Source organism: Paenibacillus sp. J22P165, assembly GCF_059692015.1.
Genome location: NZ_JCAUAP010000001.1, coordinates 1 through 57,671, shown reverse-complemented (window position 1 = coordinate 57,671; position 57,671 = coordinate 1). Strand labels below are relative to the sequence as shown.

47 protein-coding genes (1 of these 47 running past the window's edge) are annotated in these 57,671 nt (G+C 47.5%); 3 read left to right on the top strand and 44 right to left on the bottom strand.

Annotated features, from left to right (window positions below; translation table 11 throughout):
- On the bottom strand, window positions 1–147 hold the beginning of the coding sequence (locus AC58QM_RS00235; protein ID WP_497281544.1) for a stalk domain-containing protein. It extends 3,252 nt beyond the left edge of the window; only the first 147 of its 3,399 coding nucleotides appear in the window; the start codon lies at window positions 145–147; its stop codon lies beyond the left edge, outside the window.
- Between the two features lie 226 nt (window positions 148–373).
- Between AC58QM_RS00235 and AC58QM_RS00230 the strand changes: the two genes are divergently transcribed.
- From AC58QM_RS00230 to AC58QM_RS00220, 3 genes are all read left to right on the top strand, one after another.
- Window positions 374–760, top strand: a complete 387-nt coding sequence (locus AC58QM_RS00230; protein ID WP_310499586.1) for a DUF4280 domain-containing protein — start codon at window positions 374–376, stop codon at window positions 758–760.
- Window positions 761–1,012: 252 nt separating this feature from the next.
- Complete coding sequence (locus tag AC58QM_RS00225) at window positions 1,013–2,680, top strand: MORN repeat-containing protein (protein ID WP_497280360.1); 1,668 nt, start codon at window positions 1,013–1,015, stop codon at window positions 2,678–2,680.
- Window positions 2,681–2,802: 122 nt separating this feature from the next.
- Window positions 2,803–3,759 (top strand): sugar-binding transcriptional regulator, encoded by a 957-nt coding sequence (locus AC58QM_RS00220; protein WP_310499584.1) that lies wholly within the window; start codon window positions 2,803–2,805, stop codon window positions 3,757–3,759.
- A gap of 43 nt (window positions 3,760–3,802) precedes the next feature.
- Here AC58QM_RS00220 and AC58QM_RS00215 read toward each other — a convergent pair whose 3' ends face one another.
- The 43 genes from AC58QM_RS00215 to AC58QM_RS00005 form a co-directional block, all read right to left on the bottom strand.
- Window positions 3,803–6,787 (bottom strand): family 78 glycoside hydrolase catalytic domain, encoded by a 2,985-nt coding sequence (locus tag AC58QM_RS00215; RefSeq protein ID WP_497280359.1) that lies wholly within the window; start codon window positions 6,785–6,787, stop codon window positions 3,803–3,805.
- A gap of 39 nt (window positions 6,788–6,826) precedes the next feature.
- On the bottom strand, window positions 6,827–8,509 hold the full coding sequence (locus tag AC58QM_RS00210) for a response regulator (RefSeq protein WP_497280357.1): 1,683 nt from the start codon (window positions 8,507–8,509) through the stop codon (window positions 6,827–6,829).
- Window positions 8,502–10,295: a histidine kinase gene (locus AC58QM_RS00205; RefSeq protein ID WP_497280355.1), complete on the bottom strand. Its 1,794-nt coding sequence runs from the start codon at window positions 10,293–10,295 to the stop codon at window positions 8,502–8,504. The genes AC58QM_RS00210 and AC58QM_RS00205 overlap by 8 nt, the downstream gene beginning before the upstream one ends.
- 116 nt (window positions 10,296–10,411) lie before the next feature.
- Entirely contained in the window at window positions 10,412–11,302 is an 891-nt protein-coding gene (locus AC58QM_RS00200) for a carbohydrate ABC transporter permease (RefSeq protein WP_497280353.1), read from the bottom strand.
- A gap of 60 nt (window positions 11,303–11,362) precedes the next feature.
- The gene (locus tag AC58QM_RS00195) at window positions 11,363–12,268 is read right to left on the bottom strand and encodes an ABC transporter permease (RefSeq protein ID WP_497280351.1); all 906 of its coding nucleotides are present in this window, start codon (window positions 12,266–12,268) and stop codon (window positions 11,363–11,365) included.
- A gap of 22 nt (window positions 12,269–12,290) precedes the next feature.
- Window positions 12,291–13,982 (bottom strand): extracellular solute-binding protein, encoded by a 1,692-nt coding sequence (locus tag AC58QM_RS00190; RefSeq protein WP_497280349.1) that lies wholly within the window; start codon window positions 13,980–13,982, stop codon window positions 12,291–12,293.
- A gap of 266 nt (window positions 13,983–14,248) precedes the next feature.
- Window positions 14,249–16,033 carry a discoidin domain-containing protein gene (locus AC58QM_RS00185; RefSeq protein ID WP_497280347.1) on the bottom strand — a complete coding sequence of 595 codons (1,785 nt, stop codon included), beginning with the start codon at window positions 16,031–16,033 and terminating at the stop codon, window positions 14,249–14,251.
- Between the two features lie 261 nt (window positions 16,034–16,294).
- Complete coding sequence (locus tag AC58QM_RS00180) at window positions 16,295–19,474, bottom strand: glycosyl hydrolase (protein ID WP_497280345.1); 3,180 nt, start codon at window positions 19,472–19,474, stop codon at window positions 16,295–16,297.
- A 240-nt stretch (window positions 19,475–19,714) separates the two neighbouring features.
- Window positions 19,715–20,422 (bottom strand): glycerophosphodiester phosphodiesterase, encoded by a 708-nt coding sequence (locus AC58QM_RS00175; RefSeq protein ID WP_497280343.1) that lies wholly within the window; start codon window positions 20,420–20,422, stop codon window positions 19,715–19,717.
- A 29-nt stretch (window positions 20,423–20,451) separates the two neighbouring features.
- Window positions 20,452–21,060: a histidine phosphatase family protein gene (locus AC58QM_RS00170; RefSeq protein ID WP_497280341.1), complete on the bottom strand. Its 609-nt coding sequence runs from the start codon at window positions 21,058–21,060 to the stop codon at window positions 20,452–20,454.
- Between the two features lies 1 nt (window position 21,061).
- Complete coding sequence (locus AC58QM_RS00165) at window positions 21,062–22,531, bottom strand: FGGY-family carbohydrate kinase (protein WP_497280339.1); 1,470 nt, start codon at window positions 22,529–22,531, stop codon at window positions 21,062–21,064.
- A gap of 33 nt (window positions 22,532–22,564) precedes the next feature.
- Window positions 22,565–23,596 carry a 2-hydroxyacid dehydrogenase gene (locus tag AC58QM_RS00160; protein ID WP_497280337.1) on the bottom strand — a complete coding sequence of 344 codons (1,032 nt, stop codon included), beginning with the start codon at window positions 23,594–23,596 and terminating at the stop codon, window positions 22,565–22,567.
- Between the two features lie 182 nt (window positions 23,597–23,778).
- Window positions 23,779–24,540 (bottom strand): DeoR/GlpR family DNA-binding transcription regulator, encoded by a 762-nt coding sequence (locus AC58QM_RS00155; protein ID WP_497280335.1) that lies wholly within the window; start codon window positions 24,538–24,540, stop codon window positions 23,779–23,781.
- Between the two features lie 182 nt (window positions 24,541–24,722).
- Window positions 24,723–25,553: a glycerophosphodiester phosphodiesterase gene (locus tag AC58QM_RS00150; protein WP_497280333.1), complete on the bottom strand. Its 831-nt coding sequence runs from the start codon at window positions 25,551–25,553 to the stop codon at window positions 24,723–24,725.
- 18 nt (window positions 25,554–25,571) lie between these two features.
- Window positions 25,572–26,687, bottom strand: a complete 1,116-nt coding sequence (locus tag AC58QM_RS00145) for an alcohol dehydrogenase catalytic domain-containing protein (RefSeq protein WP_497280331.1) — start codon at window positions 26,685–26,687, stop codon at window positions 25,572–25,574.
- 62 nt (window positions 26,688–26,749) lie between these two features.
- On the bottom strand, window positions 26,750–27,517 hold the full coding sequence (locus AC58QM_RS00140; protein ID WP_497280329.1) for an MgtC/SapB family protein: 768 nt from the start codon (window positions 27,515–27,517) through the stop codon (window positions 26,750–26,752).
- Between the two features lie 560 nt (window positions 27,518–28,077).
- Entirely contained in the window at window positions 28,078–28,908 is an 831-nt protein-coding gene (locus AC58QM_RS00135) for a tetratricopeptide repeat protein (RefSeq protein ID WP_497280328.1), read from the bottom strand.
- 131 nt (window positions 28,909–29,039) lie between these two features.
- Entirely contained in the window at window positions 29,040–30,221 is a 1,182-nt protein-coding gene (locus AC58QM_RS00130; RefSeq protein WP_497280326.1) for an anhydro-N-acetylmuramic acid kinase, read from the bottom strand.
- Between the two features lie 25 nt (window positions 30,222–30,246).
- Window positions 30,247–31,317: a serine hydrolase domain-containing protein gene (locus AC58QM_RS00125; RefSeq protein WP_497280324.1), complete on the bottom strand. Its 1,071-nt coding sequence runs from the start codon at window positions 31,315–31,317 to the stop codon at window positions 30,247–30,249.
- Window positions 31,318–31,353: 36 nt separating this feature from the next.
- Window positions 31,354–33,018: a beta-N-acetylhexosaminidase gene (gene nagZ / locus AC58QM_RS00120; RefSeq protein WP_497280322.1), complete on the bottom strand. Its 1,665-nt coding sequence runs from the start codon at window positions 33,016–33,018 to the stop codon at window positions 31,354–31,356.
- A gap of 30 nt (window positions 33,019–33,048) precedes the next feature.
- A complete protein-coding gene (locus tag AC58QM_RS00115) occupies window positions 33,049–33,960 on the bottom strand; it encodes an N-acetylglucosamine kinase (protein WP_497280320.1) in 912 nt (303 codons plus the stop codon).
- Between the two features lie 30 nt (window positions 33,961–33,990).
- Entirely contained in the window at window positions 33,991–35,130 is a 1,140-nt protein-coding gene (locus AC58QM_RS00110) for an exo-beta-N-acetylmuramidase NamZ family protein (protein ID WP_497280318.1), read from the bottom strand.
- Window positions 35,131–35,232: 102 nt separating this feature from the next.
- Complete coding sequence (locus tag AC58QM_RS00105) at window positions 35,233–35,937, bottom strand: PIG-L deacetylase family protein (RefSeq protein ID WP_497280316.1); 705 nt, start codon at window positions 35,935–35,937, stop codon at window positions 35,233–35,235.
- Window positions 35,937–36,905, bottom strand: a complete 969-nt coding sequence (locus tag AC58QM_RS00100; RefSeq protein WP_497280315.1) for a GNAT family N-acetyltransferase — start codon at window positions 36,903–36,905, stop codon at window positions 35,937–35,939. The genes AC58QM_RS00105 and AC58QM_RS00100 overlap by 1 nt, the downstream gene beginning before the upstream one ends.
- 35 nt (window positions 36,906–36,940) lie before the next feature.
- A complete protein-coding gene (locus AC58QM_RS00095; protein ID WP_497280313.1) occupies window positions 36,941–37,801 on the bottom strand; it encodes a carbohydrate ABC transporter permease in 861 nt (286 codons plus the stop codon).
- A 17-nt stretch (window positions 37,802–37,818) separates the two neighbouring features.
- Window positions 37,819–38,724: a carbohydrate ABC transporter permease gene (locus AC58QM_RS00090; RefSeq protein WP_497280312.1), complete on the bottom strand. Its 906-nt coding sequence runs from the start codon at window positions 38,722–38,724 to the stop codon at window positions 37,819–37,821.
- A 96-nt stretch (window positions 38,725–38,820) separates the two neighbouring features.
- Entirely contained in the window at window positions 38,821–40,257 is a 1,437-nt protein-coding gene (locus AC58QM_RS00085; protein WP_497280310.1) for an ABC transporter substrate-binding protein, read from the bottom strand.
- Between the two features lie 68 nt (window positions 40,258–40,325).
- Window positions 40,326–41,240, bottom strand: coding sequence for an N-acetylmuramic acid 6-phosphate etherase (gene murQ / locus AC58QM_RS00080; protein ID WP_497280308.1), 915 nt, complete (start codon window positions 41,238–41,240; stop codon window positions 40,326–40,328).
- Between the two features lie 187 nt (window positions 41,241–41,427).
- Window positions 41,428–42,294 carry a MurR/RpiR family transcriptional regulator gene (locus AC58QM_RS00075; protein ID WP_497280306.1) on the bottom strand — a complete coding sequence of 289 codons (867 nt, stop codon included), beginning with the start codon at window positions 42,292–42,294 and terminating at the stop codon, window positions 41,428–41,430.
- A 1,148-nt stretch (window positions 42,295–43,442) separates the two neighbouring features.
- On the bottom strand, window positions 43,443–44,324 hold the full coding sequence (gene rarD / locus AC58QM_RS00070) for an EamA family transporter RarD (protein ID WP_497280304.1): 882 nt from the start codon (window positions 44,322–44,324) through the stop codon (window positions 43,443–43,445).
- Window positions 44,325–44,491: 167 nt separating this feature from the next.
- Window positions 44,492–45,373 carry a carbohydrate ABC transporter permease gene (locus AC58QM_RS00065; protein WP_497280303.1) on the bottom strand — a complete coding sequence of 294 codons (882 nt, stop codon included), beginning with the start codon at window positions 45,371–45,373 and terminating at the stop codon, window positions 44,492–44,494.
- 21 nt (window positions 45,374–45,394) lie between these two features.
- Window positions 45,395–46,276, bottom strand: a complete 882-nt coding sequence (locus AC58QM_RS00060) for a carbohydrate ABC transporter permease (protein WP_497280301.1) — start codon at window positions 46,274–46,276, stop codon at window positions 45,395–45,397.
- An 87-nt stretch (window positions 46,277–46,363) separates the two neighbouring features.
- Complete coding sequence (locus tag AC58QM_RS00055; RefSeq protein WP_497280299.1) at window positions 46,364–47,722, bottom strand: extracellular solute-binding protein; 1,359 nt, start codon at window positions 47,720–47,722, stop codon at window positions 46,364–46,366.
- Window positions 47,723–47,815: 93 nt separating this feature from the next.
- Window positions 47,816–48,625, bottom strand: coding sequence for a response regulator transcription factor (locus tag AC58QM_RS00050; RefSeq protein WP_497280297.1), 810 nt, complete (start codon window positions 48,623–48,625; stop codon window positions 47,816–47,818).
- Complete coding sequence (locus AC58QM_RS00045) at window positions 48,591–50,447, bottom strand: sensor histidine kinase (protein WP_497280295.1); 1,857 nt, start codon at window positions 50,445–50,447, stop codon at window positions 48,591–48,593. Before AC58QM_RS00045 ends, AC58QM_RS00050 begins: the two co-directional genes overlap by 35 nt.
- A gap of 903 nt (window positions 50,448–51,350) precedes the next feature.
- A complete protein-coding gene (locus tag AC58QM_RS00040) occupies window positions 51,351–52,439 on the bottom strand; it encodes a nitric oxide synthase oxygenase (protein WP_497280293.1) in 1,089 nt (362 codons plus the stop codon).
- 14 nt (window positions 52,440–52,453) lie between these two features.
- Window positions 52,454–52,783 carry a hypothetical protein gene (locus AC58QM_RS00035; RefSeq protein ID WP_497280292.1) on the bottom strand — a complete coding sequence of 110 codons (330 nt, stop codon included), beginning with the start codon at window positions 52,781–52,783 and terminating at the stop codon, window positions 52,454–52,456.
- A 33-nt stretch (window positions 52,784–52,816) separates the two neighbouring features.
- Entirely contained in the window at window positions 52,817–53,515 is a 699-nt protein-coding gene (locus tag AC58QM_RS00030) for a pirin family protein (protein ID WP_497280290.1), read from the bottom strand.
- Between the two features lie 123 nt (window positions 53,516–53,638).
- The gene (gene abc-f / locus AC58QM_RS00025; protein WP_497280288.1) at window positions 53,639–55,576 is read right to left on the bottom strand and encodes a ribosomal protection-like ABC-F family protein; all 1,938 of its coding nucleotides are present in this window, start codon (window positions 55,574–55,576) and stop codon (window positions 53,639–53,641) included.
- 107 nt (window positions 55,577–55,683) lie between these two features.
- A complete protein-coding gene (locus AC58QM_RS00020) occupies window positions 55,684–55,827 on the bottom strand; it encodes an RAxF-45 family protein (RefSeq protein ID WP_497280286.1) in 144 nt (47 codons plus the stop codon).
- Window positions 55,828–55,941: 114 nt separating this feature from the next.
- Window positions 55,942–56,703 (bottom strand): sulfite exporter TauE/SafE family protein, encoded by a 762-nt coding sequence (locus tag AC58QM_RS00015; protein WP_497280284.1) that lies wholly within the window; start codon window positions 56,701–56,703, stop codon window positions 55,942–55,944.
- Window positions 56,704–56,812: 109 nt separating this feature from the next.
- Entirely contained in the window at window positions 56,813–57,358 is a 546-nt protein-coding gene (locus AC58QM_RS00010) for a nucleoside/nucleotide kinase family protein (protein ID WP_497280282.1), read from the bottom strand.
- A gap of 135 nt (window positions 57,359–57,493) precedes the next feature.
- Entirely contained in the window at window positions 57,494–57,664 is a 171-nt protein-coding gene (locus AC58QM_RS00005; RefSeq protein ID WP_497281543.1) for an IS3 family transposase, read from the bottom strand.
- Between the last annotated feature and the right edge of the window lie 7 nt (window positions 57,665–57,671).

Below are 57,671 nucleotides of genomic sequence, written 5' to 3'. Positions count from 1 at the left end.
GGCATCACGAAGCTGGGTATTCCTTTTAAGCCCTTGATCAACAGCCTCCCGCATGGTCAAAGCCTTGACCCCAGCGGCTTCTGCATTCACGCTTACAGCCATAATTGAGGATGTTGCCAACAGGCAAGCCAGCCCTAATTTCACCATTTTCAAACCAATCAGGATAAACCCCTCCGCTCACGTACTTCTCTCTCTTTATAGTACAATATCTCTACGACTCTCGCATCCATTCTTTAGGGAAAAATAGCGAAAATAATCGAAGATAGGATTAGATTGCCGCATATAACCTTTTCTAGTAGTATAAAAGAATGAGATAAGCGAAATTTGCCGAATATTGCACGGGAAATAATTTTTTAAGGAAGGGGCTACTACAATGGGGAATCTAGTATGCGGCGGTGCGATGCTGCAATGCACGTTCGGTGCTGCACCTGGCTCATTAATGGTACTTCCTGCCAATATGGTTATGACCGCGATGCCTATCGCCAACATCATGGATAATAAGCCCATGGTAAATATTTTACCGTTCGGTATGTGCAACTCACCATCGAATCCAATGGTTGCAGCGGCGACAGCCGCAGCTCTTGGCGTATTGACACCAATGCCTTGCATCCCTGTCACAGCAGCACCTTGGGCACCCGGATCTCCCACTGTTCTTGTCGCCAACATGCCAGCTTTAAATAACAGTTCCAAATGCATGTGCAATTGGGGCGGCGTTATTTCCATACAGCAGCCTGGTCAGATGACGATTCAGGTACCATAGATATTTAAGGTCCGAGCCAGGCGCAAATACGATGTTTTCATAACACTATTTTTGTGAACGTGCCCCTGCTCCAATCGACAGTCTCCTTATGGGCACTATCCCGTTGGCTCAGGAGATGAATCGACGCTTTCGGAACTGAGCGAAGGGGATAGTCGTGAGAGAGCTTTCTCACAAGAAACCAGGAGATATGCCTAGGATGCTGGAGCAACCGGGGACTTGCTAGAGACACTAATGAAATAAGGAGTGAGCGTATTGGAGCCGATCAAAACGATTGAAAAAGTGCTGAAGCCTATCGTAGCACCTTTCATCGGACATATTATGAAAGCCCTCTTAACCGTTGGAAGGCTGCCTAAGTTAGCGATTATTAAATTTCAACAAATGATGCGAGTGATGCTTCAAACTCGTGAATCCTCTCTGAAAAACTACGTATTGATCGGCTCCTACTACATCTCCAAGAGGCTGCTTATTTTCATCGTATTGTTCATTCTAGTTCTCATCTTCTTCATATTCATTCGCCCACCTAAGATCGTGAATAAATGGTTGAACCGTGTGCCTGTGCTCCAAGAAAACACACCTAAGCTCACAACTTTTTCTGGCAATGGCAAAATTGTCGATCCCAAAAAAGAAGCACGCTACGTAGGTGATCTGGTGGATGGTCTTTATTCAGGAAAAGGTAAACTATATCATGCCAATGGCCTTCTCGCGTATGAGGGAGATTATGAAAAAGGGCTCAAATCCGGAAATGGTACGCTCTATGATGAGCAAGGACATCTCCTGTACAAAGGAGCTTTTACCGCTGATGCCTATAACGGTGCGGGTACGCTATATAATGAGAAACAGAAAGTCGTGTACATCGGTGAGTTTCAAAACGGGGTATTCGGCGGTGCCGGCAAATTATATGCTCCGAGCGGTGATTTGCTCTATGAAGGAGGCTTCAACGGGGGCATGTACAATGGGGCAGGAAAGCTTTTCTCCTCCGGAGGCATTGCTCAATACGAAGGTGAATTCTCGGCTAGTCTATATAACGGGACAGGTAAGTTGTATGATGCGAAGGGCATTCTCCTTTACGAAGGCGGCTTTAAAAATGGCAGCTATTCGGGAGATGGCACGGAGTTCTACCCTAGCGGCATGATAAAATATAAAGGTCAGTTCCTTGTAGGCCAGTATGGCGGAGAAGGTGTGGCTTTTGATGAAAAAGGCGTACCGCGCCTCAAGGGCGCGTTCCAGAGCGGCGCCTTAACCGGCGCCGGGGAAGCCTATGACGAGTTGGGCAAACTCGTCTATAAAGGCGATCTCAAGGCTGGCGTCTATGACGGCCTTGGCACGTTGTTTGACGCAGACGGCGCGCCGCTGCTGCGTAGCTTCTGGGCAGGCGGCGCGATCAGCCTGCCGAGCTTCATCGGTTTGTCCAGCAAGAAAGTCGAAGACTTGCTGGGCAAACCGGCGGAAGTGACGCTGCAGGATGACAGCGTCATGCTCGCGGGCCAGGAGGCGGCGGTCGCAGACGCCTCCGGTGTGGAGCCGGCCGCTGACGGCGCCGGCGGGGTTGTTGTGCCAGCCGCAGGTGCTGGCACGAATGCGGGCGCAGCAGCGCCGATCGGCGTGAAGCTGCTGCTGAGCTACCCGGCCTACCAGCTGTCGCTGCTGGTAGAGCCGTCGAAGACGAACCCGAAGGAAGCGGTCGTCACATCGCTTAGCATCTGGGGCTCGAAGCCTTTGGCGCTGCTGCAACCAGCTATCGAGACCTTCAAAAAGCTGACTGAGCCAAACGAAGCTGGCTACAGTGTGATGGAGCTGGAGGTTGGCGCTGGTGCTGGCGCCTATAAGAATAGTTATTTTAAAGGTGATTATCTATTTACACTCACCCATTTCAACGCAACGAAAGAAGCTCACCTGCTGCAGGTGAGCTCCACCAAATAAACGACCCCGAAGTGACTTGCTCCATATCGTCACTTCGGGGTTTTTGTGATATGATTCAGTTAACTCGAGCAATTGATTAGAAATGAAACTTATGTCCATAATTGAAACGGGGCCACTCACTCATGACAAAAACACAGAATAACGAGCATTTGTCAAAAGAAAGCTTCCTAGAGAGAATTTCCCGTATGTATTACGTACTCGAAATGAGTCAGCAGGAAATTTGCGAGCAATTGAACATTGGCCGTTCTTCTGTAGCTCGTTTCCTGAGCGAAGCCAGAGAGCGAGGGATTGTGCAATTTCAAATCCGCTCCGATCTGGATGGCTGCCGTCATACAGATTTGGAAAGCCAACTTATGAAACGCTTCAAGATGAAGGATTGTGTCATTTTTCGCTCTGACGAATCAGGCACTTCCTTCGAGGTACTCGCTAGCCAATATTTGAATTCTATCCTTCCTACACACGGTTCCATCGGTCTAGGTTGGGGGAAAACCTTGCATGCCGTTGGCACTCAAATGCATTTGTGCGATCCGCGTCCTGGCTTAAAGGTGATCCAGCTTTCCGGAGGGTCCGGCGCCAAAGAAGAGCTCGTTCCCGCTGCAACCGTTATTCAATTATGGGCGCAATCGCTTCGTTGCAGACCGATCTTGCTCCCCGCGCCTGCGATCGCCGTTAACGTGGAAGTCAAAAATAGCTTTTTACAAGACCCAAGCATACAAGAAATAGTTTCTGAAATTAAGAAGATAGACGCCGCTGTCGTCGGAATTGGCCATACCGGTGAAGATGCCACCATTATTACGTCAAATCTGGTACCAGGTTTAGGCAGTCAAGCGCTGTCCGCTTCCAGCGTTGGCGATCTAATCTTTCATTTTTATAATGAAAAAGGCGTGTTCTCCGAACCTAGTCTTAGCAGCCGTGTCGTTGGCGCCACCCCTGAAGAGTTTCAGCAAATTGAGCTTCGCATCGGCGTTGCTCATGGGGTGAGCAAGAAGAAGGCGATTCAAGGTGCCTTGCAGGGTCAGCTTATTCATGTCCTGATTACAACCGAAGAGACCGCGCGCGAGCTGCTGGCAACCGAATAACTTAGCTTCGCCTCCCCAACATAAATTTAATAAACAAACCGAGCTACACTACGTGCAGCTCGGTTGCTCCTTCCATCCCTTCGGGAAGCAGGATCGATATGTTCAGTTCGGCTGGAGCCCATGCTTTAATATAAATCCGGCCATCACTTTGAATTTTCCAAGAGACATCGATACGCCCTTCTTCGGGCAGCGGAACGCTCCCCTTCGCCCATGTAAGCCCACATGGGTTAGGCTGAATAACCACATCGCGCCAGCCTATCTGCTCTGTCTGCTCACAAGTTACTCCCAATACGGCACTTCCCAGGAAATACCCAGGTGCTGACGACCAAGCGTGACAATGACTACGCGTTAATTGGCTTGGCGTAGGATCAGGACCATCCGTTTTCGGGTATGTCTCCCAGCAGGTCGTGGCTCCATAATCCAACATACGCCCATATTGCAGACGGATATCATCCACCAGCTTACGCATGTTCCCCATTTTGAGTAATGCTTCATAATAGAAAAATGACATGAAAGGGCTGCCGATCTTGACGAACGCTTCAGGCGGCGACTCTAAGTATCGCTCCACATTCGCTTTACGCTCATTGCTCGCAATATCGCACAAATACGCGACGACTTGCGTTTGCATACTGAAAACTTCCGAACGTCGTCCATCGCTATGCACACAGTCCAGATAGGCCTGTCGCTCCTCTGACCATAGATGTGTCTCGATCGCTTGTCGCAGCGAATCCGCTGTTTGTGTGAATCGCTCTCCTTCTGACGCCATCCCAGCCAAAGCTGATAGCTGTGATGCGGATTGGAAAGCTTTAACGAGGAACATATTTTGATGGGTCACGGTACCGTTACGGGGCTGATCCAAGGGCGCCCAATCTAAGAAGTTCCATGCCTGCATGGTTAACAGTCCGTTCACATCCAATAACTGTTCATAGTGCTCCAGCGTATATGCCACATGCGGCCATATCTCGTGTGCATAATCCAAATCGCCGGTTCTAATCACATATTCGTGGCAGGCGATCACCCAGAAGAAAGTCCAATTCGGAATGACACTATTCCAGCCGCTAGGTACCTGATCTGCATAAAGAGGCGTCTGCCCCCTTGAACCAGGCACAAGATTCAAACAACGCTTGACCAAAGACTCTGCGCCATACAAATAATAGGTAATTAACGCTTCATTGCGGCTGTCTCCAACCCAAAACGTTTGTTCATATGCCGGACAGTCGACATACGTATCCTCCATACACAGTTTGACGGTATGACGGCTCATTTCCCATATTTCATTCAGTCTGGCGTCCGAGCAGCGGAACTGTCCGACCTCGGCTACCGGATAGTTACTTTGCAGAACATTCACGTTATATAGTCGTACGGTACTCTTCGCCTTCCGCACGGTTACGATGATATATCGAAAACCTCGACGTACTTGAGATGTGTAGGTTTGTCTTCCCTCACCACAGATGTAGCGCAGCGAATTATCCAAGTAATGCGTGTAGTGGACGTTACCTTCCTGCATATATTCAACACCGAAGAAATCCATCACTGTCCCTGCATCTGCTTCCACTTCAAATGAAAGATAGCCTGACCATTCCGTGCCAAAATCAATAATAAACTCTGTATCATCTTCCCCAAAGGTTGGAACTTCTGCATATCCGACATGCGCCATGACCGCTTGCTGTAAACTCGCAGGAACTGGCTTCTGAATCGCATGCTTTTTCCAAGCCGTCAATGTGTAGACTGATTCAGGGCTGACAAAGGCCAGCGAAGCTGGTGCGATCGGGACTCCTAGCTTAACTATTTCATTGATTGAACTGGAAGTGCTAATGCTGCAAAAAGCTTCATATAATCGTTTACTACTGTCGTCCAGCCCTGCGACCAAATCTTCTTTACCTGCACACGCTTGAATAAGTCGATCCTGAGCCATTTGCTGTTCATCGACCACATGATCAATATATTCATAGTTTTCTACAGCTCCGATGGAGATAAAAGGCGAGAACGCCTCGCCAGCATTCACAGGGGAAATCACTTCAAACGGTACCTCGCAGTTAATCCCCATAAATATTCCTCTGCCATGATCTGAGCCAGCCAGCTCAAATAACAGCAAGTGTTCACCTTCTATCAGATCCACATCCAAATAGAGATCCTGACTGCCTTGCCCCCTGAGACTCGACTTCGGATACCGAATGCCATCCACACAAACCGCATGTAAGAAAGGCGGTACATACGCAAAGCCGATCGTGATGCTCGCTTGTTCTGACATGCGAATGGTCGTACCCACATGCCCTGCGTATACCGTAGAATTACCATGCGTGCTATCACTTACGAGAATTGAACGTGCATCTAAATAAGCGGTCCATGGCAGCGGAGTTACTTGATGTAGGGATTCAATTCTAGACGGGTATATGCGTTCCTCTGTTAAATATGGAATATCCCGAGGGGTTAATTCCACCCAGGGCGCCATGCCTACCTCGCCAATCACAAAGGCGTTCGCCCAATCGCGATCGTCATAAGCTGACTGGCACCACTGCTCATCCCAAATCCCAGCATCAACCCACTCAGCAAAGGCAAGCTGCAACGACATCCTTGGCGAACGCGTCTGATAGCCCTTGTGCCGTTCCGTTTTCCAAGCACCATCCGTCCCAATCCAGCCTTTATCTTGGTTCTCACCTTCACCTGAAGCCCAATCGATCTGGGCTAATAGACCCCCGCGCCCGCGAATATAAGAAAATGTAGAAAGCCCGTAATGCATCACCAGGAGTGCAACCGAATTCGGTTCACCAGGCTTTAGCCTAGGGCGGATATCATACGTATCGTAAGCTAGTTCGTGCGGCCAGCTGCGAACGGGTCCTCGTCCGATCAACGTTCCGTTTATATAAAGCGCATAGCGTGAATCAGCGGTGACGGAGATGTCAGCCTCCCGCCAACCTGAAGCCGGCACATCGAATGTCCTGCGAAAACAGTGCCATTCATTGCGCGGGCTTTCTTCGCCATCACACCAAATCCATGAGGCCTGCCAGTCCTTTGACGATATAGCCATATTTACTTGCTATCCCCCTTGATGTCCTTACACCGCGAATCACTCCGTTACCATCGTGCGATATTCCTGCGGGGTAAGATTCATTTCTCTTTTGAACACCTTGGCAAAATAATGGGCGGACTCAAACCCTGCATCTACAGCGACCTCATGGACTTTAAGCCGCGTGTTCGCGAGCAGTTCTTTTGCCCGTTTCATGCGCAGCTCTTTAATCCGGTCGGTGACTCGAATTCCAGCGGAAATTTTATATAATCTGGACAAGTACGTTGGATGCAGATAGACGTGATCCGCTAATATATCAAGCGATAACGGTTCGCTAATGTGCTGTTCAATGTATAGGTTGACGGCGGCAACAATTTGAGAAACGCGATCCTTCTGCTCACTTTGCTTCAGCGAGAATAGCAGCTCGGACAATTCAGCTAAATAGGCTTCCGCTTCGCGCCATACAGGGAGCAACGAGATGTTAAGCAGTGGTTCCGTTCTCATCCGTCGTGACACTTCGGCAAATAAACCCCGACGATTCAGATACGTCAAGAACATGCCGCTCAGCGCGTACCGAAATTCGATAATGAGCGGCATCCCCTCACCACAAGTGGCAGCAAGCGCTTCAAGCGTACGAGTAATGTCCCCGAATAACGGAACGAATTCTTCCTTCTGCCCACTTTCTAGGTGCCATTCGAGCTTTTTCATTTTTTGACTTAAAAGTGCTCCATCCGCTTGTGCGGCTATGTCTATCGTTCTGCTCGTTTCCCCCGCTTCGGACATTACCGTTTTCGGCTCAAACAACAACACTTCCTTGCCCTCGCCAAGTCCTTGGCGGAACATCTGCTGCAGCTTGAGATGCTGCATGCTCAGCTCTTCCCATTCACACGAAGCCGCGCTGACCGCGAACGATAGCTGCACATCGAGCAGCTTCGCGCAGCTGGCCTGAATGTCCGACAATGTGTCGCGCACGAACATTTCGCAGTTGCGCCAACGCTCCTCCACCTCGTGCAGCTCTGAGGCCGCAGGCTGAATAAACCAAACGAACTCCGAACCACGCAAACTGCAGGATGCTTTTGTTAATGGGGTTAAATATTCATCAGCAATATTTTGCACCCCATAAACGAATAGGGATTTGTCGTATGAACTGACGACGTCTTGCCGCCAAGCATCGATCCGCCCTGCAACAAGGAGCACCTCTTCTTTAAAATCTAGCGGTATCTCAAGCTCTCTCATCCGCGTCAGGGTTGTCCCCCTCGGCTCGAACTCTCCCTCCAGCAACCCCATGAGCAGCTCCTTCCGCTGCAAGGGGAGCGATTCCCGCACTTGGAGCTTGGCTCCTTGAATAATCCGATCTACTTCTAATTCATCCTGCAGACGAGCGATCGCTTTGCGCACGGCTGCGAAGATCGGCTCGTCGCCTTCTATTTTTAGAATATAATCCACACCGCCATGACGCATCGCAGATTGGATATAGTCAAAGTCGCCATAACCAGTTAAAAAAATCATTTTGCAACGAGGCCACAGCTCCATAATTTTGGGCTGCAGCTGCAGCCCGCTCATCCCCGGCATATGAATATCGGATAGGACAATATCCATTTTCGCAGCACTCACAATACGCAAGGCCTCGACTGCTGAATAAGCGCGATACACCTCAAGCTCAACATCTCCCCAATCCAAGAACTGCTCATACAGGCCGTTCACGATTCTCGGCTCATCGTCCACGATTAACAGCTTATACATGAATTGACTCCCTGCCCTTCTCGCTGATTGCTATCTTGTCGGCATGCTCATGGACAAGCGGAATGCATAGAATAACCTGATTTCCTCCACCAGGCCTGCGGTTAAAAACCACACCGCCTTCTTCGCCAAATTCAAGCCGTAGTCTGCGGTGAACATTGATGACGCCCGTCGTTTCAATATTGCTCCAGCCTGAAGAAGCCTTCAATTTGTGCTGCAGTTCATCGTAATCAGCTTGCGGCATTTCTTCACCATTATCCTCGACAATGATGAACAACTTATCGCCTTCTTGCTCAAAGCGCACTTCCAGCAAGCCGCCTTCCAGTGTATTGCTTAAGCCATGATGGTAAACATTCTCAATAATCGGCTGCAAGACCAGCTTGGGAACTTCCACACCTGCATATCGCGCAGGCAGCTCAGCAAAATGAGCTACGATGCGATCCTCAAAGCGGAACGATTGAATATCTACATAGGTTTGTGAAAAAGCTGTCTCTTCCGCCAGGCTAATCTGCCCCTTTTGCGTCCTGGTAATAAACTGGAAATATTTGCCCAAGTACGAAGTGAAACGAGCAATATTATCGTTTTCTTCATTTTTGGCCATACGGTATAAAATAAAAAAGTTATTGTATAAAAAATGCGGATTGATTTGCGATTGCAGCTGTCGCAGCTCGGATAAATTGGCTCGGTATTGCTGTTCATACACTTCATGAATTAATTCCTTAATCCGGCTAACGGAATGGTTATACTGCTGATACAAGTAACCAAATTCATCCGATCGCTTGTAAACAAGTTCTTTGTCGGGAGTGCCATTCTCAAGACCTCTGAAAGCTTGAATTAATCGACGTAAAGGCTGATGTATTTGCAAGAAGATCCAATAAGAGAACACAATGATAATCAGTACCGAAATGACAGACAACACCCAGAACCAGACTCGGAACTGCTTCAAAGCTCCCAGCATTTGCGTTTCAGGCATATACATAATCAGAGAAAAGCCTAGCTTCTGCGATTTTTCAATATTAACCCAATAGGTTTGACCATCAATACGAAGCACTTTTTCACCTTCAGCACGGCTCAGCTGCAAGCTGTCCATTATGGCGTGCATAAAGTCTGTACTGCTTGTTTTACCGTGGAGCAGCCAATTTTCATCGTGCCCGACTACAAACGCACCGCCGTTGCCGTCGATCTTCATCGTATCTAAGACATCGCCAACGGCAGTGCCGTCGATCTCGGCGCTGACAAGAAAACGAGGTTCGCGACCGTTAATTAACGCCAAATTGGAAAAGGGAAAGCTCACATACAAGCGATCATCGCCGTAAACGAACGGGTTACCAACTTGTCGGCTCGCACTTTTTAACAAGTCATACTCCACCTCGCTCAGTTGCCCATAAGCGGCAGCGGAGGAAATCAATCTTTTTTCGCTAGGTAAGTAAATACTTGCCTCCCGTACGTAGCTATTCAAATTGCGCAAGCTAGTTAAGCGACTCCTCGTATTAATGACAGCGTTTCGCCAGTCAAAGTCGTTAAATATTTCCCCAGCGCCGCTTAACAAACCAACGTCTCGATCGTTAACGAATTCTTCCTGCATCCGAATGATACGGTTGAAGTCGCTTTCTAGTTGACGAATATAAAAATTAACACTGGATTTCATAGACTCTTCTATTTTATCCTGCACATTACGCTCGGCGTAATTATTCATCATCAGGCTGATGGCATATACAGGCGTCAGGACAATGAGAAAGGACAGAATCAGCTTCGGATACAGTTTGAACAGCTTTTGCAAGTGTCGCAATGTCATAACTCCCTTCAACTTTCTCCACAAAAATTGCTTTCTATGGTTTCCACACACATGAAGGAAGCTCCTGCTCTGCTTAAAGATCGAAGAGATTTCCCCGCTCCTAACGAGATTTATTCCTTAACGCTTCCCATTACGATCCCCTTCGTGAAGTAACGCTGCAGGAATGGGTAAATCATCAAAATCGGTAATGCACCCAAGAAAATTTGGGCGGCCCGCACCGTCCTTGCCGAGATTTTGTCATACTCCTTAAGCGTATCTCCCGTCCCAGTCAATGAGGTCAAATCGAGGTCGATAACGATGGTTCGAAGGTAAGTCTGCAACGGATAGTGCGACGGTGTATTCATATAAATCATAGCGTCAAACCAAGCGTTCCAGTGTCCGACTGTACTAAATAAGCCGATGGTCGCGAGGGCTGGAAGCGATAGTGGTAGGTAGACGCGAAGCAGTGTAACCAGATGGCCCGCTCCATCCATCATCGAAGCCTCCTCCAGCTCTCTCGGCAGACTGCGAAAAAAGTTGAGCAGCAGCAGAACGTTAAAGACGGGAACCGCGTTAGGCAAAACGAGCGCCCAAATTGTATCTAAAATCCCGGTCGCTCTCACGGTCATAAAGGTCGGAATCAGCCCGCCGTGGAATAGCATCGTAAATACGACGATCCAGGCATATAGCGTTCGCATTGGAAATACTTTGCTCTCCTTCGAGAGTGGATACGCCATCAGAATGGCCATGAGCATATTAAGCGTTACACCGAGTAAAACTCGCTGCATCGTTATGCCAATTGCGCGAAGGAATTCAACCTTCCCAAGGACAATGCGATAGGCATTCGTTGTAAAATCCACAGGCCACAGCTTCACATGCCCCGCTGCAACAGCAATATCCGAACTTAAAGATATGGAAAATATGTGCACAATTGGAAATACACAAGCTAACGAAAGCCCAATTAGAAACGCATAGTTCCAAATTGTAAATATTCTAGAGGATAGAGATGTATCCTGAATCAATCGATCGTCGCCTCCTCCCGGAGCTTTCCGAAGGGAAAGCTTGCTTCGTCATTTGTCATTCTAAAATATGCGATAATTGGCAAATCGGTAGGCTAACATATACGATACGGAAATAAGGATAAATGACACGACTGACTTGAATAGCCCGACCGCCGTAGCAAGTGAATATTTCGCCTGCTGAATCCCCATGCGGTACACTAGTGTATCGATGATATCCCCGGTTTCATAGACGGCCTTATTGTATAGATTGAACACTTGATCGAACCCGGCATTCAAAATATGCCCAAGGCTCAGCGTTGCGAGCAGAACGATTACCGGGAGGATACCTGGTATCGTAATGTGCAGAATTTGCTTCCAACGATTCGCTCCATCCACAACAGCTGCTTCATATAGATTTGGATTAATACCCGTAATTGCCGCCAAATAGACGATGGTGTTAAAGCCAAATTCCTTCCACACATCCGTCGTAACGAGTACATAGGGAAATGTCTTCGGTTCCCCTAGGAAGAAAACGGGCTCGAAACCGAGCCCTTTCAACACGCCGTTCACAATACCGGTTGACGGCGACAACACATCGATTAGAATGCCGCCTAGAATGATCCAAGATAGAAAATGCGGCAAATAAATCAGCGTCTGAATACTGCGCTTCACAAACACAGCGCGAATTTCATTCAGTAGCAATGCAATAATAATTGGAAATGCCAGCCCCGCAATCACCTTGAGCACGGAAATGTATAACGTATTCCAAATGACCCGATAAATATTGGGCAATGCCATCATATAGGTGAAGTTGTCCCATCCCACCCACTTGGAACCAAACAATCCTAACGTTGGCTTAAAATTCTGAAAAGCTAACGATACGCCTAGCATCGGAATGTAATGATACACGAACAACAGCGCCAATCCGGGCAGCAGCATGAGATGTAGAGGCCAGCGTGAGTAAATCGATTTTCGTGTGCTCCACATGGCTATCACTCCAAGCGTTTAATTATTTCTTTTGCTTACCGTACCAATCATTCACTTGCTTCGTAATATCCGTACCGCCGAGCTTATTGTAATTCGCTACGAATTTATCAAACAGATCAGGGGATTCGCCGAGCAAAATTTTCATGAACGTTTCGTTCGTCACATCACCAAGCGTACCGGTTTTCTCAACCATTAACTCCGATGGGATGCCCGTAAATTGATCGTAGTACAACTGATTTTCCGTTACGTACTTGTTGATGACCTTTTCCGAACCATCAGGTCCAAAAATTTTCGCATAACGCCACATCGTCTTGTCACCGCTTTGATACTGCTTCACTTGATCGAAATAGCCTTTACCTTCCGGATTCAGCTTACTCATGTCGCCTGCTAAGCCAGCCTTAATCGCTAAGAAATGATCAAGATTTTTCGTAGCACCAAACGTTTTCACGTCTTGATATTGATACACGGCGAAATTCCCGTCATACATGAACTTAAAGTCAGCCGTTTTCCCAAAAATCTTCTCAACATATAAATTCATCATTTTAATCGCAGCTGCTGGATTCTTACTTTTCTTATTTACAACCCAGTAGTACGCCGGCATCGCCGTCACTTGCGCTAACGCAGGTTTAGCGTCAACGGAAGGCAGCGGATACATTTCCCATACTTGTTTCGCATCAGCCGTCACAGCCTTGTTAAGCTTATTCAGCGGCTCAGAGAACGCTCCGTAGAACATCCCGATCTTCCCAGCCACGATATCTTGCAGCAATTGGTCCGCCGTCTTCACGGAAAACTCTTTATCGATTTCACCGGATTTGTACAACTCCTGCAACTTGGCAAGCGCTTGCTTCATTTCTGGCTGAAGGTTACCTTGAACGAGCTCGTTGCCGCCTTTCGGATCTTTGACCCACATGTTTTTATAGGCATGAAAACCGTTAAAGAAGCCCGTCATACCGCCGAATCCACCGAAGATATTGGAGTAAAACCCGAGGCCAAACGTATCAATTTTTCCATTTTTATCCGGATCATTGTTTTTAAAAGCTTTTGATATTTTGTAAACATCGTCCATCGTTTTCGGCTCTGTCAGTCCAAGATTGTCTAGCCAATCTTTGCGAACCCACAGCATCTGTGCACCCTCAATGGCTGCATTGACATACGGAATCCCCATTAGCTTACCATCTAACGTAGCTGAGGCTAGGCCCACACCTTTATCCGTTCGTAGCTTCTCATCTGCAAGCGGGGTAATGTTTTTCTTGTACACATCGGTTAAATCAGCGATAATGCCAGCATCTGCAAGTTGCTTCAGCTGGATGGGCTGCACTCGGAAAATATCCGGTAAGTCACCGGACGCAATAGCCACGTTCAACTTATCGTTATAGGTCACACCGTCAGTTACCCATTTATTCTCAATCTTAACTCCGTATGTTTGCTCCAATAGTTTCGTCATGACGTTGCTATCTAATGAATCCCCTTGCGGAAATGTAAGACCGCCTGGCATGTCACGCACCATGGATACGCTAATCGGTGGATCGTATTTGCCCTCAGGGCTTTGCTCAGCTGCGTTGCCTGCAGGCTTGGTTGCTGCCGGAGCTGCGGATGAAGCCGGTTTATCGGTAGTGGTGTCTGTTGTTGTTGAGCAAGCGGAGAGCGTAGAAGCTAACGTAAGTGTTGTTATGAGTAACGACAGCGTACTTTTTTTGCTAATTAAGCTTTTCAAATGTGACCCCTCCATGTAAATAAAATCAATCCAGAGCTGGACAGCTGCGTGCTTACGGCGCCGTACACGGCAATCAAGCCCACGTCTTCTGTTACTTTTAGTCTAGCAAAAGCAACTTCGGCTCCATAGGGGAAACTCCCTAGTTTCATTGTCATATTTCAACTTGTTCTACGTTGCTTTCTTGAGTATACAACTGAATGAATCTTCTGTTTATGAAAAAAACAGCCCTTTACATGATTAACATGTTTCAGGCTGTTTTTTGAAGTTTAGTACACTTCTATTTCTGCAAATTGCATTCTATATGCACCAGACGAATCGGTTCTTAAGCTCGTTCCTGTTATTTTCACATATCTTGCTGATTGGGAAGTGAATGCAAAACTCTGCACCTTATTACCTGGTTTGGCATAATTGGTCTTGGTCGTCACTGTCGTCCAGTTCACATTATCAGAGGATACTTGAATGGTAAAATTAATTGGGAAGCAGCTGCCCAGATTCGTGCCATCGTTTCTTGGATACAGATCGACTCGGCTGATGGATTGACTGCTGCCAAGATCCGCTGTCATCCATTCCGTATGATTCGTAGACGTGCTATTCTGGCTGCTCCAGCCCAGTATGCCTGATAACGAGGATCGGAAGCCATCCTTTGCATTGTTAACGGTCCAACCATTTCCCTCGTGCGAACTGGAGGCAGTGAGACTAACGATTGGATCGCTTTCCACCGTTTTAACAAACATAACGGCGTCCGCTATTGTAGTCCCAGCATCTGTCGCCAATAGCTTCACATAGCTGCCTGTTTCCGCCAAATCATAGGTACCAATATAGTTCCACTGACTGCCATTGACTTGTTGATTTACCGTTTTGGACGTGTCGACGCCACCGTTATACGCGATCTCTAGTGGCGCAGCATCCGGCCTGTTTGTGCCTGCCGTCCATCTCATGTAAATTTTATATTTGCCCGGCTTAAAAGTGTACCAAGAATTTGCATCTGGCGTCGAAAATTTCGCCCATCTCGTGGATGCATCTGCTCCGCTCGTGCCGTCCGTTGCATAATCAGTATCCCAATACCCCGCAGTGCTCGTTGATGCCGTCCATGGCGAATCATACGTGGCATACGTATTCGTGTTATCAATCACTACTTTGCTAATGTAGTCAATGTACGTTGTCGTGGTTCCGTTGACCACGTACCCTTGATCCAGTGTTTTTTCAAAATCAGCGTGTGTCCCGGCCATAAAAGCATTGAAATAATTAATCGTTAGCTCTACCGATTGTTTATACCGATAATTATTCGCCCAATTCGTATCTTTGTGCCAAAAATCCACTTCAAACGCGTCTTGGATACGCATATCGTATGGAAGCCCGCTATTGTGGTCAGAATGATTATCCCAATTGAGACTATCCATGACCGTATCGGCGCCTACCGATGTTTCTGCCACGCCATCCCCATCGTTATCCACCTTCAGGTTGGCATCAATATTATGTGGATTGCCTGCATCTCTACCAGCATTCAAATGGGCAAAATAATCTTGTAACAAATGTGCCCCATTCCCCAGCAGTCTAAACTGCAGCTCTGGCTTTTGATTTTGATTTTTCCAGTACACAGCCAGCTTCAACATCTCAAGAGCATTATGAAGACGTGCATCATATTTCAAGTTGGTCACCGCATGTGCTGCTACGTGGATGACGCCATCATTCGTATCCTTTTCATCAATGTTTAGCGTTATAGGCACATCGGCATCGCCCCCATCATCCAAATGAGCAACCCAAGCCTTTTCAGCTGCCACATCGCCTTCTGCCATATATTTTAACAATCTTTTCTGCATCAACCCGTAACCTGTATCTGGTATGGAGGTCATATACGTTTTGAATGCGGCTGCACGTGTATCATTATAAGCATCTGTCGCTAACTTCCCATGGCCCGAGCTGTTACTGTTCGTAAGCGAAGCGCCAGCTGTCGTTACGCCTCCCCAGGCAAAGGCGCTTTGCGGTGCAGACATTAACATGAGCGTAAGCATACCAACGGAAAGCATTAGGGACACATATTTCTTTTTCAATTTTATTTCCTCCTTTAAGTTTGTTTTGCATGGACGATCGAGCCTAACTCTTGCTTCTACCTGCACAATTGCTTGCTGAACCACCCCTTTCGATTTCAAAAAGAATTTTGCAGCTCCAACCGTAAGCCGCACAATGATTACGCTTTCATTGTATTTGATTGTATTGGATTTTTCAATCATTTGTTTATTTATGAACATTTGCTCAATTCATAGAAACCGTGTAGCCTGACTACACGGTTCTAAACAAATGGAAATTTATATTTAGCTAATTTCGACAACAAAATCGGCTAATAATCCGAAAGCAAGCGTATCGTAGCTTTCGGCAACTGGCGGACCATAGAGTGGCGCCTTTTTAAAGTTGCGTGGCCATGCGCTTTTCCGCACACCGTCTGGCTCATGATGCGGACCAAGCATGTTCTTGAGGTTACCTGAAACGCGAACTACAATGGTATTGGTTCCTTCACGGAGAAGTTGACTGACCTCATGGGAATCTCCTTGTCCGGCACCAAATAAGCCAGCGAATTGCCCATTCACGTGCAGCGATGCCACAGCCCCGCCCCACTCGGGAAGGTGAACTCGATAAGCGTGGCCTAACGATGGCACCTGGATTTGTTTTTCATACACCACACTGTTGCTGTAGAACGGGTAGCCCTGATCTTTCCACGCTCCTAAACCGAGCGTTTTGGGTTCAGCAATTGTCCATTTGCCTTCGGTGCTGATGACCGAGAATGAGCCTAACAAGTAAACCGCTTCTAATTCTAAGCGAATATCGAATGGAGTTACTTGCAGCGTGATTGTATTTTCCCCGTTCACAATGGCACCTGAAATTTCCGCAGCGTCAAAATGATGATCTAGCGACCAACTCGCCTCATTCCATGTAATCGGAGTGCCATTGACGGACAACTGATAAGAACGGCCACGCTCCGCCATGAACTGGATCGGGCCAACTAAACCTGCCTTATCTGCGTGGAAGCGATATGTTGCTGTAAAGCCAGTACCAGCTCCAAACGTATTGCGGTCGAGCAGCCTGCGTTTGAACTGCACCCCATTATCCCATGGGTTCGTTTCGAAGCCATGGTGCTCATAGATCAGACGCTGACCATGAACCGTGTTGATGTTCTCGTACGATTTACTGCCCACTTGAATATCGCAGTAGTCCAGCGTCAACACATTGTCTGTTTCCAGCTGGACGGACGTCTGTGCGGAGACTGTGCGCCAACTAGCCGTGTTCGCGTTAGACGTAACCTCTTGCGCTGCAAGTAGATCAGCATCTCCGTTCACTACATTCCTGACAACCAATAGATGTGATCCTTCCTCTGGCAGCTCAATCGTCAGACGCACGAACTCACCTTCCCGTACGTAAGCAGGTATTACAACGTTCCCGCTCCAAGCGTCACGAACTTCGACTTCCTTACCGAGCAGCTTCAAATCAGCAACAATCGCCTGAGGACTACTATTGACGATAAAGTAAGCGGAGCTGCCATCGTCGTAGTCCCGACGCAAATGGTGGACGCCGACTGGAAGCGGAGTCTCGTTAACCCATTCGATATCCATCGGAAGTATTTCACGTAGTAAATGATCTATGTCATCAAGCGTCGACGCAGTCAGCCATCCTGGGTAGGATGCCAGCTTGAGCGCCACTTCCGAAGCCTCACCATCAATAAAACTTGACGGCTCTGCCATCGCAATCACACGTCCACCTGACTGCAAGTAGGCTTCAAGCAGCTTTAAAGTCGAAGCTTTCATATTCCGCATACTATCCGGGAAAATAACAACATCGTATCGGCGATTGCCAACTTGAAGCTTGCCAGCTTCAGCTTGGCCATGCCGCTCCATAATGAACTCATCGCCGAAATCATAGTTCCACTGCCGATCGCACAAGCCTTGTACAACTTCCAGATGCAGAGACATATCTGGGTTCTGTGGCGGAGCTGCCTGGAGACTAAGGCCTCCCTTCTGAGATTCCGGCGATTCCATGAAAACACTCGTCACAGGATTTAAGAACAGAATGCGATTGTTCGTCTTCCCCTGCGAAAGCATATAGGTTAGACGTCCGAAGTAGTCGTTCATCTTCCCATATTCTTCCCACCACGGCTGACGCCAGTCGAAGGATTGGGGATGATCACGTTTACGTGCCCCCGACAACGTAACGAACGTTAAATGTTGATTAATAAAGTTAATACCGTGAACAACCAGCCAGTCGCCAATTCGTTTGTAATCACGAAAATCCGAATCCCATCCGCCAGCGCCATAAGCTTCGCAAAGAACACGCTCTTTGTCTAACTGATTGGCGACGCTGTGGACTTCCCGAATCGTTAGCATGAGTGGTTCCATGCCTTCCTGATCTTTCTTCCTCAACAAATTGGAGCGCAGCATATCAATCCCTGGCCACTGCATGTACTCATAGAGTGACATCACTGCTGGAGAGGTTCTGCCCCACGGATAGGGCCAGTTATGCTCCAAATAATGCCCTGTCCAAGCAATCCCATGCTTCGCACACCATTCATAAATAGGTTGAAGAAAGTTTTCTACCCACAACTCACGAATGGTGTCGTAATAATCGTAGCGAACCTTTTGAGCGTCTCGGCGAAGTGAAGGACCAGTAACGTCTTTGAACAAGCAAGGTAAGTGGTCCTTTAAATCATACCCGTTCCGCTCTTCAAAGCGGCCAGCAAACCAATAACTGAATGGCAAAAAGTTGTTGCCAGCTTGAAATAGATTACCTGGTGAGATTTCCGGTTCATCCGTGAAGATGGCTGGAATGCTGCTGCCAAACTTGTCGCCAAATCGACTGCGATACGCTTCATACGTGCTATCAAGGAAGACCTGCGCCACTTCAGGGCGCATTAAATCTGTATATGCAAAACCGCCGAGCCATGAGTTTGTCTCTGGCTTGCCAATTTCAAACCACAGAAACTTCTCGCCATACTGTCCCCACTCGGAAGAAGGGATGTTTGTGACATCATGGGCAATTTCTAGTGTCCCGTTCCCCTCAGCGCTTTCCTTCATGGCGAACGCTCGGATCGGATGCCCTGGGCGATTCAGCATCCCGGAGACGACTGGCAGCGTTGACTTGCTGTCTGTTAAATCCAGCTCACGCATATTCACCGAGTTGGCCAGACAATCTGGCAGCTCAGACGGCACATGGCCTCCAGCAAAGCCAGACGGATATGAATTTTCATCGTAAATATACAGCTTCAATTCCAACTTTTCCGCTTCTTCCAATGCAACGGCCCACAACTCAAACCATTCCTCGGATAAATAGGGTGTAATGAGTCCCGGACGAGGATGGACGAAGGCACCGCCAAAGCCATGTTCTTTTAATTCAAGCAACTGTGTGCGAATGAGTGCCTCCGTCATCTCGTCGTTCCACACCCAAAGAGGTGCGCTTTTGTACAGGGCCGGCGGATCTGCGAATTGGTTCAAGTCAGGTAACGTCATGCTAGTTTCTCTCCTTTTATGTAGATATCTCAGGGAAATCCAACTTCGAGATGAGCATGTCTTATCCGCCATCTCCCCTTAAGTCTATCGAAACCGCTCGAGCGGCCATAGTGGAAATTCCCTAGTTTCCGTGTCATTTGTCAACGAAAATCGGTAGCTGCTTAACGCCTTACAATAGAAAAAGACGGAATACCCCCATGGATATTCCGTCTCTTGCTCTTGCTTTTGAAAATTGTCCTATCAACGATTCTCAACAAACGACTTCCACCGCTCCAATTCATTCGTACATATAATGGCCGAAGGATATTTCTTCGCAACCATCTCCATCTCTTCCAAACGGTCGACCGGCCAGACAACTAGTTGAATTCCCGCTTCTTCAATCATGCGAGCATACCGTTCCGTGAGAAATGACAGCTTAACAGCCAAATACTGACCTTTGATCTCTTTCATAAAAGGGAACACATAAGGCATGCTGCCATGGAACACTAAGCCTAATGAGATATCTGCATCCAGCTCTCTCATCCGAGCGACAGAGAAATGATCAAAGGAAATCACATAAACCTGCTCTATCATCCCTGTGCGACGAACAACTTCCAGAACTGCCTCTTCCAGCCCCGTATAGAGTTCGCCCTCCTGTTTCAGTTCGATGCTGACAATTAAGCGATCCTTAACCAGAAGCAGTGCTTCCTCCAACGTTGGAATCACTTCCGTACCGCTGATCCGAAATTGGCGCAGCTCCTCCGCTGTATAGTCCTTGATATAGCCTTTACCATCGGTCAGCCTGTCGAGCGTTTTATCATGCATCACGATAGGCACGCCGTCCTTACTTAAGTGAACATCCAACTCTAGCTGTGAAAATCCTAACTCACAAGCTGCTTGAAACGAAGGCAGCGTATTTTCAATATATTTGACAGGGTAGCCACGGTGTGCAATTCCTTTAATCGTCATGAGCAGTCATTCCTTCCCGATATAGGTATTTAAAATGCATCAAAACGGCAGTTCAATCTGATCAGTTGAAAATCGTCGCCCTTCGCGTCCAGCACGGCAATGCCTGCATTTTCAGTAGGCAGCTTTCGGTACGCTTTCAGCGGCATGGACAGCAAGCCAGCAATGAAAATACGGATCGCTGTGCTATGCCCGGTAACAAGAATTTGCTCACCCGGGTGCTCTACTGCTTTCTCTGTAAAAAAGTGATGCATCCGATTAAACACAACTTGTCCAGACTCTCCAGTTCCGCCAGCCAAAACTTCGGTAGGGTCATCCAGCCAACGCTGCCACTCCTGGGAGTATCGGGACTTAATTTCCTCTAGCTGCAGCCCCTCCCATAAGCCAAAATCAATCTCCGACAGCCGCTTATCTTGACGAATGCGCAGCTTTCGATGGCCTGCCGCAGGCTGAGCGGTTTGAGCTGCGCGCTCCAGATGGGATGCGTAGACATGATCGATCTTCACGGCTCGAAGGAACTCGCCCGCCTGCTCCGCCTGTTTCATCCCTCCAGTTGAAAGAGGAATCTCCGAAATCCCGCAGTAGCGGCCATCACGATTCCATTCGCTTTCTCCGTGACGCATCACATAAAACCGAGTCATTTTATCCCACCTGAACCTTTCCCTCATGATAAAATCCATTATCGCGTAATTGCTGTACAAACTGCTTGTATCTCATCTCATACTGCTCACAAACTGAAGGGGCGGCTGGTTCCACGGTCAACGCTGGACGAATCATCGCGCTTCCCGCTTCTTCTAAGTTTGAAAACCGCGTTTGGGAGGCAGCTAGAACAGCAGCGCCTGCCGCACCTTCGGTATGTTTCATCTTTTGAATGGGCCTGCCGCTCACACTGCTTCGAATCTGTAACCAGACAAGGCTGTTACTCGCGCCGCCTGCTGTATAAATCGCTGACACACGTTCACCTGACAAACCTTCGATAATGTCATAGGAAAGCCGCTCCAAATAGGCGACTCCTTCCATCCGAGCAGCAAATCGCTGCTCAGGTGTAAGCCCCTGAGACTCAAAGCCGCAGGCATGCTCAGCAACAAAGGGGAACCTCTCCCCCTTCTGGCGAAGTGGATAGGCGACCCAAGGTGTCGGCGTCATCTCGCCGGCCCGTTGATTCAAGACGGCAAGATCCGCCCCTTGATAATCGCGCGAGACCCAATCGGCTCCTGTATTGCTTGCGCCGCCAGGCATCCAAAAGCCCTGCGGATGCTTATGGTTATACAATCTACCGAGCGGATCTAGGATCGGCTGCTGTGTGACACCTTTTACAACCATCGTCGTTCCAATCGTTGTATTCCATTCACCAGGTCGAATCGCACCCGAGGCAATCTGTGAGGCGCAGCCATCCGTCATGCCCGCAACGATGCGAACTTGCGCAGGCAAACCTGTCAACTGGCACGCTTCCGTGCTAATCGTGCCGAGCACAGTGCCCGGGGCTACAACGGTAGGCAGCCATTCGGACGGGATGCCCAGCTTCTCACTTATATAGGACGGCCAACGGTCGCGAACTAAGTCATATCCCGTTTTCAAGCAATTCGTATAATCGGTAACTCCCCATACTCCGCTTAGCTTGCCAATCAGATAATCAGCAGCATGTACCCAACGTTTCGTCTGTTCCATCAGGTGCGGATACTGGTTGCCAAACCAGATGATTTTTGGCAATCCAGAGGAGGCATGAAATGTGGTATACGCGCACGGATCACCTTGCGCAGCAAGGGTGCAAGCCTTCGCTTCCAGCTGCGACCGAGGATCGCTGTACATCAGCGCCGGGCCCAGCGGCTCGTTCCGCTCATCCAGAGGAATCATCGTTCCCGAGGTGGATGTCACCGATAAGGCTTCAATTGATATGCCTGCATGTAACGTTTTCAAATCGTGAACGATTCGACTCAAGCATCCCGTCAAAGCCTCCCACCAAAGCGCTGGCGACTGCTCCTCCCGCGTATTGGCGAGCTCGAATGTCACCGCATCTGCGGCAAGCAGCTCCCCTTGCTCATCTAGTGCCATAACACGCACACCCTGCGAACCGATATCAGCTCCGATAAAAACGAGTTTGCTGCTGTTCACATTTTTTCCTCCTCTATACGGACCACAAGCATATTAGCCGCCAACTGCTTTGGCTGCATGTTCATGTTCGATCGGTTCAACCAGAATCGATTTGTTAACTAACTGGCGGATTCGTCGATTCCCCTGCCCGAACCATGCTTCAAGCGCTTCATTCATCATAACGATGCTATAGCCATCCACTTGATAGGAGGCGCCAGCAATATGCGGTGTCGCATACACATTGGGTAGTTCAATCAACGCATAATCCGATTCATCTGGCGGTTCGTGATAGAACACGTCCAGCACAGCTCCACCAATACGCTTGTCTTGCAAGGCCGCGAACAGAGCGTCTCGGTTCACGACAGCCGCGCGAGCGCTGTTGACCAGTATCGCATCAGGCTTCATCAGGCTGAGTAGCTGTTCGTCAATCATCCCGATCGTATCTGCCGTAACGGGAAGATGGATCGACACAATGTCACTAGTTGCAAACACGTCCTCTAAGGAACGAGCGGTATACGCTGGATTCGGTGATTCTTGCAAATAGGGATCATAATATTGAATCTCACAGGTAAAACCTCTCAATACTTCGGCAACTCGCTGCCCAACACCTCCGAAGCCTACCATGCCGATGGTTTTTCCGCGCAGCTCATGCCCTCGAAAATGAAGATAGGATTCATGCGCATCCGATTTCCATGCTTTCGACTTGAGCCAGTACTCTGCTTCACGCAATTTCCGCAAGAATACGATCAGCGAACCGGCTACCAACTCCGCTACAGCCTGTGCGTTACGAGCCGGCGTATTGAATACAGGAATTCCTTTGCGCGTTGCGCTTGCAACATCCACATTCGACGGCGTCCCTCTGCAGACACCGATAAACTTCAGATCAACAGCCTCAATGACGGAAGCATCCACGTAATCATGTTCGGTAATGAGGGCATCCGCATTCGTTTCCTGCAGCAATTCAATCAGCTCATTCGCGTGGAAGGCTCTGCCGTTTGATTTCCAAGGTCTGAAATGTACCTTTCCGAACTGCTCAACGACCTTTAATTGCTCCTCCGTATAAGGGGCTGTGACAAGAATGTTCATCTGCAATCATCCTTTCTTGCTATTCGGTTATTCGTATATATGGACATTTGCTCAAAAATAACTCATTTGCTTATTTGGATTGTAGCAGATAACCTTTGGCTGTACAATCATTTTTTCTAGTTCAGCTAAATAAAAAAAAGCACTCGCGAGGGCGCTCAATACAAACGATGCTACGCGCCGTCTTAAGCCAACATGACTTCGACGCCGCTATCGCGAAACTGATTTATGGCTTTGTCCGGAGCTCCCTCAGAAGTGATCAGCGTATGTACTGCACTTATCGGCGCAACGGTATGGAGCGACAAATTGCCGATCTTGCTCTCGTCCGCGACGACAATAATTCGCTCAGCTGCAGCAATCATGCCTTGCTTGGTCGGCACTAACTGTGCCTCCGGATGCATCAACCCATGCTTCGGATGGATGACCGGCGTGCCGAGGAACGCTTTCTGCACATGAAGCGACTTCAGGACATGATCAGTAAACATCCCGTTGAACATATAGCTAGACGGATACAGCTCCCCGCCTGTCATAATGACCTTGACTCCCGATGCTTCGCGCAGCTCCATAGCAATGTTCATGTCGTTGGTCACGACGGTAATATTCGAACGATGAACAAGATGCTTGGCAATATGAAGCGTCGTCGTGCCGGAATCAATTATTATGTGTTCCCCATCTTGAATCAGGCTTGCTGCGATCTTCCCGATCCGCATCTTTTGATCTAATTGCTGGACGGCCCGTTCATTAAAAGAAGGCTCATCCTGCGTCCACTGATCAAAGGTTACACCGCCATGTGTTCGCTTGAGCAGCCCCTTCTGTTCGATTTCCTCCAGATCTCGCCGAATTGTCGCGTCATGAACATTAAATGCTAATGCCAGCTCAGCAATTGTCGCGACACGATGTTGTTTGACGTAATCCACGATGCGATATTTTCGTTCTGCCGCTAACAACGGATGGTCCCTCCCCACAAATCCCTATATAATCTGCTCATTTAGCAGTAATTTGTGCGCAAATTTGTTTCTTTTAGATTAACGATGAATCATTATGCTGTCAAGATACACGGAACAAGCACAAACAAGGCCCTGCCCCTAGAGCGGTCCCTCTTTTTCCTTGTTTGTGAAACATTCATTCCCTATTCAAAATAACGTTGTAAAACCTCAACAAACCGTTTAGGCTCATCTACGGCATACCTGCGAATGCCCATATCTAACAATTCGAATACATCGCGATCAGCAAAATGGAATGGCAACACTTCCAATTCAAGCCCACGTTCCTCCAATTGCGCCAAAGTATCAGCGACATAGGACTGCGGTACGCGATATCTCCATTCTCCTTCCGTACCGGCTTCTTCATCAACTAAATGAAGCTGTATGATATCTAACGTAGACGAATCCCCCTCAAGCACCTCGGTGCAGGTATGCATCAGTGTTTCAGGTACGCGACCTGATATCCACAGCATCGTTCGCACTTCTGGCACTAGCCGCTTCATTGCAGAACAATTCCCATGGTCATTATGAGCAAAAATAAGTTGTCGCGCTACGCCATACTTGCCGATTAGTTCTGCGAGCAACTCTAGATCAACACTCTTATAATCCAAATATAACTCTCGCTCGGCATGTTCAGCTAATACTTTGAATATGTGTTCCAAGTCGGGAATACGCTCTCCCTGAAACTGCTCCCCAAATTTAATGCCCGCATCCCATGCACACAATTGTTCATAGGTCAGCGTCGAAACGAGCTTATCTTTATCGGCCGCCGGAGCATTTGTCGTTCTTTCCGGCGTAGCATCATGGAGTCCTACAATTGTCCCGTCCACCGTTTGGCGAATGTCCAACTCCGGTATACCGCCAAGCTCCCAGGCGTAGTTTACAGCCGCCAGCGTATTCTCAGGCATTTCTGAATTGGAATTTTGATGCGCCTGCCACTTCACACTCTTCCACCCGATCTTTTCACGTAACACCATTTCTCTACGCCTCCAACTCTAGCAAGATGGCTCCCATCTGAAATCCAGCAATACCTTCGTCCAACTGCGGTGCTCTTCTGCAAAAGCCATCGCTTCCGCAAAATCCTCATTCGACTTAATTTCGATAATGGCACTAGGCAAAAGCTTGCTTAACGTCGCCTGACATGTAGGATCTTTCATGGCATGAAGAACAGGGATAAAGTCTTCAATGGAACTGCGGGAACTTCCCTTCAATGTAAGGCCTTTTTCTAGCACATCCCTCGTATTTATAGGTACTCGTTCCTCTGTAACTCCCATTAAAATAAGATGCCCGCCAGGATTCAACACATCAATCGCCTGATTAATTGCACCCTCGGAAAATTTACCTCCTGTGCATTCTAACGCAATATCATAGGAAGTTCCCGATGAAAAGTCATATTCCTGCACAAGCTTTCGGTTAGGACAATCGAACTTTTCCAGTTTTTCAGGAACTGCACCAAACACCGTTATGCGATCTAGATCTACCTTATACACATGTTGAAGCATCGCCGCTGCTAAATACCCCACAGGACCATCGCCAAAAATAACAATATTCGCGTTCGTTAATCGATCAGCTACGTGGCTAAGCGCTTGATACGATACCGAACACAGCTCGGTCAACACCGCGATCTCATCTGGCACTTCTGCCGGAATCGGTATGGCACTTGCGGCCGGTACGACTAGCCTGCTTTGCGCGATACCGTCCATACCGCTCCCCAGGAAGCGACCATGCGTACAGTAATTATTTCCCTTATTGCCTCTGCAGGTTTCGCAGCATTGATCTTGATTCAGCCCTTTGATCAAGTATCCTTGTAGATTCGGAACAATGACAACGCGCTGACCTGGCTGCACTTGAGGATTTCTGCTCTGAATGATGGTGCCAATTCCTTCATGAATAAGTGCCATAGGCAACTTGCGCGCCAGCGCCTCGGCACGTCGTTGACCCGTGAAATAACGCAAATCCGCATGGCATACGCTCCCAATTTTCGGTTCAACAACAACCTCCCAGTCATGCACTTCGTGTTCTATAACAATATCCTGTACATCTCTAGGCTTTACAAGACGATAAGCGCGCGAAACTACGTTGGTATTCAAAGCTTGATGGGCATGGTTCATTGTGGATTCCTCTCCTGTCACATCTAGTTAACTTCATTAAACGCCAAGACATCCCAAGGTCTTCATCTAGGAAAAACAGAAGCTAATCGACTTTCATTCCTTTTTTTGAAAATGGGAAGACCATGCGGTTCAATCGCTTGCACATGAGGAATCCCGCAAATCATGTTTAACAAACTGCTTATGTGCTGCTCATCCTGCTGAGCTGATAACGAAATGCCAATTGCGATAAGCCCTGAGGCTTCCCCATCTTCATCGGACGCTCTATCCATTTGTATCTGTCGGATCGGGATGTTTAATTCAACCAAGCGCGCGATAACTTCGTTTATACAACCGGGATGATCAACCACTCTAACTGTCAATTCTTCATGTTTGCGCTTGCGATTCCAATATTTCTCCCAGTAATTCAATACAAATAAACAAAATAAAACAAGAATGACCGTGACAAGCGATACGTAATAAAAACCAGCGCCTACAGCTAATCCAATCGCGGCGACAACCCAGATCGACGCAGCCGTCGTCAAGCCGGATACCCTCGATCCTGTCCGCATAATAGCTCCTGCACCTAGGAAGCCGATACCGCTGATGACTTGTGCAGCCAATCTAGCCGGATCACCGCGCAGTGTGGGTTCATTGATAAAAAACTCGCTAAATCCATACATGGACAGCAGCATGATTGTTGTAGAACCAAGACAAACCAAAATATGCGTACGCAGCCCTGCCGCATGGTTGCTCCATTCTCGCTCCAATCCGATACATCCGCCCAAAACCAGCGATAATACCAGACGCAATGTGAGATCAAAATGCGAAATGTACCATATTTGATCAGCCAACTCCTCACCTCCTTACTCTTCATTTGGAGTACTCATATTTGTTCACTTACACTCATTTATATTAATGTTTTGCTCATTTATGTTTAATTCGATGATATGTCAATCTAGATTCAGCGTCAAGGTGTCAATTTTCAAGAAAAACACAAAAAAACTATTCATTGTCACGATGAATAGCCCAACCACACAAACTTCTTGATCTTGCCTTGTTCAGACGAATTTCCCCTGTTCGGAACGATCGGGTCGAGGGTACTCCTTCTCTCCCCGCATTAGTCCGAAATTACCGAATTATTTTCACTGTCGGCGACCATAATCCTTCATTAGTCCGACTTTGCCGAACTAAATCGCACAAAACGATTCCCTCCGGCGAAAAAAGTCCATTTAGTTGGGTAAAATCCAACTATTCATGTTTTATCTCACGAAATCTCCGATTCAGTTCGGAAATATCGGACTATCGCCACTCCCGACGTCTTGTCTATTGAGCCCCTCACGAGTAAAGTCGCGCACAAAAGCCGAAGAGTTCAACTCTTCGGCTACTTGTTGTTGTACACGTCTTCGATTTTCTAGTGTACAACCTCAACCTCATCTTTACCTAATTGGCTTGCAAAAAGCGCAATATCCTCCTTAGTCAAAGGAGTTACTAGAGCAAGTTCCTTCTCCTGCGCTATCGCCAACTGCTCGCGAGCATCCTGTGTGCGACCGAGTTTATGGAGTGTTTGTGCATAGAAATAATAGGACTCCGCATGCTTAGGCGTTTTCGCCATCACTTTCGTATACATCTCCTCCGCTTCCTCTAGACGCCCCAGCATATAGTAGTTCTGCGCTAAGTTATCCATAATGGTCAGATCACTGTCATTATAGGCATAAGCCTCAAGATTATAGGTAAGCGCTTCTTCTATGTTCCCAAGCAAGATTTGAAAATAACCATAATTCCCATAAACCAGCGTATTCTTAACCTCTTGTGCGAGCTCCTGCAAAATCTCGATAGCTTCATCCCTTTTATTCTGGAGCCAGTACACCGTTGCCACATTAAGCCTCGCTTGAATCCGAATATCCGTCGCTTTGGTTGATTGCAGGACCTCTTCGAACATTTGCTCAGCCTTAGTCAGATCACCTGTCTTCATTAACAAATAACCATAGCCAATCTGATGTTTCGGCAGAAAAGCTTTAGAGAGATAGGCTTTTTCCATCCAAATCAATGCTTGTTCACGATCACCTTTCATATAAGCCAAATTACCTCGTTGCGCATAAAATGCAGATCGATTCACATAAACAAAATAACCGAGGATGACTACGATAGCAGCTACCCCCACTAGCCAATTAACCCGGAACCCCATGACAATCACGATTAGCACAGCGATTAGTTTAAGAACACTTTTTAGGATAGGCGGCATGTCTACTATTCTCCTTTATAAACGCTAGTAAGTTGTAAACATTGTATCAAAAAAGTAGACACTTCTCCTACTCAAAAAAAAAAGACCGACATCCCACCTGCTAATCAGATGGTTTCGGTCTCTTGTAAATCCTATGGCAGTGCTAGTTTCCCCATGATTGTCGGTCGCTCCGCTCCTGTCGCCGCAGGGACATTGTTCGGTTCGCCTTGGATGAATGCATTGCCTAGCAGGGCAAACAACATCGCTTCCTTCGCATCGCAGGATATGCCGAGCTCGTCTGAGGTAAGAATGCTTTGGTTAGGGAGTAGCTCACCTAGCATGTTAAGTAATGTGCGATTATGTGCCCCGCCTCCGCTAATAATGACTTCCGCAATGTCACTCTGTGGAAAAATAAAGTTCTGATATCCGCGAGCGATACTATGTGCGGTAAAAGCTGTCGCTGTCGCTACGATATCCTCGTGCGGAAGCCCCCGCTCTAATGCAGATGCCAGCCATGCTGCGGCATACCCTTTTCCGAAAAGTTCGCGTCCTGTCGTTTTGGGTGGCGGTTCTTGGAAGTATGGATGGGCAAGCATACTCTCTAGCAGCTCCTTATCCACCTTGCCTTTCGCCGCCCAATCGCCATTGGCATCGTACGACATTCGTCCCTCGGACAACTCGTATACGACTTGATCCATAATCATGTTCCCTGGCCCTGTATCAAAAGCGCTGATCCCGCTGGCACCAGCTGGGATGGCTGTGCAATTCCCAATTCCGCCGATATTTTGAAGGATACGCCCTTTAGTTGCGTCTTTGAAAAGGAGGTAGTCACCGTAAGGTACAAGTGGCGCACCTTGTCCGCCAACCGCCATATCCGCTGTCCTGAAATCACCGACAACTGGTCTGCCTGTTTGTTTGGCAATGACGGACAGATCTCCAATTTGCAGTGTTGATTTGGGTAGAAAAGGATCCGTATCATCCGCAGTAGGGATATGCCAGATCGTCTGACCGTGGGAAGAGATAAGGTCAATATCCGCCAAGCTCATGTTAGCTGCAGCTACCGTATGGATGACAGCATCTGCGAAGCGCTTGCCGATGGCGAAGTTCATGCCGCACACTTGTGCAACATCGGAATGCTCGACTGTGCATAACAGCTTAAGCTTTTCTCTCATCTCATCTTCGAAAGGAAAGCTTTCAAAGTGAAGCAGCTTGATGCTCGTATCCGCGCCTCGCCCCTCTATATGGACAATGGCCACATCGATTCCATCCAGAGATGTACCCGACATGAGCCCTGCTATGGTTAGTGAAGTTTGATTCAGAAGTGTTCGAAGCAAAACAATTCATCTCCTTGGTTATAGGTTACTCGATTTCAGAAAGAATGAGATTGTGCAGCCTTGGCCGAATCTGCAAGATATGTTCTGTTCGTCCGAAATGAACCCGATTTGTGAGCAAAATGATTTGCAAGTCCCGCTTAGGATCGAACAAAAGACTAGTCCCTGTAAACCCCGTATGCCCGAATGATTGCTCGGAAACGTAGTCTCCCCCGAACCAGAAGCTATTCTGATGATTCAGCATCCAGCCGAGCCCTCGGTGCTCTTGGTTATAGGGAGTAAAGTTGCGTGTCATCAGCTCGATCGCTGCTCTCGACACTATGCGTTGCCCCTTAAAGACACCTTGCTGCCGTATCATTTTCACATAATTGGTTAGGTCGTGGGCCGTTGAGAATAACCCCGCGTGACCACTTACACCGCCCATTAGTTCCGCCTTTTCATCATGAACAATACCTGACTTGTAGGCTTGACGTTGTTCGGAATACTCGGTATTCGCATAACGCGTTTCATCGAAGATCGGACAAAAACCTGTTTCTAACATCTCCAGCGGTTCATAAAGTTCCCGTTTGAGATAGGTATCGAATGCTTCACCTGTCACGGATTCAACGATGAGGTAGAGCAATATCATCCCTATATCACTATACACAACTCTAGTCCCTGGGGGATGAAGTGGCCGTTCGTTTAAGATGACATCCACCAGCTCGTCCCGGGATAGATGCATCATCCCTCGAATACCCGGAATATCTGCCCTGAGCCCTGATGAATGTGTGAGCAGATGCACGATCCGGATTGGTTCTTCCTGAAGGGGCTGAAATTGAGGCAAGAAAAGCCCTATCGGATCAGCTAAGGATAGCTTACCTTGATCCATCAACTGAAGTACCGCTGGCAACGTGGCAACTACTTTGGTCAGTGAAGCCAAATCAAACACCGTGTTGCTTCTCATTGGCGCTGCTTCGGGATGAACAACGCGACTGCCGTAGGCCTGCTCGAGCACTTCCTTGCCTTTATGAATAACAGAGAGAACCGCACCGGGAATATGCCCGGCAGCTATTTCTTGTTCTATGAAGAAGCTTATCTTGGCGGTATCTACATTGGACACGATAACTGAGCTCCCTCCATTTGAATTCCCTCAATCTCAAACCAAACTTATTTTAGTCGAAAACGTGCGCGCGGAACTCTCTTGTGCGCCTTCCCATCTCCACCCAGCTGGATAGTCAGCACCAAGCGTAACAGGCAAACGGCCTTGCGGTGTCAATTTACCAAGCAGAGCCCGTGCTGCACTTTGCAGTGCCAACGGGCGACTTTCGTAAGCCGCGACAAACGTGGATACGTCCGGAAACTCCAGCAAATCATACGGCACGCGCAGTGCGACGACGACTAGCGGCTTGCCGAGCGCTTGCAGTTCGCGCACCAGCTCGACCTGTGAAGGATGGAATCGGGCGTTGTACGTCCCGATGACGATCTGCTCCGCAGCCGCCGCTTCTGCAAGCACATCTGCTCGGCGCTCGTTCACTTCCGCAAGCGGGAGCACGCGGTCGATCACGTCCAAGCCGTGCTCGGCCAGCGCGGCTCCCAAACTTGCGACGCCCGCGTACGCTTCGTCGACGCCGGATGAAACAGCTGCGGCCACGGTGATCGCCAGCGTCCGTACACGCCGCAGCGGAAGCAGCTTCTGCTCGTCCTTGACGAGCGTGATGCTTGCCTCGCTGAGTCGCTGTGCGACCGCACAGTGCGGCGCGGTTCCAACTTCTTGCGCAGCCGTTGCACGAGGCTGCTCTGCGATTACCCCGCGGCGCGCTTTCAGCGCAAGCAGGCGGTGGACTGAAGCGTCGATCTGAGCTTCAGCGATACGCCCTTCGTGCACCGCTTGCTCGATCGCCGCAATCGCGTCGACCTGAAGATCACGTCTGTGGCTGATCAACACGAGATCCGCCCCTGCTTCTACCGCCATCACAGCGGCGGCAACCGTACCGTAATGCACAGAAATCGCGTGCATCTCCATGCAATCGGTCATGATGACGCCGTCATAGCCGAGTTCTTCTCTAAGCAGACCAGTTAGCACAGTCTTGGACAGTGTAACTGGCAGCTTGTTTTGTTCTAAAGCTGGGAAATAAATATGTGAGGACATTATCGCATCGACACCGTTTTGTATGGCTTCTATGAACGGAACAAGCTCTACAGTCCGAATTCGCTCTTCACCATGCGTAATCGTCGGCAAATCTAGATGTGAGTCTACATTGGTGTCCCCATGACCTGGAAAATGCTTAGCCGTTGCTACAACGTTCGCTTCTTGGAAGCCTCGTACAGCCTGACTCCCATACTGAGCAACTAGCTGTGGCGACTCACCAAACGACCGCACGCCAATGACCGGATTATCTGGATTGTTGTTCACATCCAAGTCCGGTGCAAAGTTAAGATTGATTCCGAGCGAGCGCAGCTCTTTACCCGAAATAAGGGCTGCTTCATAAGCACCCTCTGGACCTGCATCCCCAGCAGCCAGTGCCATAGAACCCGGCATAAGGGCAACCCCTTCAGTAATACGGGCCACCATGCCGCCCTCTTGATCGATGGAAATCCATAGCGGCAGCGTACCATTACGCTCCGCAATTGCCTGTAGCCTGCCAGATAACTCAGCAACCTGCTTGGTATTCTCAACATTGCGGGCAAAATAAATAACACCGCCGATGCGTTGTTCCGCGATTAGTGCTTCCAACGATTCAGACACTTCTGTGCCTTCGAATCCGCAAAGAAGCATTTGTCCAATTTTCTCTTGCAGCGACATCTCATGAATTTCTCTCATAGTTGATTCCTTCTCTCGTCACTTTTATTCCTAGATACGGTTTAGTGCCATCAGCGCAGCACCGCTAGCTGCATCACTCTTAGGCGTAATACATGTCATAGCCGGATAACGTGCTTTGAGCAAATCCATAAACGCTGACTGAACAAAGCTGTTCTTCAATAATGCGCTCCCAGCCATAGCCAGACTGCCTTCCTGCATCGACAATTTTTCAACTAAAGGGACAACTAGTTCAAACAACGAATGGGCACTTTTCTCGACAATCTTCCATGCTGCTCCATCCCCAAGCTCGCAAGCTTCCGTTAAAATAGGCGCCAGTGCGGCGATATCCTTTTTATTCGTCTGTTTATCGTAAACAAATCTGATGATTTCCTGAACGGATGTCATGCCTAACTGCTCATACACCTTTTTCGCAATCACGGTCTCTGGCAAGCGGCCATCATGAGCCCTTACAACAGCAGACAGTAGATCTCTTCCGATACTGTAGCCGCTGCCTTCATCGTCGATGAGATAGCCGAAACCACCCGTGCGATGCGTTTCACCTAACTCGTTTTTGCCATAACAAATGGAGCCCGTGCCCGCAATCAGAATCATCCCAATTTCGCTTTGATGTGCGCCGCTAAGTGCCGTTTGTTGGTCACCGGTTATGAATAGACCCCCCTCGTAGCCACATGCTCGCACACTGGCTTCCAGACGAGTTATGACGGTCGGATTGCTGACGCCAGCTGCGCCAATACACACTTGAGCGCAATGCGAAAGATCACCACATACATCCGCAATTGTACGAAAGATCTCCTTAAGACTGGCCCCAACACTCGCCTCGTCCTGTCCATTATAATTAATGGCCCCCGATGTAAAGGTATGTACGACATGCCCCTTCTCATCAACGATCTTTACTGCGGTTTTCGTACCACCACCATCTAGACCCACTGCAAATTTCTTCATCTCAATCGTCACCCCGATGTCTTCTAGAATCTAGTACAGATGATATTGCTGCTTTCTCTGTGCAAATTCACGGCTCTCCTCACGAAATTGTTCCAACATAGCCGGAATATCAATCTGCGCCTCGCGATAGTGGCTGCCGCCCCCAAGCAAATCAATAAATGGTCTTGAACCCTCTTTAAAAGGCGGCAAAAATGAAAATTGCTCATAATTGTTCTTGATCGTGTACAACAACGTAACGCCTATATCAATTGGGCGAACTGCGCGATTGTCGAGGACATGAATTTGCACGCCTGCGCATTGTTCTCCCTGAAATTTGGAAAATGACGGTTTAAAATAAACAGGACGGAACACGACACCTGGCAATTTCTTTGCATTCATTTCATCGGCTAACTTGTATGCATCAATGAACGGAGCACCTATAATCTCAAACGGTGCTGTCGTTCCTCTACCTTCCGATAGATTCGTTCCTTCAATTATACAAGTGCCGGGATACAGTACTACGGTATCAAATCGAGGAATGCCTATCGAAGGCATAATCCACGGTCGTCCCGTATCGGAGAACAGCATGTTTCGCTCCCAACCTTCACAGCGAACGACATGCAGCTTGCCGTTTAACTGCTTTTCATCGTTCGCCATTATCGCAACCTCACCTGGCGTCAATCCGTACCGAACACTGAGGGGATAGTTGCCAACAAAGGATTCGAAGCCACTTTTGAGCACATTGCCTTCTACCGTTACGCCATCCAGCGGATTGATGCGGTCCAGAACGACAAATTCTTTGCCAGCTTGCGCACAGTCTTCCAAAGCATAAAGCATCGTATATATGAATGTATAATAGCGGGTTCCTACATCTTGAATATCGTAAACAATGATGTCGACTACATCCAGCATTTCTTGTGTCAAACGTTTGGAATCTTTCCGATACAAACTATAGACAGGAACACCTGTCATCGGGTCTACATACGTATCAACCAGCGCACCTGCGGCTAGATCGCCACGAACACCATGCTCCGGCGAAAATAAAGCCACCAAGTTGAACTTCTCATGAAAGATTTGTATCGTTGATACAAAATCCTTGTTTAATCCCGTAGGTGCTGTAATTAGCCCCACCCGTTTACCTTCGAACAAGTGAGCATACTTCTCTATACAATCGATACCATTTAAGATCATGTCTGCCTCCCCAAACTTGCCTTGATTTTAAAATGACTGCAACAAGCTTAAGCCTCGTTACAGTCATTTGGTATTTATTTCTATTAAGTTATCATTCAAGTTTTATAATTCCGATTGACGAATCCGCATAGTTTCTTCAGGAACCATGAACGTCTGTGCATATTCTTTTCTGGCTTCAAGACCACGTACACGCATCAGATGCTTGTAGTACTCCAAGTATTGGAACGATTTACTGCCTGTCACGAACCAATGAGTCGATACCGCCTTCACCCAGAGATCAAACGCCTCTTTCGGGAAATCGACATAAACGTAAGGAACGTAGTCAACGGCATCCTCCCAGTTCTCAGCGTAATACAATTTGGCTGCAAAGTGAGCTGGCTTCTCTCTCTCAAACGAGGCTAGCCCCGCGAAAAAGCGCGCATCATTCACAATACGGTGAGTCGTCATATGATCCTTATGCATACTATTTTTAAAATGCGTAATGATCACATTCGGCTTCACGTCGCGAATCACATCGCATACCCGATAGCGCATTTCTTCGTTATCCTGCAGTTCACCATCCGGAATGTCAAAAACGATGGATTCCCCACCTAACATCTCAGCAAACGTTTTAGCCTCATTCACTTTTTGAACACGATATTCCTTCATGTCTTGTCCAGCAGGAACGCCACGTTCCCCGGCAGTTAACGCTAAAGTAACAATTCGATCACCCTTCAGAGAGTGGTGGGCTAATACACCGCCTGCTGTTAATTCCGCATCTCCGACGTGACCTCCGATAGCTAGAATGGTCATTTTTGGCTCACTCATTAGGCTAACTCCCTTCTCATGACAGCAAATAGTTTCACAGTTTGAAAACCTGCTCGTTCATAAATCCGGATGGCTGGGTTCGACATACCTGTAAATAACGACATGTATTCGGTCCCTATTTCTTGAAACGCTTCGCATAGCTTGTAAAATAAAAGACTGCCTAAACCATGACCCTCATGCTCAGGAAGCACACCGATACCGGCAAAATAACCTCGCCCATTCGCTTGACGAATGACGGGTCCTGCGAAGCCTACCGTCTTGCCTTCATAGGCCGCGATGACAACGGGCACACCTTGCGATGTTGCACCACCGATTTCCTTTTGCCATAAAGGATTCCCAAAACCTTCAAGCATGTCTTCCACGCCAGTGTGCTTACCCGGGTCGAACCTCTCGATGGTGTACCCTTGGGCGCTCGCTTTTGCTTCTTTCACGTTGACTTCATCGGGCATCGCGAACTGTGCCAAATGCAGATACATCGCACATTGCTTCGCACGCTCCACATAGCCAATCTTCAGCAAAAACGCATACAACTTACTATCTACAGGCACACCTGGCGCATTGTTATGCTCGTGCTTCTCGGTATTTGGAATGTACCATGGAAGCAGCATTGGGTTGAAAAAGAGGATGTCTGCTTGCTTCTTACCTAGCTGTATAAAGCGATTCTCTAAAGCAATTAATAGCATTAAATAATTAGCATCGGTCTCAAAGCCTTTCGCTAACACGATGCACGTGATGTATCCGGCCACGTCCCCCAACGGTAAGTCATCACCTGTACATCCACAGGCAAAACCAACAACCACATTATTCGCGAGAAGAAGGAACGTGTTTTTCTTATCCCAGTACCGATTTCCTGCAAAAATCTGCTCAAAGCTCTGTTCTGTAAGCTCTTTATAGCCATCCGCCACCGCGGCTTCATTCCATAAGGCGATGACGGACTGACGATACGAATCGTCCCAAGTTATCAGCATGGCGCAAACAGCCTCCTTTTGACCAAAGCCTGAGTTTAGCCCTTCACCGCACCTACCGTTACACCTTCCAAGAAGTATCTTTGTAGGCTAAAGAATAGTACGAACATCGGCAATGCGGAGATTGTAGCTCCTGCCATCATTGGCGCGATCATGGTTGTATTTGCAAATCGGAAGCTCTTGAGACCGACTTGGATCGTTTGCATTTCCATAGAGTTAGTCACAAGCAACGGCCAGAAGAACGTATTCCAGCTTTCCATAAACGTCAGAATCGCCATAACAGCCATAACGGTTTTGGATAAAGGCAGAATGATTTTCCCATAAATCTGGAACTGATTGCAGCCTTCAATTTTTGCGCACTCCAAAATCTCGTTCGGGATGCTGCCCATAAATTGTTTAGCAAGGAAAATATTAAACACAGTAACTAAACTCGGTAAAATCAAGGCGCTGTACGTATTTTGCAATTCAAACACGTTGACCATCAAAATGTATAGCGGCACAAGCGTCACTTGAGTTGGAATCATCATGGAACCAAGCAGCAAAGCAAATAGGAAGCCTCTGCCTTTAAATTGAATTTTGGAGAAAGCGTAGCCCGCCATACTCGCAAAAAGAACGTTCGAAATCATTACCGTGACTGCAACAATAAGTGAGTTCAGCAGCCAACGAACGGAATTCTCGTTAAAGTCAAAAAAGTATTTGTAGGACTCAAGCGTAAACTTTTTAGGAATGATCGAATACTCGATCTCTCCAACCGCAACTGGATCACTAAGCGATGAAATGAACATGAAGTAAATCGGAAATATCGTCGCCGCAGCAAATAGAATAAGGGCGATAAAAATGATCGCATTTCGAATCTTTTTCACTTTGGGCTTGCCTGCGTGAGTGCTATACAATGCCATTTATTATCCTCCCTCTCCTAATACTCGACGTCTTTACCCGCGTATTTAAACTGAATAAATGCAATGACGCCAATCACGACAGCCAGTAGCAGTGATTGTGCTGCTGCTTTACCAAAATCGAATATCGTGAACGCATTATCAAAAATGAGCAAACCAACCATCGTCGTTGCGTGATTCGGTCCTCCGCCTGTCATCAGGAAGGCATTCTGGAATACTTGGAATGAACCGATGACGCCCGTCACCAATAGGAACAGTGTAGCTGGACGTAGACAAGGGACAACGATGTGCCACAGCTTCAAGAAGAAACCTGCGCCATCAAGTTCTGCTGCTTCGTAATACGTTTCGTCAATACCTAGCAAACCAGCCAAGTAAATAATGATGCTTGTGCCATGGCTGGATAACCAAGACATAAGAACCAAGGAGAACATAGCCGTTGCACTTTGACCAAGCCAGTTCTGATTCTCGAAACCAAAGAGAGCGATGAGTTGGTTCATAATTCCGCCATCCATCGGATCGAAAATCCAAAGCCATACAACCGCCAAGGCGACACCTGAAGCTACCATGGGCAAGTAATAAATACCTTTGAAGAAAGACTGCGTTTTCTTCTTCAGCGGCAAAATCAAAATAGCAAGCACGAAAGAAAGAAACAAGTTAACTGGCACCGTTAACACGGTATAAAGAACTGTATTGCGCATCGCTTTCCAAAACAACGGATCCGTCAATGAATTTACGTAATTGTCGAAGCCAACGTAGGTTGAGCCGAGCGGTTTATATTTCTGCATACTAATGATGAAAGCACTAACAACCGGGTATGCATGAAACAGCGCAAACACGATTAAGGAGACGGCAATGAATGCATAACCCCACATTGCATCTCCACCTTGAAACTTCTTTCTTTTGATCGGTTTAGCGATATTATTCATACGTGTCACCCCCCTTTCAGAAACTTTCGCTTTAAAATAGTTCGGATAGCCGCGCAGCAATCTGCTGCACGCCTATCCGAAGATAACGCTATGATATTAGTCTTTTGCGATTCCGTTCTCGCCAAATTCTTTAATCGCTGCAGCTTTCACAGCATCGTACATCGCTTGAGGCGTAACTTCGCCTGCAAGCAGACCTTGGAATTTAGGAACGATAACTTCCGTTTCCAATTTAATAGCTTTCGCAGCTAAATCAGTCGGGATATCCGTACGGTTCGGAGTTGCATTTTTAAGCATATTATCTACAGCTGCAACGTTGTCAGGGTTTCTGTCAATTTTCATGCTCTCAGCTGCTGCTTTACCGCTTTTCGTAATATGCGCAGCGAATAGATCGTTATTCGTTGCTGCTGCAACATTACCACTAGCCAAGAAGTAAGCCGCTTTTACAACGTTTGCTTTGTGCTCAGCAGTCGGCTCTTTTTTGCCGCGGAACGTCATGTAACCATCAACAACTGTGTTAGCGGAAGCTTTTGCCCCTTGGAACGTTGGAGCAGGCAATACGATGTAATCAACAGCAATACTGTCTTTTACAGCACTTGCATCATTCGCTTTAATTTTAGCATTGTTCGCTTTCGCGGAGTTTTCAAATACAGCAAGACCTTTACCTGTGATCATTGTTTGACCAGTCAAGAACATGCTCCAACGTTTACCTGCGTCTACGGAGCTAAGCTCTTTCGGCATGGAACCGTCGTCGATCAGTTGACGAAGATCTTTCAGCAAACCAAGGTAGTTTTTGCTTGTGTATGCGTATTTCATGTCTGATGTGAATGGGTAAGGCATACCAGCGTTTTTCGCCATAATACCCAAGTAGTCAACCGCAGCTACACCTTTTACTGCAAAAGTAAAGCCGTAACGCGTTTTACCGTTCTCAGTTACTACGCCCTTTTTGATCGCTTCACGGAATTGATCGTAAGTCCAGCCACTTGTCTGTACTTTTTTCCAATCGATGCCTGCTTTCTCCAAGAACTCTTTGTTACCGCCTAGTGCATGAACTTCCATGTAAGCCGGGAAGCCGTATAGACCTTTACCGCTTTTCATGTAATCCAAGGCAGTTTTATCGTAATCGCCTGTCATCTCAGCTGTAGCTACATCTGAAATGTCCATCGCCAATCCTTGCTCAATATATTTAGGAATCGTGCCGGATCCGCCGAAAGCGATATCTGGAGGGCTTCCTGCGTTCACTTGTGTATCTAGTTTCTGCTTCATATCTTCCCAGCTAGCTGGTTCGATTTTCAACGTTAGGTTTGGATATTTCGCTGTAAAGTCTTTGGATAATTGTTCAAACGTTTTTTGATAGTTCGGTGATACTGGCGGAAGTAATGCAGTAATGGTGTCTTTTGCAGCGCTAGCTGTAGCTGCAGGAGCATTCGTACCTGCTGGCGTAGTTGTTTCTTTTGTACCTGAAGAACCACCACAAGCAGTTAGAGCCATTGTTAAAGCTACGACAGAAGCTAATACGGGCATTTTTCTTTTCATGAAAAACAAACCTCCTAGGATAGGGATCCTTGAGTAAGCTCAAGTCTCTCCTTACTTGTTTTAAATGCTTAAACAACTTTTACAAAGGTACGTATGGCTCTCTTCAAACTACCCTCAGACTGTTCTAATGCTTCTTCCGCTTCCTTTACATCCATGCCTGTTTTAATCATCATAATGGCAAGTTTACAATTCATGGATGCTTTCTCGAGGTGGGCAATCGCTGTCGATTCATCCACCCCAGTCGCTATTCGAATGATACGAATAGAGCGATCGTACAACTTGATGTTACTAGCCTTCATGTCAACCATGAGATTATTATACGTCTTTCCAAGCTTCACCATTGTTCCTGTTGTCAGCATGTTAAGAACCAGCTTCTGTGCTGTACCCGCCTTCAGACGAGTAGATCCCATAATGACTTCCGGCCCAACCACTGGTGCGATGCATACATCCGTAACAGCTACCAATTTCGAATTCTTGTTATTTACGACACCAATCGTTGCGGCACCAATTTCTTGTGCTTTCTTCAAGCAAGCTATAACGAATTGTGCACTTCCGCTGGCCGTAATCCCAATTACCGCATCTTTGTCTGTCACTCCGCATCGTTCAATGAGGGCGACCCCCTCCTCAGCGTTGTCTTCAAAACCTTCCACCGCTGTTCGCAATGCCCCGTCGCCACCGGCGATATGACCTTGCACCATCAGTGGATCAATGCCAAAAGTTGGAGGACATTCAGATGCATCAAGCACACCGAGTCTGCCAGAAGAACCAGCTCCTACGTAGAACATCCTGCCACCGTTTTTGAGAACTTGATGCAGTATATCAACCGCTTTCATGATCTGCGGTATTTCAGCTCCGACTGCTGTTGGAACCAATGCATCCTGTTCATTCATCATCCGAAGCATTTGCTCTGTTGAACATTCGTCAATTGTCTGTGTCTTATCATTAATCTCTTCCGTAGTTAAACCCGATAGATACTCATCCATAGCTGTCCTCCTGCCTGCTGTACTCTTTACAAAGTCTTTACTGGTCTAATATTAACGAAAAATTTCATAATGGTCAATAGTTTTTGAAATTTTATTTTATTCTAAAATAAATAATTGATTTTTTATTTCTAAAATTCCGACAAAAAAAACGACGCCTATTTGGACGTCGTTAGTTTGTTCGAATGGTCTATTTTCTATGCTTGCTGCTGGCAATAATGTCGTGTGTTTTGGCCAAATACTTCTTCACATGCTTATATTCACTGCTCGCTACCCCTGCAAATAGAATATCAATCACCGTTAGCATCGCGATGCGCGAGCCCATGGCTCCGCTTCGAATCGTGACTTCTGGTGTCGAGATGCTCAGTACGATATTCGCATTATCTGCCAAGGCGCTTTTGTTGTATTTGGTAATGGCGATGATTGTCGCACCATTCTTCTTGGCAATTTCCAAGGTATCGAGAATTTCAACTGTACTCCCCGAATTCGAAATAAAGATAGCAACATCGCTTTTCCCAAGCAGCGTGGCTGCTGTAAGTTGGCTATGTCCATCCGTGTAAGTATGGCACATCTTATTAATGCGGGAGAATTTCTGCTCCGCGTCCATTCCTACCAACCCCGAAGCGCCAATCCCAAAGAAAACGATCCGATTGCAATCCACTAAGACTTTGACCGCGCGGGCAATTTCATTTCGATCAATGACACTAAGAGTATCGACAATCGATTTGCTATTATTGTGCGAAATGTTGGAGATAATCGTCGAGAGATCATCGCCAGGTTGAATATCTGTGTATTGATCCTTCTGCTCCTCATCCATCGAGCCCAAAGAAGCAGAAATGCTCACGATGAAGTTACGATAGCCTTTATAACCCATCGTTTTGCAAAAACGTAGAACAGATGCATCGCTCGTTTTCGTCGCTTGCGCGAGACTCTTAATCGAGAGATGAGGAATCTCGTCCACATTATCTAAAATATAATCGGCTACTAGCTTCTCCACCGGTGTGAGGCTATCTTTCATATCGCGAATTTTAATTAAAATATTATCATTTATTGACATATAGGTTCCCTACTCACCATAATTTATCCGACTGAAATCACCTTCATCATACGTATTATTAGGCAAAAACACAAGATCCTCCTACAATAAATTTGTAAAATTTAGTGCTATGCTTGAAATTTAATTTCATAAAAAGTTAATTATATTGAAATTATTTTACATCTTTTATCCGCGGTATTCTTGGCGTTCTGCTTTACTAGAAGCGAGATTTGGCGTGAGTAGAATAAAGTTAATATTTACATAAGTTACTAAGTCATCTGAGGTAACTTTCTAGATGAACTAACTGGATTTTATGTAGCTAATTTTTCTTGAATTTCCGATTTTTGGGGAATAGCTGGATTTTGTACAGTTAATTTGGCGTGTTTTCGCCAGATGGGCGGGAAGTGAGAGAAATAACTGGAGGTTCTACAGTTAATCTGAAAATAATGGGGAATTAGCTGGAATTACCTGTAGGTTTTCCATTTAATTGTGTCGGAGCTTTGCTCCGCTTCTACTCTGATGGGTTTATTGGTTGTCTAATGTCGCACACGTAACACATTCTGCTTTTCTAGTGCGAGTTCCCATATCTTGTTTGGCACCTCGGCGAAAGAGGCGACTGTCTCAAGCAATAACTGGATTTTATGTAGCTAATTTTTTCGAAATCGCCGGTTTTGGGGAAATAGCTGGATTTTGTACAGTTAATTTGGCGTGTTTTCGCCTGATGGTCGGAAAGTGAGAGAAATAACTGGAGATTCTACAGTTAATCTGAAATTGATGGGGAATTAGCATGAATTACCTGTAGGTTTTCCATTTAATTGTGTCGGAGCTTGCTCCGCTTCTACTCTGATGGGTTTATTTGGTTGTCTTGTCGCACACAGCACATTCTGGCTATCTACTTTTACTTCTACTGCTACTCTACTCTACTCTACTCTACTCTACTCTACTCTACTCTACTCTACTCTACTCTACTCTACTCTACTCTACTCCACCCCCACCTATTCCACTATCCTCCCCTCCTACTACTGCTAAGGATCCCCCAGCCTTTTCAACGAGCAGCCGGAGAGTGTTTGTGCTTGCGTGCTTGCTTGCTGGCTGCCCCCCTCAGCAACAAAAAACCGCTCAAGACATAAGTCTCAAGCGGTTTCTTAGCTCCACGAACTTCCCGCATTCTAATCTGCTACTGCCGCTCGCGCTACGCGTACGGATGCGAAGGCATAAACGATGAGTGCGCTCCAGATAAAAGCAAAACTGATCAGCAGCACGGGGGAAAAGCTCTCTTTAAACACAAATACGCTGAGTATAAGCGTGATGGACGGGCCGATATACTGAATGAAGCCTAGCATGGATAGCGGCAGTTGGGCCGCAGCTTTAGCGAACCACAACAAAGGCAACGCGGTTGCCGCCCCTGCTAGGAACAGCATGATCAACGTGATCGGCGGCAGTGTCCAGGCAGCATCTTGATGCGTAGCAAATAGGTAGATGACGTAGATGATTGCGATCGGAAAGACGAACGCTGTTTCACCCGCAAGCCCGGTTGCCGCATCGTAGGTGACTCTTTTTTTGACCAGGCTGTATAAGCCGAATGTACCTGCTAATGTGAGCGACACCCACGGAAATCTGCCATAATCTATGGTGGCAATCAGAACACCAATCCCCGCCAAAGCCACGGCGAGCCATTGTCTGCCAGTAGGCTTTTCACGCAAGAACAACACCGCTAGCATAATGTTAAAAAGTGGCGTGATGTAATACCCGAGACTCGTCTCGATGACATGCCCATTATTAACTGCCCAGATAAAAATCAACCAGTTCGTACTGATCAGAAGGCTGCTTGCCCCCACTAGTAATAAAGTCGTGCGATTCGTTACAAGGCTGCGAAATTGCTGCCATTTGCCTTTACCAACGATAATTAGAATCGCCATAAAGACGAATGACCAAATCACACGATGCGATAGTATTTCCCCCGCCTTCAACGTCCCAAAAAGCTTCCAATACACAGGCAGCAAACCCCAAGCGATATAAGCAATAATGGCATAGCCTAGCCCTTTTTTCATCGTAAAAACCTCATTTCACAAGCAAGTAACACAATTCTATGCAGCATAAAATTTGTCCGACGGTTAATAACATTGCTCCATTGTAACATAGGCTGGGCACAACGTCTGTGAACAATCGGCACGCCGATACGCAAAAAATCCCCGATTCACGGGGATCCACCACACGATTATCCTTTTACAGAACCAGCAGCTATACCTTCTACAATTCGATTACTCAACAAGATAAACGCGATCATAATAGGCAAAATACTAATCATCAAGGTCGCGCCAATCGCGCCCCAATCGGTCGTATATTGGCCGACGAAATTTTGAACGCCTACGGTTAAGGTCTTATACTTTTCCGAGGAAATGAACGTATTTACAAAAATAAACTCATTCCAGTTGTAAATCATGTTGATGATCACAGCTGTAGATAGTACAGATGCTGTCATCGGCAGCGTAATGCTGAAGAAAATACGATTCACGGAGCACCCGTCCATGACGGCAGCTTCTTCTACTTCACGCGGCAGCGTGTAATAAAAACCGAGCATAATCATGATCGTAATCGGCAAGTTAAAGGCAATGTAGGACAAAATGATCGACAACGGGTGGTTGGTTAGATTCATTTTCATAAACATACTGAATAACGGAATGAGCGTTGAGTGCACGGGAATCATCATCCCTACCATAAACAGACCTAGCACAAAGGATTGCAGCTTCCATTTCATCCGAGTCAAAGCGAATGTCACTAAGCTTGCTAGTAAGACTGTCACCCCAACCGACACCAACGTCATCCAGACGCTGTTAAAAAAGTAACTATTAATATGGCCCTGCGTCCAGACCTTCTCGTAGTTCTCCCAACGCAGTCTCTCGGGAAATGCCATCGGGGCAAGATTGAAGATTTCTTCATTATTTTTCAAAGAGAATAGCATGAGCCATAAGAGAGGAAAAATCTGAACGACAGCGACAATCGATAACACGATATACAATACGCCGTATCCGATTTGTCCAGGAAGCTTGCTGCGCTGGGTTAGCGTCTGTGCCTGAGGACGGGTGGTTTCGAGTTGCATCAGAATCGGAAGCTCCTTTCGTTACGAGTATTGGATATCATCTTTGGAAGCCGTCGCTTTACGGATTAACCAAGTAGCCACGAGGCAAATCAAGAGCAGGAAGAAGCCAATGGCGCTCGCATAGCCGAAATCATAGCCTTTGAACGCTTTGCGATACATATAGGAAGCCATCACTTCACTGGATCCGTTAGGTCCGCCGCCTGTCATCACGTAGATCAGATCAAAATATTTTAGTGAGCCGACAACGGCCAAAACGACTGTTACTTTCATCACTTCAGCAATTAACGGAACGCGAATCGAGATCGCAACACGCCACGGACTAGCGCCATCGATACGGGCTGCTTCGATCAGCGAGGTTGGTACATTTTTTAACGCAGCATAGTAGATCAAAATGTAAAACCCGGCGTACTGCCATAAAATCGGCATGAAAATAGCGTATAAAACAATGGATGGATTGGACAACCATTCCGGTGTATGCGTGACCCCCAGCGACGTCAGGATAGCATTTAGCACCCCGTTCGTTGGGTGGAATATTTTCAACCATAGTTGAGCGATAGCGACAGAAGAAAGCAGCATAGGGATTAAATAGATTTTGCGAAAAAGATTAGCACCACGAATGTTCGCGGATAACACCAATGCCACGAGTAGATAACCAAGCAGGGAGATTGTTGAGAAGATCGCCAGCAAGAACGAGTGCTTCGCGCTTCCCCAGAATAATTTATCCTTTAGCAGTTCGGCATAATTATGCAAACCAATGAAACTCATTTTGCCTACGCCATCCCATTTCATGAGTCCGTAGTAGCCTGTCATCATGATCGGCATATAGATCAAGGCTAGCAGCAGAAATAGCGAGGGAATTACGTAGATCGCGATCATGGATTTGTTAGACATGACTTTATCCATAGTAGGCACTTCCCTTTCACCGATAATGACAAAGGACATACCACTTGGAGGGATATGTCCTTTCCCAAATCGTTCGTATTCGTTAGGCTACTTCGCTTCCTTTGCCAAGGCATCCTCATGATTCTTCGCAAAAGCTTCCGGTGTCACCGCTTTACCAAACAAAGCTTGAATCATATTTAAGTGAACTTCTGCGGAAGCAGGCTTCATTTGAACATCTGCGAATAGCGTAATGTTGCTCGCTTTATTCAACTCATTCAAAAGGTCAATGTACATTTGTGGCAGTTTCACTTTGGACGTGTCTACTTTCGTTGCCGGGATAACGCCTGCTTCGGAAATAGCGTGCTCTCCCCACTTCGATACGAAGAAGCTGACGAATTTCTTGGACTCTTCTTTCACTTTGGAGTTGTTCGCTACGAACAAGCCTACGCCTGGTCCGCCAACCCAGCTATCCATGTTCCCTTTACCGCCATCAACCGTCGGGAATTTAAAGAAGCCGATTTGATCTTTGAAGGCTTGTGGAACATCTTTGTTCGTTGTGTAGTTCGGTAATTCCCATGTTCCCATCATATACATCGCGGCTTTGCTGTTCATGAACTCTGCTTTACCTTCGTCGTTACCAAGTCCGTTGAAGCCTTTGTTAAAAGCATTCATGTCGACAAGCTGAGAAACTTCCGAAGCTGCACGAACCAAGCCAGGATCGTTGAAGGAACCTGTGCGGTCGATCGCTTTTTTCAAAGTTTCGGGGCCGCCGATACGATCAGCAAGGTACATGTACCACAGGGAACCTGTCCAACGATCTTTATTCCCGAGTGCGATTGGAGCTACACCGTTGGAGCTGAGTGTTTTGACAATATTTTTGAACTCATCATAGGTCTTAGGTGGCGTCAAGTTGTGCTTAGCAAAAATAGCTTTATTGTAGTACACGGGCACGATGTTCAATTCAACCGGAAGACCGTAGGTTTTGCCGCCGAATGCGTAAGCATCTGTTGTGCCTTTCACGAATTTATCTTTCAAATCCCCTTGCAGCAAGTCATCCAGCGGAGCGAACATGTCGCCTTTTACATAAGGATCCATGTAGCCTGCTGCCCACGTGAAGCCCACATCAGGAAGGGCATTTGAAGTAGAAAGCACTTTCATTTTATTCTTGTATTGTTCATTCTCGAGTACTTCCTGCTCAATCGTCACATTCGGATTCGCTGTTTGATACTCTTTGATGATATCGTTTACAATTTTGTTTTGCGTTGCGGAGTTTCCTGTCGGCCACAGGTGCATCATTTTAATCGTTACTTTTTTAGCGGGTTGCGCTGTTGCTGCTTCGGTTGCTTTCGCAGTTTCTTTAGGAGCTGTCGTTGGACTCGCATTATCTGTGGAACTAGAGCAGCCCGTCAATGCCATAGATAGGCCGAGCATCGTAGTTAGCGACCATGTAAGCGTTTTTCTTACCATGTTTGTTTCCCCCTAATCATTTATGTGCTACGTGTTTTATTGTAGCGCTTACATTGCTGCCGCAGGGAGTAACAGCTATCGGGTAATGTTCCACTATTTCGAGGTATCTATCCGATCATCCCCATCCATAATCTGTTTCCGATACTGATTGGGGCTCGTCCCCTCGTACTCTTTGAACAGCTTAATAAAATATTTCGACGTCTGGTAGCCGACTTGCTCCGAGATATCCGCAATTGTTAATCGGGTCTGCAGCAGCAGCTCCTTTGCCTTTTGGATACGGCTTCTCGTGACATATTCACTGAACGTGAAACCTGTCTGCTCTTTGAAAAGAGCGCTAAAATAGCTCGGATTCAGATGAATATGGCTAGCCACCTCGCTCATGCCCAGTGGATCTTGAAGATGTAACTCCACATATTGGATGGCCTGTTGCACAGGAGCACTGTAATTTTTGTCAGCAGTCTTCGCCTGCATCAAGCGTGTGTCCACCATTTTCTCCATCGTTTCAACGCGCCCGCGTTCTACTTCAATGCGCAGCGCCTGCTCGACGGCGTCGATCAGCTTGCTCTTCTGGATAGGCTTGAGCAAATAGTTAACAACGCCAAGTTCAATCGCTGTTTGTGCGTATTGAAAATCAGGATGTCCCGAAATAATGATGACTACGGGCTTGTGGGCAAAACCTCGCGAACCTTCCACGACTTGTAAACCGTTAACTTCGGGCATGCGGATGTCCGTAATTAGCAGATGCACGGGGCGCGATTGTAAAAGATCGAGAGCTTCAGTTCCATTGCAGCAGCTGAGTATCTCATACCGCCCGATGGACCAGGCTTCTAACGTTTTGCGTATGCCTTCTCTCGTTAAAGGCTCATCGTCAACGATGAGTATGGTTTTCCCCGACTGGTTCATCGTGTTCCTCCTTAAAAATTGGAATGTCGAAGCTCACGCTGGTCCCCTGTCCAGGACTACTCGTGATCGTTAAGCCACGATACGTATCTGGAAGGGATGGATAGTAAAGCTGAAGGCGTCGCTGCACGTTGGAAATGGCCATGCCTTTTCCTTTGGGGGATGGAATGCTATTGGCAGCACTTGACCCTGGTATATCGTCAGAACTGGATGATGAGCCTATACGCATTGCTGCACCACCGCGTTCGATCGACTCCTGCACCGCCTGAAGCGTCTGTTCATTCATCCCCGGACCATCATCACATACCGTGATGCGTATCCCTGTCGTTTCTATAGGTGACGGTTCCACCCGAATGGTGATTAATCCCGTTCCTATTTTACCCTCCAACCCATGCAAAATCGCATTCTCCACCAACGGCTGGATCAGCAGCTTCGGAATGTGGACAGGGCCATACGCTTCTTCGCTGTCAATTTTCCATACTAGACGTGAGCCGAATCTCACACTCATAATGCTCAAATAACGCTTGATATGCTCTAATTCCTCATCCAATGCGACCCATACATCCTTATTTGGGTTACCAATCACATAACGAAATAAATCTGACATGGCAACCACAAGATCAGCAAGTTCCTCTTCATCTTTCTCTTGTAGGGACCAGTACAGGGCTTCCAACGTGTTATATAAAAAATGCGGATCTATCTGCGCTTGAAGAGCTTGGAGCTCTGTGCGGCTTTGAATCATTTCTTTCTCATACACCAGTTTAATGAGCCGATTGATATTGTCTACCATCTGATTATAGGTCACATTCAAATCATTCAATTCCGTGGTGTAAGACGGTGTCAAATTGGGCGTCAGCACCCCTTGCCTTGTATTTCGCATGGCTCGCATCAGCCGAAGAATCGGCCTCGTAATCATCGAGGAAAGTAGAAACGATAGGATAATGAAAAGGACCAATCCGATAGCTCCAGATACGATAATCGCCCAGCGCAGCACAGAAATCCCATCGGTGATATCACTTACCGGATACAGAATCATCATCGTCCAGCCCGTCTGCTCCGACAACTGTTTCACCAGAATGTACCGTTTCTGCTCTAGCGTAACCTGCTGGGCGTCGGTATGCATGAGCGAGCTTATGCTGGCAAGTGCTTCCCCGTCGGAAACAATCGGCCTAGCCGAACTATCGGCTAGCAGCATCAATTCGCGATGCCCGATGTCAGGCAGCTTGTTCTGAAAATCAAAATAGCTGCGATTAATCCTCACCATCAAATACCCGCCATTCGAGAACCATCGATCAACTAAATTGATCCGGCGTATGGCGAGAACCGTGTCGGGATTCTTCGGATCGTTACCAATCCAAACCAGTCTGCCCTTCTCTTTATCCGCCTGCTCGATCCAATTCGGCTCGATGAGATCTGTTAGCTTTTGCTCATCTAACGGAAACATCCGCGCAAACCCCGTCGTATACAGCTCTACATTGCTAACGCCGCTATATGCTTGAATGTGATTGGCGATTTTCAAAAGCGATTGACGTTCGCTGAAGTCGGGTGCCTTCCCTTGAACCGATGATAAAAACAATTGCTGCAAATACACATCATTTACAGCCTGTAACGTCAGCATATCGATTTGTGTAATGATCGCTTCCAGCCTGCCGTTGGCTTGACTAGCGATTTGCTTCATCTGCGTCTCCGCCTTCGTATTGAGGAGCGTTGACACCGAGTTATACGTAATAGCGCCTGCGCAGATCAAAACGATGATCATCACAGATATGAATCCCGCGAGCATCTGATTGCGCAATGTATTCCAGTTAGCCACCTTCTGCCACAAGCGGAATTCCCCTTTTCGCGTATAGTAAGTGCTTTCAATATGCCAAATGATACTACATGCGAGTTAGTTTGGCTATTAAACTATTGGTCGTGGGAGTGGTACATGTTGGAGATGCGTTAGAGGTTGGTGGAGGAGTAGCGGTTGGTGGGGGATTACAAGTTGCTGGAGGAGTTACGGTTGGTGGGGCGCCAAAAGTTGGGTTAGTCCGATTTTGTCTAACTAAATTGATAATTTCTTGTAAGAAGTGCCCAATAGTCCGATTTCGCCGAACTATTCCCCCATTTTTCTGGCTTGAATGGTTTTTCGGTCGATTTAGTTCGGCTATGTCGGACTAATTGGGATTTCATGGTGCCGTCAATGAAATTAAGTCGGCAATTTCGGACTAATTGCTGTAGTGGCATGCTAAGCACGTCAGGTAGACAGTTGCGCCTAGGAGGCGCGCCGTAAGTCGATTTTTTCGACTTACGGGAGCACTGCGGGCGCTTTCGCGCGCTGTAAGTCGATTTTTTCGACTTACGGGTGCACGGCTGGCGCTTCCGCACGCTGTAAGTCGATTTTTTCGACTTACGGGTGCACGGCTGGCGCTTCCGCGCGCTGTAAGTCGATTTTTTCGACTTACGGGAGCACAGCAGGCGCTTCCGCGCGCTGTAAGTCGATTTTTTCGACTTACGAGAGCACTGCTGGCGCTTCCGCACGCTGTAAGTCGATTTTTTCGACTTACGGGTGCCCTTCCGGCGCTTCCGCACGCTGTAAGTCGATTTTTTCGACTTACGAGAGCACGCCGGCGCTTCCGCGCGCTGTAAGTCGATTTTTTCGACTTACGGGTGCACGGCAGCCGCTTTAACCCAAAAAGCCTACCCACCTTCACATCAAATGTGAAGGTGGGTAGGCTGATCTCCGTAACTAGCGCTTCTTGCTGCGATAAAAGAAATTAGGCAGCTTCACTTCATTGGTGTAGTGCTGGTGAAAAATGTGCGTCGTCGCCGGGGACATTGGCGGAATTAGCCATGTCCAATCACCCGTAACGTCTCGCCCGCTTTTCTCTTCGTTGTCTTCGAAGCGTTTGAACTGCTTCGCCGCAGTGTGGTGATCGACGATAGAGACACCGTGCTGCGCGAACGAATGCAGCACCGCTACATTCAGCTCGACCAGCGCTTTGTCCCGCCAAAGCGTAGACTCGCGCCTCGTGTCGAGCCCCATGACCGATGCTACCCGCGGCAGCATGTTGTACCTAGCCTCGTCGGCAAAGTTCCGCGCGCCGATCTCGGTTCCCATGTACCACCCGTTAAAAGGTGCCGCGGGATACATCACCCCACCCATTTCGAGGTACATGTTCGCCACCATCGGCACCGCATACCATTGCAGATTCAGATCCGCAAAGGTGGCCAGCTCTGGATGGCGAATCGCCACTTCCAAAATCAACGCTTTCGGGATCTCAAACAGCCTTGGCGCCAGCTCACCTACCTGAATCATGAGCGGCAGCACATCAAAATGCGTGCCTGCACTCTGCCAACCAAGTGCTTGACAGGCCTTAGTGAATTCCACTGAGACAGGATCACCAACGATGCCATCATCCGTCTCATACCCAGCATAACGAATCAGCTGCTCGTTCTTAATCTGGACAACAGGCTTCCCTTCACGCGAAGGCGGGAATATCGTAATGACGGGGCGGATCTTACCGCCATTCGTCGCTTCCTCAATATGCCTGAACAGCGCATCCGCCGCTGCTTCTTCCGTCTCTATATGACGAGCGTCGTATACACGAAGCGACTCCCAAAACAAACGCCCAATGCAGCGGTTGCTATTGCGCCAAGCCATTTTCGCGCCATGCGTCAACTCTTCCATCGTATGTTCATACGTCCCGTTATACTGAATTGCTTGCGCAATCTCGGCAATACGCTTATCGATTTCCGCTTCACTCTTGCCCAATTCTGTATAGCATTCGTGTATAAAGGGGATCGCTTTCTCTAGCTGCTGGTCCTGAACTTTCATCGGTATAACTCCAATCACTTCACACTAAATTGGTCGGGAATATAGCTGATATGGGAAGTTGCGATGATCGTTAGCTCGCCTTTTTCCTCCGTAAATTGAACACCATCTTCACTCACATAGAACCATAATTTCCGTGTAGGCTCATTCTCAAACTCTTGAAAAACAAATACATTAAGCTCCTCTTTCCATTTCAAAAGCTCCGCAATCTGCTCCGGCTGATCAATCTGAACACGGAACAACCACTGATCACCCTGCTGCTCCCATGTATAGGGCACAGACTGCTTACCTGTATCGATAAAAGCACGACCGCCAACCGCATGCTTCACTAGAAAAGTTTCCTTCATCGCTGCAACCTCCTCTATCTCTCCATTATCGCCTTATGGCAGATCAATAAGCATGAAATGTGTATCTTCGAGCGCACGAATGGTTAACGTTGACTCCGCCTGAATACGCGCACTGTCCTTTGTTTCGAGTACCGCCTCATTAGCCGAGCATTTCCCACTCACCAGCATGAGGAAAATACGACGACCCTCGCCCTGCTCGAACACTAGCTCTTTCCCTGCATCCAGTTTGCTCAAATAGATGCTCATATCCTGATGGATTTTCGCGATGTGAGGTCCGCCTTCAGGTGTTACAACCGGCAACAAATGATTAACCATCGCCTCTGGCTCATACGTCACATTTTCAAAAGAGGGCTCCATTCCGCGCTTCGCTGGCATAAACCATAGCTGAAACAGACTCATCGGTTCCGTTTCCGATGCATTATACTCGGCATGAATGACGCCACTGCCTGCAGACATTCGCTGTACACCATTGGAAGCCGTAATAGCTACATGCCCAAGGCTGTCTTCATGCTTAATCGCTCCGCTGAGCACGATACTGACGATCTCCATGTCGCTATGGGGATGCGGGCCAAAGCCCCGTCCTGCTGCGATATCATCGTCATTACACACTCGCATGACACCAAAGCTAACATTTTCTTCATCAAAATAGTCGCCGAAAGAGAAGCTTTTGTGGCTCTTGAGCCACCCCAAATCAGTTGAATTACGTGTGTTGGCCGGGAAAACTTGAATCACAGCAATCGCCTCCTTCTAAAGTACTTCTAGCTTATCATACTGGGGGGACGGACTCCATGTCAGATCGGTGGCGGAACGAAGCCCGTTTTGTGACAATCGCAATGTGTGTTGTATACGTCAGTTCTACTCCTCCAACATCCACTGCTCATACAGCGCATCCAACTGCCCCTGTACACCTTCCCGCTTCTTCCAAAGCTCAGCGAGCTCTGCCGGTGCCAGTGCTTCGCCTGCCTGCTGCAGCCGCTCATCCAACGCGGCCAACTCAGCTTCTACGCCTGCGATCCGCTTCTCCAAAGCGGCCTTCCCAGCCGCTGCTGGTTTCCCCTGCTTAGCAGCAGATCCCTCAGGCTGTTTCACTTTCACATTCACTTTTGCTTTGTCGAGGGTGATCCTGCTTCGTTCCTCAGCTAGAAGCTCTTCCCGCGCGCGAAGCTCGCCGCTCTTCTCTTTATAAGCATCAAAATCACCCAAATACACGGTGATCTTCCCCTGATCCAACTCCCATATTTTACGCGCTAGCCGATTCATAAAATACCGATCATGCGTCACTGCCAGCACCGTGCCTGGGAATTCCTCCAACGCATCCTCCAGCGCTTCGCGCGATGCGATGTCCATGTGATTCGTCGGCTCATCCAGAATGAGCAGGTTCGGTTTGCGCAGCACAAGCAGCGCTAAACGCAATCGCGTCCATTCGCCGCCAGACAAGGAACTTACCGCTTTGAACACATCTGCGCCATAAAATAAATAAGCAGCCAGCCGTCCCCGCGCTTCCCCTTCTTCCAGCTTCGCTTCCTCGCAGAAATACGCCAGCACGGATTTCTTATCATCCGCTGGGTACGCTTGCTGCGCCAGATAGCCGATGTCGACGCGAGCGCCCAGCTCGAGTTCCCCGCCATCCGGCAGCACTTCACCGAGCAGCATCTTCAATAGCGTCGTTTTTCCTGAGCCGTTATGCCCGACGAGCATCACCTTCTCGCCATATTCAAGTGCGCCGCTCGCCAGCCCCAGAATCGTCTTCTCGCCATATCGCTTCGTGACATTCTCGAAGCGCAGCACCCGCCGGCCGGAACGGTCCTCCGGCTTCAAATCGAAATCTGCCGCCTTCGGATCCAGCACAGGACGCTTGAGCTTTTCCATCCGATCCAGCGCTTTCTGCATGGAGAACGCTCTGCGGAAAAACTTTTCATTCCCGCCAATGCGCCCCCATTCAATCAACTGCTTGATCGTTTCTTTCATCTTTTTAATGACCTTCTGTTGCTCTTGGTATTCCGCGAACTGCTGGAGCAGTCGTACTTCCTTCTCCTTCACATATCCAGAGTAGGAGCTGTGATATGTTGTCGACTCACCGTCTTCCAGTTCAACGATTTTCGTAACTACGAGGTCCAAAAAGTAGCGGTCATGAGAGACAATGATACAAGCGCCATCATAATGCTTGAGGTAATCCTCCAGCCACTCCACGCCTGACAAATCCAAGTGATTGGTCGGCTCATCCAGCAGCAACAGGTCTGGTTTGCCGATCAACTGGGACGCTAACGTAATCTTCGTTTTTTCTCCCCCTGACAATGAGGCAAAGCTTCGCTCATAAAACCCCTTTGCGATTCGCAGCCCGTTCGCTACCTGATCAATGCGTGCATCAAGCTCGTAACCGCCTTCTCGCTCAAAGCGCTCTTGCAGTCCAGCATATCGTTTCAACAGCTGCTCCATCTGCTTCTCATTGTTCATGATTGCTGGGCTCGCCATATCTCCTTCAAGCTCACTCATCGTTGCGCGGCAAGCCAGCAGCTCCTGGAAGCTCGAAGCGAGCACATCATACACCGTGTAGCTTTCCCAAGCAGTTGGAATTTGCGCCAGATAGCCGATTCCTGTATCCTTTCGCACCGTCAGCTGACCTTCGTCAGGCTTTTCCATCTTAGAAATAAGGCGCAGCAACGTTGATTTCCCACTGCCATTACGACCCACAAGTCCGACACGTTCCCCTTGATGGATTTCAAATGTAACATCCTCGAGTACTAACTGGGCACCGTGGTATTTTTTTATATTTTGACCGTTAACAATTAACATAATAAAGGATCCTCCTTGGTTTGAAGACAGACCCTGACCTACACGCAGCTAACACAAAAAGGCCGCAGGAAAATTCCTACGACCTTTCGGATCATTTCCGTAGAGGGTTAAGGTAGGTGTCTTTTCGTGAGTTGGTAAACTGTATGAGCAAAAATGGACAGACCTCTCGCGTCTTTGATTTCTGCATGAACGATGCCAGCCATCGCAATGGGTAACTGGCTCACACGGTTGTTTACGAACTCTCGATTCATCCTACCTTCACCTCCTTCAACTTACACTCTGCTAAAATAGTACCATAACCATCGGTCAATTCGCAATGGATCCCGCAAAATCTGGGCTGGGCACATAAGGGGTAATGCTCCCTACTACATCAAGCTCCAAATCTGCTTACCCACCAACAGTACACATACCGTGATAAAAAGCGGCCGCACATACGCCGATCCCTTACGAATCGCCATGCGTGAACCTAGAAGTGCTCCGCACACCATCGCCAATCCCATCGGGATTCCGATCCAATAATTAATGGAGCCCAGCGCCATGAACGTAATTAAACTTGCGATATTGCTGCCGAAATTGAGAATTTTGGAGTTGCCAGCTGCTTTGACGAAATCGAAACCGACCATCAGAAAAACGAAAATAAGGAATGACCCTGTCCCTGGCCCAAAGAACCCGTCATAGAAACCTAAGACGAACGCTGCACAACCCATTAAGAAAGCCGTCCTCGCCGAGTACTGACTGAAGGTCGAGATGTCTCCCCAATTTTTGCGGAATATCGTATAGATCGTAATTAGAATCAGCATCACCACGACCAGTGGTTTTAAAAAATCGGAAGGAATTTGCCGCAATACGAATACGCCGCACACCGCGCCAGCCAAGGACAGCACGAACAATCCGCGTACCGCTTTGAGATCAACATTCCCTGTCCGCATAAATGAAATCGTGCTTGTCAGCGACGACATCGTCCCTGCTAATTTATTCGTACCTAACGCCAGCGCTGGTGGCATTCCTGTTGCCAGCAAGACTGGCACCGAAATAAGCCCGCCTCCTCCAACAACCGAATCTACATAAGCTGCCAAGAATCCGCCGACAATAACGAAAATCATCATTTCCCAACTTAAATGCAACATGATGTTAATAAACTCCTCTTGTGTTTGAATAAGTATGGTTTGTCCAACACCTATTTTCGCATGATGAACCCGTTCAGGCAAGAATTTACCTATGGTAAAAAAGAAAAAGTTAAACCGAACGCTTCCGTAATTCATCTATAATCTGATCAACAACGCGTACTGTAGGCAATTCGCCTTGCAGGACAACATCGGAATTGGGTTTCACCGTCTTTTCCATTTCGAGATAAGCAGCTCTTCCCCTGATCAAATAGTTATGTAAGTCACGTTGTAAGTCACGCATCCCATGTTCCTGCTCGTTCCGTAGAATGCGTCTAGCCATGGCAATATCCAAAGGTGTATCGATGTAAAATGCTAAATCAATCAAGTCTCGCACGGCATCATTCAAGTAGGCAAAGGGATAATCCAGGACAATATAGTCTAGTGATTCATCTTTTAGTAGAAGCCGAATATCAGTAATGAGTGGAGAAAGCACCCATGCGTTGTAATCTGCCACCGCCTCGACCCACTCGCAAATATCTGGGCAGTTCTCAAACTCATAATCATCAAAATAGAGGGCTTGAGCATGATCTAATTGATGGATCAAGTGTTTGATTGTCGTTGTCTTACCTCCACCAGAAACGCCAGAAAAGGATAGTACACGAGGCTTCTTCATCATGAATATCACACTCCATCAGGAATAATTATTCATTTTAACATATCATACTACTCTTTAATCGTGTAACGAATTGGGAGGAGCTTTGGGGATTAACTGGATTTCTGCTCTTCTGTCAATAAAGTGGACGTCACTAAGTTAAGCCACCTGCTGGTAGTATAGCTGCTCAAATTGAGCGGGAGATATGTAACCAATTGTGCTATTTGACCTTGTTCTGTTGTAAAAGAACTCAAGATACCTGTACAGCTTTTGCTGGGCTTCCTGTTTAGTCTTAAATTTCGGGTTACTGTAGATGAACTCGCGCTTCAAAATGCTA

What these genes read in the sequence shown, in the direction of transcription:
- AC58QM_RS00050 (WP_497280297.1), bottom strand. Translation starts at nt 48,625, where the DNA reads ATGAACCAGTCGGGGAAAACCATACTCATCGTTGACGATGAGCCTTTA.
- AC58QM_RS00110 (WP_497280318.1), bottom strand. Translation starts at nt 35,130, where the DNA reads ATGATCTTAAATGGTATCGATTGTATAGAGAAGTATGCTCACTTGTTC.
- murQ (WP_497280308.1), bottom strand. Translation starts at nt 41,240, where the DNA reads ATGGATGAGTATCTATCGGGTTTAACTACGGAAGAGATTAATGATAAG.
- AC58QM_RS00160 (WP_497280337.1), bottom strand. Translation starts at nt 23,596, where the DNA reads ATGAACATTCTTGTCACAGCCCCTTATACGGAGGAGCAATTAAAGGTC.
- nagZ (WP_497280322.1), bottom strand. Translation starts at nt 33,018, where the DNA reads ATGAGAGAAATTCATGAGATGTCGCTGCAAGAGAAAATTGGACAAATG.
- AC58QM_RS00010 (WP_497280282.1), bottom strand. Translation starts at nt 57,358, where the DNA reads ATGATGAAGAAGCCTCGTGTACTATCCTTTTCTGGCGTTTCTGGTGGA.
- AC58QM_RS00215 (WP_497280359.1), bottom strand. Translation starts at nt 6,787, where the DNA reads ATGGCTATATCGTCAAAGGACTGGCAGGCCTCATGGATTTGGTGTGAT.
- AC58QM_RS00150 (WP_497280333.1), bottom strand. Translation starts at nt 25,553, where the DNA reads ATGGTGTTACGTGAAAAGATCGGGTGGAAGAGTGTGAAGTGGCAGGCG.
- abc-f (WP_497280288.1), bottom strand. Translation starts at nt 55,576, where the DNA reads ATGTTAATTGTTAACGGTCAAAATATAAAAAAATACCACGGTGCCCAG.
- AC58QM_RS00060 (WP_497280301.1), bottom strand. Translation starts at nt 46,276, where the DNA reads ATGGATAAAGTCATGTCTAACAAATCCATGATCGCGATCTACGTAATT.
- AC58QM_RS00180 (WP_497280345.1), bottom strand. Translation starts at nt 19,474, where the DNA reads ATGACGTTACCTGACTTGAACCAATTCGCAGATCCGCCGGCCCTGTAC.
- AC58QM_RS00100 (WP_497280315.1), bottom strand. Translation starts at nt 36,905, where the DNA reads ATGCTGATAACTTGGGACGATTCGTATCGTCAGTCCGTCATCGCCTTA.
- AC58QM_RS00055 (WP_497280299.1), bottom strand. Translation starts at nt 47,722, where the DNA reads ATGGTAAGAAAAACGCTTACATGGTCGCTAACTACGATGCTCGGCCTA.
- AC58QM_RS00145 (WP_497280331.1), bottom strand. Translation starts at nt 26,687, where the DNA reads ATGAACCATGCCCATCAAGCTTTGAATACCAACGTAGTTTCGCGCGCT.
- AC58QM_RS00195 (WP_497280351.1), bottom strand. Translation starts at nt 12,268, where the DNA reads ATGTGGAGCACACGAAAATCGATTTACTCACGCTGGCCTCTACATCTC.
- AC58QM_RS00230 (WP_310499586.1), top strand. Translation starts at nt 374, where the DNA reads ATGGGGAATCTAGTATGCGGCGGTGCGATGCTGCAATGCACGTTCGGT.
- AC58QM_RS00210 (WP_497280357.1), bottom strand. Translation starts at nt 8,509, where the DNA reads ATGTATAAGCTGTTAATCGTGGACGATGAGCCGAGAATCGTGAACGGC.
- AC58QM_RS00085 (WP_497280310.1), bottom strand. Translation starts at nt 40,257, where the DNA reads ATGAAAAGAAAAATGCCCGTATTAGCTTCTGTCGTAGCTTTAACAATG.
- AC58QM_RS00015 (WP_497280284.1), bottom strand. Translation starts at nt 56,703, where the DNA reads ATGTTGCATTTAAGTTGGGAAATGATGATTTTCGTTATTGTCGGCGGA.
- AC58QM_RS00175 (WP_497280343.1), bottom strand. Translation starts at nt 20,422, where the DNA reads ATGACGATTAAAGGAATTGCACACCGTGGCTACCCTGTCAAATATATT.
- AC58QM_RS00075 (WP_497280306.1), bottom strand. Translation starts at nt 42,294, where the DNA reads ATGTCAATAAATGATAATATTTTAATTAAAATTCGCGATATGAAAGAT.
- AC58QM_RS00035 (WP_497280292.1), bottom strand. Translation starts at nt 52,783, where the DNA reads ATGAAGGAAACTTTTCTAGTGAAGCATGCGGTTGGCGGTCGTGCTTTT.
- AC58QM_RS00170 (WP_497280341.1), bottom strand. Translation starts at nt 21,060, where the DNA reads ATGACTCGGTTTTATGTGATGCGTCACGGAGAAAGCGAATGGAATCGT.
- rarD (WP_497280304.1), bottom strand. Translation starts at nt 44,324, where the DNA reads ATGAAAAAAGGGCTAGGCTATGCCATTATTGCTTATATCGCTTGGGGT.
- AC58QM_RS00220 (WP_310499584.1), top strand. Translation starts at nt 2,803, where the DNA reads ATGACAAAAACACAGAATAACGAGCATTTGTCAAAAGAAAGCTTCCTA.
- AC58QM_RS00040 (WP_497280293.1), bottom strand. Translation starts at nt 52,439, where the DNA reads ATGAAAGTTCAGGACCAGCAGCTAGAGAAAGCGATCCCCTTTATACAC.
- AC58QM_RS00095 (WP_497280313.1), bottom strand. Translation starts at nt 37,801, where the DNA reads ATGGCATTGTATAGCACTCACGCAGGCAAGCCCAAAGTGAAAAAGATT.
- AC58QM_RS00090 (WP_497280312.1), bottom strand. Translation starts at nt 38,724, where the DNA reads ATGAATAATATCGCTAAACCGATCAAAAGAAAGAAGTTTCAAGGTGGA.
- AC58QM_RS00065 (WP_497280303.1), bottom strand. Translation starts at nt 45,373, where the DNA reads ATGCAACTCGAAACCACCCGTCCTCAGGCACAGACGCTAACCCAGCGC.
- AC58QM_RS00135 (WP_497280328.1), bottom strand. Translation starts at nt 28,908, where the DNA reads ATGCCGCCTATCCTAAAAAGTGTTCTTAAACTAATCGCTGTGCTAATC.
- AC58QM_RS00115 (WP_497280320.1), bottom strand. Translation starts at nt 33,960, where the DNA reads ATGAAGAAATTTGCAGTGGGTCTAGATGGTGGTGGTACGAAAACCGCA.
- AC58QM_RS00020 (WP_497280286.1), bottom strand. Translation starts at nt 55,827, where the DNA reads ATGAATCGAGAGTTCGTAAACAACCGTGTGAGCCAGTTACCCATTGCG.
- AC58QM_RS00105 (WP_497280316.1), bottom strand. Translation starts at nt 35,937, where the DNA reads ATGAGTGAGCCAAAAATGACCATTCTAGCTATCGGAGGTCACGTCGGA.